This is a genomic window from Vibrio sp. Y51_MX_L26, assembly GCF_024181935.1.
GTDB classification, from domain to species: domain Bacteria; phylum Pseudomonadota; class Gammaproteobacteria; order Enterobacterales; family Vibrionaceae; genus Vibrio; species Vibrio diabolicus.
In genome coordinates, this window is record NZ_JAMZAS010000009.1 from 115,344 (window position 1) to 169,527 (window position 54,184).

The window sequence follows — 54,184 nt, forward strand, 5'->3', positions numbered from 1 at the left end:
GAAGTAGCAAGAACTGACGTAAGTACAATTTTAGCTGCGATGTTATTCATGGTAATTCTCCTTTATTGACGTTGTATTTCCATAGGAGCAAACCATGTGCCAAGTTTGTAACTTATTATTTTTAAAGGAATAATAAAAACAAGAGATAAAAGTAAGACGAACAAGAAAATATAAGTATGAATTATTTACACAGAAGAAATGTAATTTTTAATCGTTAATAATTTCGCAATCAATCACATAATAAGCCAATAAAAGATGAGACATTATTTCTTCGACTTCACTTAATCGCAGAATTATTATTTAAAGCGTGAGACACCCGAATAAAAAGCAATATTTATCAGAATTATTACTGATATATACCAAGATAGGTTAAACAAAATTAAAATAGCCTACAGACCCTTAAATCTCTGCTGACAATATTTTGTCTTGTGCACTTAGAATAATCCACGTACATTGTTTCTGTCATAGTAAAGAGGACATTTCTATGTCGTTGCCAAGCCTGTTTCTACGAATACAAGACCCGACACTTAAAGATGCTATTGCCTCTTGCCAGGAACTGAACAAATTTCGTCTGCATAATACCGATGCCGCAGATAGTTGGATTGAAGATTTCCTACAACTCAAACCGGAAGTTGCGATTGTTGAAGTCGCCCACTTTACTAGCGCAGATTACCAGCGCCTTTCTAATATCGAAGACATCTACGATATGGACTTGATCATCATTAGCTCTGGTGCTCCAAACGAAAATTTGGATAAGCTAATGAACTTAGGTGCAATTTTTCACTACAGAAAACCCGTCGATATTGCCATTTTGACGGACACCCTAAGCGAAGTCAGCCAGTACTATCAGCAAAAACAAGATCAAGGACGTAAAGTGTCCACTAGCGATCTCGACCAATTTGGCCTTTTGGTGGGGTCCTCATCGCCAATGCATCAGCTCTATCGCATGATCCGACGCGTCGCAAAAACAGAAGCCAACGTCCTCATTGTCGGTGAAAGCGGCTCAGGTAAAGAGTTAGTCGCACAGACCATTCATTTAGCCAGTGATCGCAAGCAACAACCCTTTATCGCGATTAACTGTGGTGCGATTAGCCCAGAATTGGTCGATAGTGAACTGTTTGGCCATGAAAAAGGCGCCTTTACCGGAGCGAATAAAACTCACCAAGGTGTATTTAAACAGGCAGAAGGCGGCACGCTGTTTTTAGATGAAATCACCGAGATGCCTATCGAGCATCAAGTGAAGCTATTGCGTGTGTTGGAAACCGGAGAATATCGCCCAGTGGGCAGTAATACGGTGCATATCGCCAACACTCGCATCATTGCCGCCACCAACCGTGATCCTAAAGTCGCCATTGAAGAGCAGTTCCTGCGTGAAGATCTGTTTTTCCGTTTATCGCACTTCCCATTAACGATACCGCCACTGCGAGATCGAGGCAGTGACATCGTCGGTCTGGCTAAGCACTTTATCGCGCACCGCAACGCAAATGAGGCTAAAACCAAAACCATTCTTGATTCTGCCATCCAAAAAATCGCCGTGCACGATTGGCCAGGTAATGTCCGTGAGCTCAAACACACGATCGAGCGCGCGTTTATTTTGGCTGATGACACCATCCGAGATGAACACTTGATATTCGATACGCCACCATTGGAAACAGGCACCAGCATCGAAGACCTTGTTCCAGCGGGCGTTTCGCTAGAAGAGCTAGAAAAAGCCGCCATTCTCAATACGCTTGAAGAGAATCAAGGCAATAAAACGGAATCTGCGCAAGAGTTAGGCATTAGCGTTAAAACGCTCTACAACAAACTCGAAAAGTATCAAGACGAGTAACTCGCGATGGGAATACAAAAAAGAGCACGGAATACGATTCAGTGCTCTTTTTTATCTTATCTTTTATGTGGATGTGCAGCGTTTGATTACACCCACTGACCCGCGACAAAGCCGCTCGACCAGCACCACTGAAAATTGTAGCCCCCTAACCAGCCAGTCACATCCATCACTTCGCCAATGAAGTACAGCCCTTTGATGTCTTTGCATTCCATGGTTTTCGAAGACAAGTGATCGGTATCCACACCGCCTAGTGTCACTTCCGCGGTTCGGTAGCCTTCAGTGCCATTAGGGGCGATATCCCAATGTTCTAAGCGCGCCACAATCGCCGCAAGCTCCTTTTGATTGAACTGCTTTAGCGGTTTATCGACCAGTTCTTTACGTTCAATCAAGACTTCAACCAAGCGCTTTGGTAGCACTTTAGCGAGCGTATTTTTGAGCGACTGATTCGGGTGCTTTTCACGGCTGCGTTCTAATAACTCGGCAACATCATCGTTTGGCACCAGATTAATCGACACCTTTTGCCCCGCTCGCCAGAATGATGAAATCTGTAAAACGGCTGGGCCAGATAAACCACGATGTGTGAACAACAGGGCTTCTTTGAACATGGTGCCATCTTCAGCTGTAATTTCCGCAGGTACCGCGATACCAGATAACTCAGCAAAATCTTCTTTGTCTTCTTTATGCAACGTAAATGGCACCAGCCCTGCCGTAGTTGGGATAACTCGAAGACCAAATTGTTCCGCGACTTTATAGCCAAATGGTGTCGCCCCCAGTTTTGGCATCGACAAGCCACCTGTTGCGATAACTAAAGACTCACACTCAACAATCTCAGTGCCAGCATGCAAACGAAAGCCTTCATCGATTTTCTCAATTGAGTGAACATCGCATTGGTAACGCTGCTCGATATTCGGCATATCACATTCAGCCAGCAGCATCTTCACGATGTCTTTCGCCGTAAACGCATCGACACAAAACAGCTGACCGTGATCGCGCTCTTCAAATTCAATACCATGCTTACACACCATCGAGATAAAATCCCAGTTGGTGTATTGAGAAAGCGCCGACTTAACGAAATGCGGGTTTTGGCATAGGTAGTTGCTGGCTGAGACGTCGTAATTAGTGAAGTTACAACGGCCACCGCCTGAGATAAGGATTTTACGTCCTGGCTTTTTAGCATGATCGAGCACCAAAACACGGCGGCCTCGCTTGCCGGCTTCTGCAGCACACATCAAACCCGCTGCACCTGCGCCAATTACAACAACATCAAATTTCTTACTCATCGGTAGCTCTTAGACTGATTGGGATCGAATCGAAATAAAAAAGGATGTGCACATTGCACATCCTTGCTTTCTAGGCGCGACATTCTACCGACAAATCTCGAAGGGGAAAAGCGCTTACACGGTAAGCGCTACGCATACCCGTACAATCCTAGGAGATTAACTCGCTAGATTATTGATTCTTTAAAGAATGAAGGCCGCGAGTAGGGTAACACCGAGCAAAGCGGTCGATAAAACAAATAGCTCACGCACCCTTTCGCACTTACCAGTAAAAATCTCATCGTGGTGATGGTGATATTCTTTACTTTTGATGTAGTGGAACAAACGCACCTGTTTGGTGACATTTCCATGGGTGGTAAAAAAGCCATTGCCATCAACTTGCTGATATAACAACGGATGCGCTTCACGCATGATGTAAATTAGAGAACGAAGAGCGGTGAGATACCGGATCATGTTGACTCCAGTTACCACCATTAGCGCAAATAAGATTGTGTCTCCACTGATCATCTTTTCCTCCCTACATCTTCAACAATGCTCAAGAGAAAAAGACGATCAATGCTTCGTCTTTACCCGCTACTTATAGCGTCAAAAAACGCGTTTACGCAGCTGGAGCATCCATGATTGAAGATGAACCTTCTTTCGCCATTTGTGCTAGATCTTTGTCGATGAAGAACAATGCTTTACCATCTTCACCTACTAATTCGATCTTATCTAAAATCCCTTTAAACAACTTCTCTTCTTCGTGCTGTTCAGACACGTACCACTGTAGGAAGTTAAACGTTGAGTAGTCTTGGCTAGTAAATGCAACATGTGCCAATTTATTGATTTTTTCCGTGATCATTTGCTCATGTTCGAAGGTCTCGCGGAAAACATCACCTAAGCTAGCAAAATCATGCTTTGGTGCATCAATAGCGCCCAAAATTGGCATTGAGCCAGTTTCACTTACGTAGGTGAATAGGCGTTGCATGTGCTCCATTTCTTCTACGGCGTGAGCGCGTAAAAATTCAGCCGCACCTTCAAAACCTTTGTCTTCACACCAAGCACTCATTTGTAAGTATAGATTGGATGAGAAAAATTCTAGGTTAATTTGCTCATTCAATTGTTCGACCATAGTTTGAGACAGCATGTTAACTCCTATTAATGTGCATGCAATATACCCAAGTAACCTCGAGATAAACGACGCCGCGAGATTGACTTGCTCTACATCAGAGGCAAGGTTTTACTTGAACTATAGTCAGTAACGGAGCGCTGAACTCCGCATCTCAAAGTCACTTGGGTATAACGCCACTATAACATGATTACTGAGACAAGACTTTGTACCTACGACACTGATATGAGATCACTTCAGCAAATTTTTTTGGGGGTTAGTGCTAATCTAAAACTATGACCTTACAAGGAGATAGCAATATGAGTTACAAACACATACTTGTGGCAGTCGACCTGTCAGACGACAGTAAAGTGTTGATTAAAAAAGCCGTATCACTGGCTAAACCTCTGGATGCGAAAGTCTCTTTTATTCACATCGACGTGAACTACGCAGAGCTCTACACCGGGCTTATCGACATCAATATGGCAGAAGCGCAACATCAAGCAATGGAAGCGTCGCGCACACAATTGGCGAATTTCGCAGAATATGCGCAATACCCAATAGCCCATACTTTGGTCGGTAGTGGCGATTTGAGTAATGAGCTGTGCGATACCATTCAAGATTACAGTATCGACTTGGTGGTTTGTGGTCATCACCAAGATTTCTGGAGCAAGATTCTGTCTTCGACTCGACAACTGATTAACTGCTCTCCAGTCGATATGCTGGTCGTACCGCTAAAAGACTGATTGGCGCGACGTTAAAACTTGGTTAGACTGCGGGCACATTTGTTGTTGATAAAGATTCTCATCCATGGCTTATCTATCCGCAGTTACCCTACTTTGGGCATTCTCATTTAGCCTGATCGGCGTTTACCTCGCTGGTCAGGTTGATTCTTGGTTCTCGGTGTTCATGCGCGTGGCACTGGCGAGTCTGGTTTTCATTCCCTTTTTAAAATTCCGTGGCGTTAGCAAATCCTTAATCGCGAAACTGATGACGGTCGGTGGCTTTCAGCTTGGTCTGATGTACTGCTTCTACTACCAATCTTTTTTGCTCCTTTCCGTGCCAGAAGTATTGCTGTTCACCGTATTCACACCCATTTACGTCACGCTGATCTATGACTTCTTGAAAGGTCGCTTTTCACCTTGGTATTTGGTTACCGCGGCGATTGCTGTATTTGGCGCAGCCTGGATTAAGTTTGCAGGCATTAATGAAGACTTCCTGCTGGGCTTTTTGGTCGTACAAGGAGCAAACCTCTGTTTTGCCATTGGTCAGGTAGGCTACAAATACATCATGGAAAGTGAGCCGGTTGATTTGCCACAACACACCGTGTTTGGTTACTTCTACTTAGGTGCGCTTTGTGTAGCAACCGTGGCTTTCGCTCTGATGGGCAACCTCGACAAACTACCCACCACCGCAACGCAATGGGGCATTCTGACGTACCTTGGTTTAATGGCTTCCGGTTTTGGTTACTTCGCGTGGAACAAAGGCGCAACCATGGTAAACGCAGGAGCACTTGCAGTAATGAACAACGCGTTAGTGCCAGCAGGTTTGATTGTGAACATTGTGATTTGGAACCGCGATGTTGATGTCATGCGACTCGCCATTGGCGGTGCGATCATCATGCTATCGCTATGGATTAACGAAACCTGGGTGAAAAAGCGCGTCGAAATGAGCTACGCCAAGAAGTAAAGCGACCGCTCCCAACACACATACCGACAATAAAAAACGCTCTCCAACTGGAGAGCGTTTTTTTGGATTAGATTAATGCACTTTGACTTGCGAGCTTGTGCTCATCAACGCATTAGGTGGCGTTGATAGCAACACCTCTAGCTTGGCATTGCGCACTTCAAGCTTGCGCTGACGCTTAAGTAACTTTTGTTGTTTTTTCGCTACTTTTAACAACTTCTTCTGCTGCTTATAATGCTTTTTCAGTGCTTTTTTCGCTTTCTTAAGCGATTTTTTATCCGCTAAATCAAACCATACTGGTGCGTCGGTTCTTACTGGCTCCAGGGATTTTTCGGCTTGCTTTTTCTCTTTCACGCGCTCAACAACACGCTTCACAATCGCTGCTTTTTCGTTGCTTTGTTTTGTTGTCACAGGAATCGGTTGTACTGGCAGCGCTTCAGCCAATAAGCCACATGATTGTTGCTCGTTCAATGGCTTGTCTTGGCATTTTTGCGGCGGAATAGCGGCTGGCTTACACAGGGTATCTTTGGCCGCTGAAGAACGTGCGCAAGAGCGACAAACAAACTTTGGTGCGACAACTAAACGATGGATGTCGCCAAGCTCCGCCGCGATCTGTTTACGACTCATTTTACATAAGCGTTTAGCCATTCTACTACTCCAGCTTCCCAATTATCGACCGCATCACAACAAGTGAAATAATAATAATTCTTAGTTAGATATACAGTCAGGGAGGAGAATTAGCAAGAGAAAACTATCAGTAACGATTCAGAAAGAGAGGCTTGATCACAGCACGATACACCGTACTGTGACAAGAAAAGTTGAGCGGTCAGGAAGTTATGCCATTGAGGCTTTAACATAGACATCAAAGCGATTTTTTTTGGTTTCAATCGCCATAGTCGGCTTTTGCTCGTTCAGCCAGTTTGCATAGTCTGGGCGCTTCACCACCACGCGTTTTGTGGCTAACGCCATGGCAGGATCTAGCAAACCATCGGCGTCCAAATCGGCGCCAACCAACGATTGGAAAACGCGCATCTCTTTTTTTACGAGCGCCGATTTCTTCTTGTTTTCTGGGTGCGGATACATAGGGTCGAGATACACCACATCTGGCTGAACAAAGTCTTCATCTTGTGCCAGCTGTTCCAATGCATCATGACTGGAGGCATGGATCAGCGACATACGCTCTGATACCCAAGTTCCAATTTCAGGGTCTTGTTTCGCACGCGCCAAACCGTCATCCAACAAAGCCGCCACGACTGGATGACGCTCAACCATCTGCACTTTACAACCTAGCGAGGCGAGCACGAACGCATCACGTCCCAGCCCCGCCGTGCCGTCTAGAACGGTTGGCGTTGCCCCTTTGTTCAAGCCTGCGGCTTTTGCGATGGCTTGGCCCTTACCACCACCAAATTTTCGGCGATGTCCCACTGCGCCACCAATTAAATCGACAAAAATAGCGCCCAACTTTGGCTCATCCACTTTACGCAGCTCTAAACGCTCGGTGGTCAGCACCAAAGCAAAATCGCTCTCGTCAGTGTGAGAAAGCTGCCAGCGCGCAGCCAGTTCATCCAGATGAGGTTGTTGAGACGGGTCTTCACAGATCAATTGCAGTTGCAAAAGGAGGCTCCAATAAAAAATCGCGGTAACTGGCGCTGAGTGTATACCTAAGTTACCTCTCAATGCTAGGTTGAGCTTGATATGACAAGACTACTCAGCCGTCAGTCGCTCAACTAACTCAGAAAGCGGTTGAGGATGCCCAATACCGTAGCCTTGGCCATAATCCACACCAAGATCGATCAAATGCTTCATGACTTGTTCGTTTTCGACAAACTCCGCCACCGTCACTTTGCCTAGTTGCTTCGCCAAGTCATTGATTGAACGAACCATCACGCGGTCCATTTCATTTACGTTGATATCTCGCACGAAAAGACCATCAATTTTCACGATATCAACAGGAAGTTTCTTTAAGTAACCAAATGAAGACAAGCCCGAACCGAAATCATCCAATGCAATCATACAACCCAACGCTTTGAGCTTGGTGAAGAGCTCAATGGCTTGCTCAAGATTACTCATCGCTGCTGTCTCGGTGATTTCTAGACAGATTTTTTCACACGGCATGGACGAACGTTCCAATCGCTCCAATAAGAAATCGATAAACTCTTGATTCCCCATGGATTGACCTGAAAGGTTTATCGAACAACGGCCGAGTTTTTCAACCACCTCTGGGCGTTGCTCAAACCATTCTAGCGTTTGAGTAATGACCTGTTTATCAATCCAATGCGCAATGTTGTAGCGCTCGGAAGCCGGAATAAACAATGCAGGAGAAACATAATCACCATATCCATTGCGAATGCGCACTAAAATCTCAAAATACATCTGAGCATCGTGCTTTTGTAAGCTTTTGATCGGTTGAGCAAACAACTCTAAACGCTGATTCGACAATGCCTCATGCACCAGATTGACGCTCTGCATTTCCATCTGGCGACGTTGTAGCTCTTCGTTATCTAAGCTGAACAGATTGTAGCGGTTACGGCCTTGCTCCTTGGCGGCATGACACGCAGAGTCTGCTTGAGCGTGCACCATTTGCGGCGTCTCTGCCGTATGGTCGATGATACGAATACCAATAGAACAACTGATGAACAAGCGTGTATCTTCCCAAATAAAGAGATGTTCACTCAACGTCGAGATGATCAGTTTGGCGATATTAATCGCGCCGTATTCGTCGCAATCTTTGAGTAGTACCGCAAACTCATCGCCTCCCATTCGAGCCAAGATGGAATTGTATGGCAACACTTCCTCTAACATGCTGGCGCAAAATTGAATCGCCGCGTCACCCGCATCATGCCCAACCGTATCATTGAGGACTTTTAGCTGATCTAAGTCGAGGTATAGCATGGCGTGGACGCGACGATGGCTGTCCACCTCACGCAGTGCAGTCTTGAGCTCTAGTTCAAAGTGGTTTCGGTTATAAGTCCCTGTCAGTAAGTCATAGCGCGCTTGATATTCCAATTTCTCGGAAAGCTGTTTGGTTTCTGTAATATCTTCACCCACAATCAACAGCTGATCAGATTCACTCAGTGGACGAATGTTCTCACGTACCCAAACACGATGACCATTTGCATGGCGATACTCGACTTCACGTCGCCAGACCCCATGCACCTGTTGATTGGGTTGCAATAGCACTTGGCGAGGAAACAGTACCTTGTCATCAAAATAAAACTCCCTTAGGCGGTGTCCGAGCATGTCCATCGGTTTGTAGCCGAGGAGCAGCTGAGCAAATCGATTCACTTCTTGAATGCGATTGTTGCTGTCGAGCGTCACCATCATGACAGGCTGTTGTTCATAATAGTTACGCAGGGTTGATTCGCGTTGATAGAGCTTATCTTCCATCAACTTACGACTAGTGATATCGCGCGCTTCAAACAAGTATTGCTTTTGGTTTCCTACTTGCTGAGAAAAAGGCTTGAGTGAAACTTCCAACACCAATGTACCGTGCTCTTTACTCCAAATTTCAGCCTCAAACGTCGACACTTGATGGTGAGGCGCGTGGAAATACGCCTCAAGCAACGATTGTGCTTTCTCACTCCAATTGGGATGAAACCAAAGTGGTCGGTCTAAACGCAGCCCTTGGTGATACAGCAAAGATTGCAGGTGATCGTTGCCCGATTTAAGTACACCGTTGGCATCCAAAATGCCCATATACTGCATGCTCTGATCAAAAATCGACTCTAAGATGGCTTGGCTTTCTCGCGCGGCACTCTCGCTGCGACGCATCCGCTGTAAATAGTAACCCATCAACAAAATGACCACCGACATCACCACAAACAGGCTACCAAACAAGCGAATTTCTTTGGCAAAACGCTCAGAAAACTTCATCGGTTTATTAAAAAATACCGCAGAGACCTCTTGCTCAGCACCCAGCCCCCAGCGCACTACAGCTTGATAATCGAGCTTGATTTCAGAATCACTTTTCTTCACGGCTGGCAGAGCTTGGTCAGGGTTATCCAACACAAACTCAAGTATCTCAGCGCTCTCTATGCCATGCCGATAACCACTTTGGATCACGCCACCAACCGCACCGTGCCCTAAGCCAATGTCGTGCACCATAAACAGCGGCGCATTTGAGGCTCTGTTGACGCCAATCCAGTCACGTTCACTGCCAACCACACCTTGTTTATCTCGGTAATAGGTCCAAAACAGGACGACTTTATCTTTATTCAGCTTCGCTACTTGTTGCTTTAAGTCAATGATACTATCGGGAATAACTTGCACGATTTTGTCGCGATATTGCGGATGTTCATGTACAAAATCGTCGATTTGATAGCGTAATACCTCTCCCGTTACGGAATGGTCACTGACAATAAGAATTTGGGTGTAATCAGGGTGTAGGCGCTCTATGAGGGCTAAATTTGCCTCCAAATCGACATCTTCTGTTACTCCTGTTGCGTTCAGAGATTGGTGCAAAGAAGGATGATAATTATTGATGCCATTAAATATAACCGGGGTGTCTTTGATGATTGGCGCCAAACGCTGCATCAGTTCAAGCGCGTTGTTATCACTCACTAAAATGGCATCGAATCGTTCTTTGCTTAATTTCGTACGATATAAGGATTCAAGCTGAGCGAAAAACTGCTCACTCTGGTTACGTTTCGAGTCTAAATAGAGCACACGCATATCCAGCGATCGATCACCCAATTGCTGCTCGATACCTCGCTGTATGGAATCCGTCCAGAAAAAACCTTGATGATAGGAGTGCACGACCAAAACTTTCGGATCTGAGGCCGCGGCAAACGCGCTCCAACATAGCGCGACAATAACCAGAAAACGCTGCACATTATCTCCATAGCTCGGAGTTAACCCGCAGTTACTCCTGCCAAACCTTGTGAATCCTATCCGCTATGAGTATAAAAGGGAGGTAAAACTCTATCCCTAACGGAAATAATAGTATGAATGCGAGCCTGCCGAAACTCGACGACCTTGACCGCGCAATATTAAAAACACTGATGGCTGACGCCAGAACGCCCTACGCAGAAATGGCAAAGCAGTTCGATGTCAGCCCTGCCACTATCCATGTGCGTATTGAGAAGATGAAATCGGCTGACATCATCGAAGGAACGGAGGTGATCGTAAATACCAAAAAGCTCGGCTACGATGTGTGCTGCTTCATTGGTATTAACCTAAACGCAGCTCGCGATTACCATTCCGCGCTAGAAAAACTCAACGCGCTCGACGAAGTCGTTGAAGCTTACTACACCACGGGCGCGTATAACATATTCGTCAAATTGATGTGCAAATCGATTGAAGAACTGCAATTTGTGCTGATTGATAAGCTGCAAGCCATTGATGAGGTTCAGTCTACGGAGACATTGATATCGCTGCAGAACCCAATTAACCGCAGTGTGAATCCGTGAATTTTTTATAAAAAATGGACAAAAAAAGGCCAACCGAATGGTTGGCCTTAGTATTTTTGGAAAGACAGCGTGCGCTTACGCTGCAATACCAGAATGGCGCAATAGCGCATCAATTTGTGGTTCACGACCACGGAAGCGCTTAAACAGCTCCATTGGTTCTTCGCTACCACCCATTTCTAGGATGTTATTCAGGAAGCTTTGACCCGTTTCTTTGTTGAAGATACCTTCTTCTTCAAAGCGAGAATACGCGTCTGACGACAGCACTTCAGCCCACAGATAGCTGTAGTAACCCGCGCTGTAACCACCAGCGAAGATGTGACCGAAGCTGTGCGAGAAGCGCGCCCACTCAACCGCAGGAACCACCGCGACTTTCTCTTTCACTTTCGCCAGCGTTTCTAAAACGCGTGCACCCACTTCTGGGTCGTATTCGGTGTGCAGAGTAAAGTCGAACAAACCGAATTCTAGCTGACGCAAAATACCCATCGCCGACTGGAAGTTTTTCGCCGCGAGCATCTTATCTAGCATCGCTTTTGGCAACGGCTCGCCTGTCTCATAGTGACCAGAAATAAACGCAAGCGCGTCCTCTTCCCAACACCAGTTTTCTAGGAACTGACTTGGTAGCTCAACCGCATCCCAAGGCACGCCATTAATACCTGAAACAGCACCTGTATCAACTTGCGTCAGCATGTGGTGGATGCCGTGACCAAATTCATGGAAAAGTGTCACAACTTCATCGTGCGTAAACAGTGCTGGCTTGTCGCCCACTGGACGGTTGAAGTTACACGTTAGGTACGCCACCGGCGTTTGCAGTTCGCCAGAGAGCGTAATACGACGACCACGACAGTCATCCATCCACGCGCCACCACGTTTGTGCTCACGTGCGTAGAGATCTAAGTAGAAACTGCCACGCAGTGCGCCTTCAGCGTCAAAGATATCGAAGAAACGCACAGATTCGTGCCAAGTGTCCACGCCTTCGCGCTCAGTAACTGTCATGCCAAACACGCGGTTTAGCACTTCAAACAGACCACTGACAACCTTAGACTCAGGGAAGTACGGGCGCAGTTCTTCATCCGAGATTTGGAACAAGTGCTGCTTTTGTTTCTCGCTGTAGTAAGCGATATCCCACACATTCAATTCTTCAACGCCAAACTCACTTTTCGCAAACTGACGTAACTCTTCGACTTCACGTTCACCTTGCGGTTTCGCACGTGTCGCTAGGTCATTCAAGAAGCCCAACACTTGATCTGGCGTTTCGGCCATTTTCGTTGCTAACGATTTCTCGCTGTAAGTATTGAAACCCAACATGCGTGAAATTTCGTGACGCAGTCTCAGTTGCTCAGTAATGATTTCTGAGTTGTCCCACTTACCAGCATTTGGACCGCGATCAGAGGCGCGCGTCACGTATGCTTCGTACACTTCTTTACGCAACTCTTGGTTGTCGCAATACGTCATGACAGGTAGGTAAGATGGGATATCCAGCGTAATGAGGTAACCATCTAGCTCTTTTGCTTCTGCCGCGGCTTTCGCTGCTGCCAGCGCCGATTCTGGCATGCCAGCAAGGTCTTTCTCATCCGTGATGTGCTTGGTCCAACCCATGGTGGCATCCAGTACATTGTTAGAGAATTTAGAGCTGAGCTCAGACATGCGCTTGCTGATTTCGCCGTAACGGTGCTGCTCATCGGATGGCAAACCAATACCCGATAACTCAAAGTCTCGTAGCGCATCGGTGATGGTTTTTTGTTGAGCGCGAGTCAGCGTTGCGAATGCATCACTGGCTTTAATTGCTTTGTACGCTTCGTACAGGCCTTTGTGCTGACCAACCCAAGTGCCGTATTCCGACAAAATTGGCAAACAACTTTCGTACGCTTCACGCAGATCTTCGCTGTTCACCACGGAGTTCATGTGACCCACTGGCGACCAAATGCGGCTTAAGCGGTCATCCGCTTCTTCAATTGGCGCAATCACACTGTCCCAAGTAGGGTGAGCATTATCTTTTAGAACTTCATCGATTTTCGCTCGGCAGTCAGCAATCGCTTGTTCAACGGCAGGCTTGATGTGTTCTGGTTTAATTTGAGAAAACGGAGGTAAGTCCGTAAACGTCAGAAGAGGATTAGACATGAATAATTCCTTTTGTGTTTTGACTCTGTGATTGCCTGTCTATTTTGTGTAGATAGGCCAACTCAATGTACAGACGAGCCAGCAACATGGATTGGGGGAGCTCCGTTCCCTTTCTCTATGCTGCGATGACCATATAATCAACGAGCGCTACTCTGTCCTTGAGTCTTGTTATACCTAAATGAGATTTCACACTCTTTGAGCACGAGAAACTCACCTAGTTCAATTCGATTACCAATAGTAAGTGTGGGTGACTTAAAGAAATTTCAATAGCGTCCCCTTATCAGAGGAACAGATTTGATTGGAAGTTCTACATCTTTAAGTTACTTGAGTATAATACCGCCATAGAGTGAAAATCACAGACCACACTCAGCCAAAGAGTGTTTCGAGAGTTTAATTTGTTAAGTTACCGCCACAGCTTCCACGCTGGCAACCATGCCGACGTGGTCAAACACATCGTTCAAAGCCTCATTCTTGATGCGCTGAAACAAAAAGATAAGCCATTCGTTTATCACGATACCCACTCGGGTGTGGGCCGTTACGATCTGACTCACGAATGGTCTGAGAAAACGGGCGAATACAAACAAGGCATCGCACGTATTTGGGATAACCCAAACATTCCTGAAGATATCAAAAGCTACATCGATGCCATCAAAGTGCTCAACAACGGTGATAAACTGCGTTACTACCCAGGCTCACCACGTGTGGCGCGTGCGCAAATCCGCCCACAAGATCGCATGGTGCTGACCGAGTTGCACCCAGCCGATCACCCATTGTTGGAGCAAGAATTCCATCGCGATCGCCAAGTGAGCATCTTCAAAGAGGACGGGTTCCAGCGTCTAAAAGCAAGCTTACCGCCACAAGAGCGTCGTGGTTTGGTGCTGATTGACCCACCATACGAACTCGCGAAAGAGTACCGCGATGTAGTGCGCGCGATTCATCAGAGCCATAAGCGTTGGGCAACCGGTATCTACGCGATTTGGTACCCAGTGGTAAACCGTCACGACATCGAAGATATGATCGAAGGCCTGGAAGCACTGGGCATTCGTAAAATTCTGCAAATCGAGTTAGGTGTCGCACCCGATACCAACGAGCGCGGCATGACGGCATCCGGCATGATTGTGATTAACCCGCCGTGGAAACTGGAAAGCCAGATGAAAGAGATTCTGCCATTCCTGCAAGACGCGATCGCGCCAGCAACTGGCCACTGGAAAGTGGACTGGATTGTGCCAGAGTAAGCTCATCTGCACCGAAACCTTCTAGCGCAACGACATGCTCGTTGCGCTTTTTATACTCTCAACTTTGCCCTCCCATCGCGCTTATTCTTCTTTTTGTGCCTCTCATCGCTATTTGTCATAAGTAATGTCGCTTTTTCCCATTTAGGAATTCGTTACATTCGATTTATGATAGTGGGATAACGGTGGCATTGAGTTCGAGCAAGGTCATCCCAATCTATCTATGTACCAGATAAAATTTATAAGCTCTTGGAGAAAGTAATGGCGACTCATTTTGACTATATCTGTATCGGTGGCGGCAGTGGCGGCATCGCATCTGCAAACCGTGCGGCGATGTACGGCGCTAAAGTTGCGCTAATCGAAGCTCAAGATCTTGGTGGCACCTGTGTAAACGTGGGTTGTGTACCGAAGAAAGTGATGTGGCATGGCGCGCAAATCGCAGAAGCAATGAACCTGTACGCAGAAGATTACGGTTTTGATGTCGACGTGAAAGGTTTCGACTGGAGCAAACTGGTTGAGAGCCGTCAGGCGTACATTGGTCGTATTCACCAATCTTACGATCGCGTTCTTGGCAACAACAAAGTAAACGTGATTAAAGGCTTTGCTAAGTTTGTTGACGAAAAAACTGTCGAAGTAAACGGTGAACACTACACAGCGGATCACATTCTGATCGCGGTTGGTGGTCGTCCTACTATTCCAAACATTCCAGGCGCTGAATACGGCATCGATTCAAACGGCTTCTTCGACCTAGCAGAGCAACCAAAACGCGTTGCGGTTGTCGGCGCAGGCTACATCGCAGTTGAAATTGCTGGCGTACTGCACGCGCTAGGTACAGAAACGCACCTGTTCGTACGTAAAGAGTCACCACTGCGTAGCTTCGATCCAATGATCATCGATACGTTGGTTGAAGTAATGGAAGCAGAAGGCCCAACACTGCATACCCATTCTGTACCAAAAGAAGTGGTAAAAGAAGCCGATGGCAGCCTAACTCTGCACCTAGAAAACGGTGAGAGCCAAAACGTTGACCAACTGATTTGGGCAATCGGTCGTCACCCAGCAACTGACGCAATCAACCTAGCGTCAACTGGTGTTGCAACGAACGAAAAAGGCTACATTAAGGTAGACGAATACCAAGAAACCAACGTGAAAGGAATCTACTGTGTGGGTGACATCATGGAAGGCGGTATCGAGCTAACGCCAGTAGCAGTGAAAGCGGGTCGTCAACTTTCTGAGCGTCTGTTCAACAACAAACCAAACGCGAAGATGGACTACGATTTGGTACCAACTGTGGTATTTAGCCACCCACCAATCGGCACTATCGGTCTTACAACGCAAGAAGCGGAAGAGAAGTACGGCAAAGACAACATCAAAGTCTACACATCTGGCTTTACTGCGATGTACACCGCCGTTACTAAGCACCGTCAACCATGTAAGATGAAGCTTGTATGTGCGGGCGAAGAAGAAACGGTTGTTGGTCTACACGGCATCGGTTTCACGGTAGATGAAATGATCCAAGGCTTCGGCGTAGCAATGAAGATGGGCGCAACCAAAGCAGACTTCGACTCTGTTGTGGCTATCCACCCAACGGGCTCTGAAGAGTTTGTAACGATGCGTTAATTACGCGCTAATCGCATTGCTGATTTCAGCGAATCATTTGAAAAGGTCATCTTAGGATGACCTTTTTTTGTTATCCCATGCTTAACTCGCATTCTCTAATAATGTGCGAATAAACTCGGCTTTAATAGCACTCTCCTGCTTACCATCATGAATCAGACACAAGTCTGCACGCAGTGACTCTTTCAGCTTGATAAAACGAATCCCATGCCAATGATGCTGAGAAAACGTCGACGGCACCAACGTCACGGTATTGCTGTTTGCTACATATGCCATCAAGGTGCTTGGCTCCACCACTTGTTTGCCAATATGGGGTGAAAAGCCTTCTTGCAGACAGGCATTGATGATGAAGTTTGCCGAGGCAGAATTCGCCAAACTCATAAACGCAAACTCACACGCCTTTAAATCTTGGAGCCGCAGCAAAGATTTGCTGGCTAACTCATGTTGCTCCGACACCGCCACCACAAACACATCTTTGCCCAAAGACACCGACTGATACGGATAAATGTTGAGTGCATCGGCAAAACGTACAATGCCCACGTCGATTTTCTTCTCACTCAGATGCTTCTTTTGCGTCTCTGGGTTAAGGTCAAAAATGTCGGCGTGATAAGTGCTATGCTCAGCATGGAAGCGCTGTAACAAACGATCAAATCCACCCCAAAATGCGCTACTTACCACACCGATTCGCAGGATATTTCTCTGGTTCAACCCCACTTGCTGCACTTGATTGAGCGAGACATCCAAGGTCTGAAAAATCAGTTGGCATTTGGACTCCAACAATCGCCCGGCCTCCGTCAGCATGACGTTTCTTGAATCACGCTCAAACAGTTTGACGTTAAGCACCTCTTCCAACTCTTTGATGCGGTTGCTCAACGGCGAATTGGTGATATTGAGGTTCTCGGCCGCCTTAGTGAAATGCTTGGTTTGTGCGACCTCGTAAAAGTAACGCAGCATCTTCAGCGTCACGCGCTCAAATGGTTCTGACTTCATGCATTAGGTCCTAGCGAGTTTCATCATCCTCTTTTTAAGGATGATAGTAGCGAATAAAGCAAAGATAACCAGCGCAGAAAGTCACACAATGGAATCAACACACAACCAGAAGGTGACTAACATGAATCACGATCCAGTAATCGGCGCGCTACAAACCATTCGCGAACGCAAACCAAACTTCCAACCTAAAGCGGCGTTTATTTTAGGCTCTGGCTTAGGCGTATTGGCAGACGAACTACAAGACAAAGTGGTCATTCCATACGAAGAGCTCGAAGGCTTTCCGGTTAGCACCGTGCAAGGCCACTCTGGTGAGTTGGTACTTGGTACCATGGGCGGCGTAGACGTAGTGTGCATGAAAGGTCGCGGTCACTACTACGAACACGGCTCAATGAAGGTCATGACAACGCCCGTGCGCACCTTTAAAAAGCTGGGCTGTGAGTTTCTGCTCGTCACCAACGCGGCAGGCTCACTTCGCCCTGAACGCATCGACGTCGGTTCTCTGGTGGTATTTCATGACCACATCAATACCATGCCTGAGTCGCCAATGATCGGTCCGAATGATGAAGAGTACGGCCCGAGGTTCTTCAGCCTCGCCAATGCGTACGACAAAGACCTGCGCGCAGAAGCGTTTGAAGTCGGCAAAGCCAATGGCATTCACCTGAATGAAGGTGTGTTTGTCTCTTACACAGGCCCCAACTTTGAGACCGCAGCCGAAATCCGCATGATGCAAATCATCGGTGGTGATGTGGTGGGCATGTCGGTTGTGCCAGAAGTGATTTCTGCGGCGCATTGCGGTTTACCCGTATTGGCAGTGTGTGCGATCACCAACATGGCAGAAGGCTTGGGAGATGTAGAATTGTCTCACGCCCAAACATTGAAGTGCGCGAAGCTAGCCGAAGCAGATTTCATTCGCTTTATTAAGCGCTTTATGAAGCATCACTTCTAAAGCCGCTTCATTCCAAAAAGCAAAAGGGTCATCAAGTAACTTGATGACCCTTTTTCGTATCACGTTTTCTAACGTTCGGGGGTATTTCGGAGCCGTTTGTGCGTTTTACTTAACTGCGCGAACCAATTCAGCAATACCTTCCCAATCGCCGTTGTCCATCATTGCGGTTGGCACCATCCACGTACCGCCACAAGCTACAACCGATTTCAGCGCTAGGTAATCTTCCACGTTGGATGGGCTTACGCCACCTGTTGGCATGAATTCCACTGGGTAAACCGCCGTGAGTGCTTTCAGCATGCTTACGCCGCCTGATGGCTCAGCAGGGAAGAACTTCAACGTACGCAGACCCATTTCCATCGCTTGCTCAACCAAGCTTGGGTTGTTTACACCTGGTACGATAGTCACGCCACGTTGCTGACAGTATTTCACTGTGGTTGGGTTGAAACCTGGGCTAACGATAAAGTCCACGCCCGCTTCGATGGCGATATCCACTTGTTCTGTGGTCAGAACGGTGCCCGCGCCAATCAACAGCTCTGGGTACGCTTCACGCATGATGCGAATCGACTCCGCCGCCGCTTCGGTGCGGAATGTCACTTCCGCACATGGTAAACCGTTTTCTACCAACACTTTTGCCAGTGGCAGAGCGTGTGCTACGTCGTTGATTGCGATAACTGGGACGATTTTGATTTCTCTTAATCGTTGTTCAAGTGTTGTCATGGGGAACCTCTAAAGAATAAAGCTTAATGTTGCGACGATAATAAACGCGATACCACCAAGTAACGTTTCCATTACCGTCCAAGTTTTTAATGTGGTTTTCTCATCCATCTCAAGCAGACGAGAGACCAACCAGAAACCAGAGTCATTGAAGTGAGACAGTACCGTTGCACCACCCGCAATCGCGATTACGATAAAGCAAAGGTCTAGTTCACTCAAACCTGTTGATGCTGCCACAACTGGCGCGATAAGAGCCGCCGTCGTGGTTAGCGCTACGGTTGCCGAGCCTTGAGCAACACGCAGACAGGTTGAAATCACAAACGCCGCCACAATCACAGGCATACCTGTGTCTGTAAGAACGTCAGCCAGTGCATCACCAATACCGCTTGAGCGCAGTACGCCGCCAAACATGCCACCTGCACCCGTTACTAGGATAACACCACAGATAGGAGCCAATGACTCACCACACAATTTTTCTAGTTTTGCCATGCCGTAGTCTTTGGCAAACACAGCCAGACAGACAATCAACGTAATCAGCAACGCGACTGGGGTTTTACCTAGCATACGTAGGAACTCAACCAGTGCCGTTTTGCCATCAATCAAACCTGCAACCGCCAGTGTGTTCAATACCGTATCCAAACAGATTAGCAGGACTGGCAGCACAAGGATGGTCATAACCGTGCCAAATTTTGGTGCGTTGCGCTCATCCACCATCGCTTCGCCATTAAAGAAGGCTTTAGATAGTGGGATATCGAATTTTTTGCCCGCGTACAAACCAAATAGGTAAGCGCCAAGGTACCAAGTTGGAATAGCAACCAAAATACCCACCACCAATAGCAGACCGATGTTTGCGCCAAGAAATTCTGCCGCTGCAACCGGACCTGGGTGTGGTGGAACAAACGCGTGCATAACCGCAAAAGCACCGGCAGCAGGCAACGCGTATTTAATTGGTGAGCCACCAAAACGAGCCGCCACACTTAGGATGATTGGCATCATCACTACAAGGCCAGCATCGAAGAAGATTGGGAAGCCAAACAGTAATGAAGCGACGCCCAAAGCAAATGGTGCGCGCTCTTTACCAAAGCGACCAATCAAAGTGTCTGCCAGCACTTTCGCACCGCCAGTCACTTCAAGAATTTTACCGATCATCGCACCAAGACCAACCAGCAATGCCACGGAAGCCAGTGTGCCGCCGAAGCCGCCCATCATGGTCGATACGACTTTCTCAGAAGGAACGCCAGTGGCGATTGCTGTGCCTAAACTCACCATAGTAAGGGAAGCAAAAGCATGGACTTTCAGTTTAATGATCAGAACGAGTAACGCTGCAATGGCAAGGCCTGCAATCGTCAGTAGGAACGTAGGATCTGGGGCTTGGGTTAATTGCTCCATAGGTTCACCTTTAAGAATTATTGTTTGTGTTATGGTTCACATTTATTTCAGTTACCGGTAACATGTTACCGATAACATGAATAAGATAAACCCATATTTTAAAGTGAATTCAAAAATTGAGATCACGCGCAAATTTGGTTATGAGGATAAGTTATGGCTGGTAGTAGTGTCATCGTTATGGGCGTTTGTGCTAGTGGTAAAAGCACAATTGGTGAGCATCTAGCGAAAAAGCTAGGGCGTAAATTCATTGATGGTGATGATCTTCATCCACGAGCGAACATTCAGAAAATGGCATCGGGCCAGCCTCTGAACGATGATGATCGCAAGCCATGGCTAGAACGCATTCGTGATGCGGCGTACAGCCTAGAAAGCAAGAACGAGCACGGCATTATTGTTTGCTCAGCACTGAAAAAGATTTACCGCGATCAGATCCGCGAAGGCAACGACAACGTGACCTTCCTGTTCCTTGATGGCGATATGGAGTTGATCCTGAATCGCATGCGTATGCGCAAAGGCCACTTCATGAAAGAAAACATGGTGAAGAGCCAATTCGAGACACTAGAGCGCCCAGACAACGAGCCTCAAACTCTGATCGTCAGTATCGACGGAGACATCAGCGACGTGGTGGAACGCTCTGCCGCTGAGCTAATCAAAATGCAAGCGATCGAGGTGGCGTAATGACTCACTCTGTTGTTCTTGAGGTCACACAACGTTTGACCGAGCGCAGCCGTGAAGCGCGCGCTGCGTTTCTTGCTCGCACCGAAGTGCAAGCCGAAGCTGGCAAAGGCCGTGTTGGTTTATCTTGTGGTAACTTAGCTCATGCAGTCGCCGCATCTTGCTCTTCTGAAAAGAAAAATATTCTCGATTTTACTCATGCCAATGTCGCGCTGATCAGCGCCTACAACGACATGTTGAGCGCCCACCAACCGTACCAAGACTACCCAGCGCAAATCAAACAAGTGCTGGCGGACTACGGCCATACGGCGCAAGTCGCAGGTTGTGTGCCAGCGATGTGCGATGGGGTGACTCAAGGTCAAGCAGGCATGGATATGTCGCTGTTTTCGCGTGACTTAATTGCGCAATCAACGGCGTTGTCTTTGAGCCACAATGTCTTTGATGCCACATTACTGCTTGGCATCTGTGACAAGATCGCTCCGGGGCAACTGATGGGCGCACTGTCTTACGCGCATCTACCGACTGCGTTTGTACCAGCGGGTCTGATGGCAACGGGCATCAGCAACGAAGAGAAAGTCGACGTGCGCCAAAAATACGCAGCGGGAGAAGTCGGCAAAGACGCTCTGCTGGATATGGAGTGTCGCGCTTACCACTCTGCGGGTACGTGTACGTTTTACGGCACCGCCAACACCAACCAGTTGGTGTTCGAAGCCATGGGCTTGATGCTGCCAGGTTCGGCATTCATTCATCCCCATACCCAACTGCGTAAAGCGTTAACCGATCACGCGGCTCTGAAAATCGCCTCAATGACGGCGGGTTCTGCACACTTCCGTCCGCTGGCCGAGGTGGTCACAGCAAAGAGCTTGGTCAACGGCATCATCGCTCTACTTGCATCTGGCGGCAGCACCAATCACACCATTCATATGATCGCCGTGGCGCGTGCTGCTGGCATCTTGCTCACGTGGCAAGACATCAGCGATCTGTCGGATGTGGTTCCTTTATTAGCTCGCGTTTACCCGAACGGCCCAGCCGATATGAACGCGTTCCAAAACGGGGGGGGCGTGCCAGCGTTATTGCACCGCTTGAACCAATCCGAGCTTTTACATCGCGATGTGAAACCCGTGTTTGGTGAATTTGAAGACCAAATGACGCTGCCGAGCCTTGTCGATGGCCAACTGACTTGGACACCGTGCCAAGGCAGCCAAGACGGTGACGTGATCGCCAAACCAGACGCCACGTTCCAAAACACTGGCGGCACTCGCGTGCTGACTGGCAACTTGGGCAAAGCCGTGGTGAAAGTGTCTGCGGTGAAAGAAGAGCAACGCGTGATTGTTGCACCAGCGATCGTATTCCAATGCCAACACGAAGTGGAAGCCGCGTACAAACGTGGTGAGCTGAACAAAGATTGCATCGTTGTGGTCACACACAACGGCCCAGCGGCAAACGGCATGCCTGAACTGCACAAGCTGATGCCAATTTTAGGTAACGTGCAAAAAGCGGGCTTTAAAGTGGCGCTGGTTACTGACGGTCGTTTATCTGGCGCGTCAGGTAAAATTCCGTCTGCGATTCATGTTTCTCCAGAAGCCATTCGTGGCGGCGCGATTGGTTTGGTGCGCAACGGCGATTTGATTCGCCTGGATTGCCAAACGGGCGAACTGAACAACTTAAGCGACACCACTGGTCGCGAGTTGATTCATTTCGATACCGAATCCACCCAACAAACATGGGGACGAGGCTTGTTTAGCGTGATCCGCCAAAACGTCTCTAGCGCAGAAGAAGGCGCAAGCTTCATTGTGTAAGCCAGAAAAACAAAAAGAGCGGAGTTTGATACTCCGCTCTTTGTATTTGTCTTCGTTGTTTTTGTTTGGCTTGATTAAGCCGTCTTCATCACCACGACTGCAGCAATAACCACAAAGATACCAAACCAGCCGATTGGCTTGAGTTTCTGTTTAAACAGCAAGGCTCCACCCACTGCGGTACCCAAGATACCGATCGCGCCCCAAGAGGCGTAAGCAATGGCTAAGTCGATCTCTTTCACCGCTTGCGCCAATAACGTGAATGCAGCCAGTACCAACACAATCGCGGTAATGCCCCAGCCTTTGTATTTAAAGCCGTGAGAACGTGTGAGCGCCATATTGGCCACGATGTCGACCAAGGCAGCCATCACGACAAATCCAAATGACATCGTAAAAAATTGACTCATGATTCACACCTTACACTTGTAGAAAATGAACGTTCTTTTGCCCGTTTATCGGCGTTTTTCTTGGTGTTAGATTGACCGTGTGACTCACCTAAAGTCACACAAACGATGCCGATGACAGCTAACATCAAACCAAGCAGCTCTTGGGTATTTAAGTCAGAATCAAACAACACGATCGAAACGACCGTGATCAATGAGATACCCAACCCTTCCCAAACAGCGTATGCCACGCCGATAGAAATCTTTTTCGCAGCAATCGAGAGGAAGTAGTACGACACCGCAATCAATACGTACATCACGATGTAGCCCAACCATCCATGACCTTGTCCGATAAAAGACATGGTGCTGGTGCCTGCTACTTCGGCAACGATGGCGAGCAATAAAAATAGACGTGCAACTAGCATGATGAATCCTCCATCAGAAATTAAAAAACTGCATAACGGAGAATGGTGAATGTCACGCATCTGTATCGACATTCAAAAAGTTAAAAAGATAAAAATGAGCCACTTCTCCTGACTATTTGAGCTAAGGTTAGCGCTGAGCAGGAAAAAGAGACAGGTAATTGAGATATTCATTTTTGAATATCTATAGGATCGAGTTGTCTATGTAATCACACATTTTCTTCATGGTTATCTTATGCAGAGAATCTCGGTGACGCGAGACAATAATCAGTCGTCACTGTGCGAAAATTAATGGCGTCTTCAGAGTTTGGCGTACCACTTTATGTAAGTGTCGGTGCAAAGGATGGTTGCGATTGGTTTGTAAGAAACCGCCAGAGACGACAAACTGGCTAAACTCACGGTTGACCAAAGGCATCGCGTAAGAGTCCAGCTCCGGCATCAATACTGCTGAGCTTTGACTGGCATACATAATCGCGTCGGTTTCTTGCAACATTTGGCACGCCACACGCAAATTATAGGATTTCAATAACACCACAGGCTCATAGCCCATGCGGCGATACTCAGACTCCACGGTACAAAGTGGTTTATACGAAGCGGGCGCAGGCAGAGACACCAGAGGCAGTTTGGACACCGTGTCCCAATCATTACTGACTTTCGATAACGTCGGGTGGTTTTTACGTGCCAAAATCACCCGTTTTTCAACAAACAACGGACGCATGTAAATGTCTTTCGACAGCTCGGTCTCTTGGTCAAGAATGCAGTAATCGTGCTCGCCCTCTAGCATTTCATCGTGCGAGTAACTGTTCCAACTGGAAAAGGCAAAGTGCGCTTTGGGAAAGGCTCGATGACAGCCAGTTAGCAATCGCTGCCCTTGCTCATCCATCAAATAAGGGTCGGTCACAATCGCGATCTGCCCTTGGTATTGCAGTGGATCGAACACTTCAAACTCTTGCACCACTTTTTCCAGTGGTGCAATCATGTTGTCGAACTCGGCGGCGAGACGTATCGCCATCGGTGACGGCTCAACCCCATGCGCTTTACGCACAAACAGCGGGTCATCAAACACTTGTTTGAGCTTCATCACGCCGCGACTGGCGCTCGGTTGAGAAATGCCCAGCTGCATCGCGGCCAGCTTGATGCTGCGGTTTTCCACCACGGCCTTTAATAAACGCATTAAGTTGAGATCCAATGCATCCAGCTGATGTGCCATACCCTAACCTGCCAATACCATTGATGAGCGAATACAGAGAGCGGTTAACTGCGAGTTAAACACTCTCTCCGGAGGTAATTTGATACCCCATATCAACCACTTTTTCTTCTTGCGCTTCACCTTTCAGACGCGCGATCAAAAGCTCTGCGCTCTTTTCACCGATTTTGAAACGCGGTGTATCGACGCTAGTCAGTTTCGGGCTGATGGTTTGACCAATATCCAGCGCGTTATAGCCCACAACCGCCAACTGCTGCGGAACTTGAATGCCACGTTGTTGCGCGCTCAGCATGGTCCCTATCGCGATGTCGTCGTTGGTACAGAATACGCCATCAAGCGTTGGGTGAGTTTCTAGCGCGCGTTCAAGCAAATCATGCGCTAAAGAGAAGCTAGAGTGATCACCCGTTAATACGTGCTTAGGTTCTAGCCCTGCTTCCGTCATCGCGCGATCATAACCTTGCATACGCAGCTTGGTTCGCGTATCCAAACGCGCCCCAAAATAAACGATTGTACGCTTACCTGAATCTAGCATCTGCTTAACCGCCGTGTACGAGGCATCTTCATGATCTAGCCCAACCGCCATATCAATCGGCTCTGGTGGTAGTTCCATGGTTTCCACCACAGGGATCCCTGCATTTTTTATCATTTGCAATGTACGCGGCGTGTGATGGCTTTCAGTTAGAATAAGTCCATCGACCTGATAAGAGAGTAATGACGCGATCTTGCGTTCTTCTTCAAGCTCATCGTAGCTAAAGTGCGCTAAAAGCGTCTCATAGCCATTGGCTTTGGTCACCATCTCGATGCCCTGAACAAAGGAAGCAAAAATTTGGTTGGACAATGAGGGCAGTAAAATACCAATGGCTTTACTGGACGACTTTGACAACATAGCGGGGGCGCGGTTTTCGATGTATCCCATCTCTTCAATCGCAGTCGCAATCTTGGCCCGAGTCTTTTCTGCCACCGATTCAGGGTTACGCATATAACGTGAAACCGTCATCTTCGTGACACCAACTTGGTCTGCGACATCCTGCAATGTCGTGCGAGTTTTCTTATTCTGTTGAGCCATAAATATGTGATTTATCAGTAATGTTACAAGTAACATTATGACGAATAGACTCTCTGCCGACAAGCTCAGTGAAAATAATTCGCAAAATCATGACGTTATTATTGTATTAGCCACCAAATTGCGTTTCATACATTGTGAGTCAAAGCCGAATAAATAAATGACATTTATATCAAAGTTCTTATAAAATGCCGTACCTAAAAGAATAAGACATTAGGCACAGTGCAGTTAGGCTCTAGCGAAACCCAGATTTACTATCACTTGCTTGATCTGGACGACTCCCAAAAGCAGCAATACCTCCAAGCATTGCAACAAAGTCAACCTGAGCTGTATCAACAACTCGTTCCTCTTTTAGCCCACGAGACACCTGAAGAACAACTAACGCAGTTACTTTACTTTGGTGCTCACCAGGCTACGAACCGAGACGTCGATCTAAGCGGAGAAGTCATCAGTAAGTATCGCCTAACTCATGAGTTGGGTCGCGGTGGCATGGGTGTCGTTTACGCCGCCCTACGTGCAGATGAAACGTTCGAACAAGATCTGGCCATCAAGTTTATTCAAAGCAATTTGAGTAATGTGCTGGGACAACGTGCACTCTTCGATGAGGCACAACTGCTCGCGCGCCTAAACCATCCATACATAGCGAAAGTGTTTGATGGCGGCCTTCATCAAGATTCAGTTTACATCGTGATGGAGCGGGTATTTGGTCAAACCTTAGATGAATACCTGTCAGAAAATAAGCTGGAAAAGACAGAAAAACTGCTGCTGTTTAAGCAGATTTGTCAGGCGATGGAGCACGCCCACCAGCATCATGTTTTGCATGCCGATCTAAAACCAGAAAATATACTGATCGATCGTAGCAAACGACCCAAACTGCTCGACTTCAACTTGACTCAAAAAGCGCACTCCACCCGAGAGGGCTCACCCTCGGCACTGATTGCGTTTAGCCAAAATTTTGCCAGCCCTGAGCAGCAGGCAGGACAAGTACTGACAGAACAAAGCGATGTTTATTCATTGGGCAAAATCCTCGCTTTGATGTTTCCATCACCAGCGGTTTGGTCTGATGTGTATTGGGTGATAAGACGGGCGACGCGTCCAGCCACCCAAGTGCGATACCCAGATGTGCGAGCGCTACGCATTGATATCGAGCGAATTATCGAACGTCGCCCTATCGAGCAGAAAAAACACTGGCCTTTGTATAGCGCCTTTCGCTTGGTGCAACGGCGTCCTCTTGCTTCTGCATTGTCAGGCATCATCGTGCTCTCAGGTGTGCTATTTGGCAGCGCCATGATGCAAAAGAATATCCAACTGCAACAAGAGAAGAAGATTGCAGAAGATATGATGTACGAAATGACCCGCCTTATCTTCCACGCGAAGGGGCAGAATGTCGAACACCTTTCGGTGAGCTCCATGATGGAGTTAACACGAAGGCGGATACTCTCTAATCCAGATATCCCCAAACATATAAAACAAAAAATGTTGTTGGCGATGATGACACCGGTGCCAAAGAAGCACCTAACTACTCCAATGAGTTGTCAGCCAAATTGTGCGTCTGAGGACAGCACCAACCAATAAGGCTTAAAACAAGATGTATACACGTTCAGTGGTATTTTGGCTGTCTGCGCTGACGGCTACCTCCACGTTAGCAGCAGACACTTCTGCTGCCACTTCACACCCGCCCACTTCATCCTTGAAGCAAGGCTACTTTATCGATGCGCCGGTGACTGGCTTGTATTACAAAACCAGTTCCAATATCACTGGCGTTACCCAACAAGGGGCATTTCACTACCAACCTGGTGATGTGATTAGTTTCTTCCTTGGCAACGATGATAAAGGTTATCTGCTGACAACCTTATCGAGCCAAGAAGTGCTTACACCGACGATGGCAACAACCAAACCCAGTCGTAGCATCAATATGACGCGCCTGCTGCTCTCTCTCGACAGCACGCCTGAGAATCGTAAGGAAATTGTCTTAGCCAACCGCGTGTTGTCTGATGCTCGCTTTCAAAACCAGCTCAAGGGCCTTGACCTCAATTATCTGGATGACGCCAAACGTCACCTCAATCTCGACTGGGTGTCTGTCGATGAGGCAATTGAGCACCTAAACGAAAGCCAGCTGTACATTGAGAAAAACTTTGCCTCAGATGAGATCATCTTCGAACCTCGCGGCATGACGTTCAAAAACATCGTGATCAAAAAGAAAGATTGGCAAGGCCGCGCTTGTGCTTACGATTTACGTTATCAACATCATCCTAAATATCGCCCTCCGTTTGGTGAAACTCGATTCACCATCACCAAAGATTCATTGATTGAGCACCCAAGCGTTGGCGACCATTTTCAAGGCTGTTTCCTCTCGATGAAGCGCCCTATCACGGAAGACATTGTCGAGCCGATAAGCAAATTTGCGGATTGGTTTAATATCGTCGGTTGCTCAATCACTGGATGCACCCGCAACGATTTGAATGGCTTCTCTCTTGAAGACTTTGATGATGAAGGCGACTGGAAATACCGCTCCGTTGCGCTCAACTTTGATCCAAGTACTGAGCTACTGATGGAAAAAGTACAAGGCCTTGGGCGTAAAAAAAACATCCACCACCACAATCGTACAGAAATGCTGTGGTTTACCTACCCCAACACGAACGAACACGACATCGACTACCTCGGGGTATGGCAGCAGACCCAATACCACCAGCAGTCCATGACACAATCGTGCCTATTGATGCGCCACCAACAAGTCATGCGACTGCCGCACAATGCAGACACCTGTCCAACCGACGCAAGCCTATACACCCAAGATGTCACCCGAGAGTATGCGGACATGTGGTGGGTCAACAATGACGAACCCAAAGCCGAGCTTGCGCAAATGAATGTCATGGTACGTTGGTCAACGACCCCTGCCGAAATCAATTACACCACTTGGGAATATCTGCCCGCTGGCGCAACTTGGGAACAAGGCATTTTATATCGCTATCAACAAGATGTTCTCCGCAACCGAGACGGCTCTGATCGCATTGAAACCCACACCATTTCTGAATTTGTCAAAGTGAGCGAGGATGTATAACCATGGCAACAGCAGTAGCACTGACACAAATCATTCAACAATGGCAATCTGGTGATAAACAAGCTGAGAGTGAGCTCTACCAATTTGCGTATTTGCAGTTACGTAAGATCGCCCAACACGAGCGTGAACGAAACGCGGAAAAATACGGCATCGATAACAAAGTATTGGCCGATAGCGTCAACAGCACCACGGCATTAATTCATGATGCTTACCTGAAGATGTCCAACTGCGACATGAGTGAAATTGAAACAAAACGTGATTTCTTTTTGATGGCCGCCAAAGTGATGCGTCAAATCTTGATCGATAACGCACGCTCGCACCAAGCACAAAAGCGTCAACACATCACGTTGATGAGAGATGAAGAAGATCGCTTCGAACAATTGATCATCATGGATAAAGCTCTGGATAACTTTAGTAGCCGTTACCCACGCCAATCAAGTGCACTCAAACTCAAGTATTTAATGGGAATGAAAAACCAAGAAATCAGTGAACTGCTCGAGTGCAGCGCAAGCTTAATAGAGAAAGACCTAAAATTCTCTCGCAGCTGGTTGCAATCACGAATGGCGCACGCGTAATGAGAAGCAAAAAGTTTTGGATAATCGGCGCAATCTGCGTTGGTTTGCTCGGCGTATACTGCATGTCAGACGAATCCAGCTTGGCATCAGCGGCGGACTCATCAGACAGCACGAGCCAATCAACCACGCGAACACATCGTCAATATGAGCGCACATCTTTAGTTGAAGTAAAGCAAGCGTTGACAGGTTCTGCGTTGGAGAACGCCCACACAAAAGACGGTGATGACGCCTTCAATTCTGCCATTTTAGGACAACCAGGGCCAATTACGAACCCATTTCATACTACAGAAGACGGCTCTTTTTACGACTCGTCATTGGGTTATGAAGACAGCCGCTCAAAAGAGGACCCATCAGAGAACAATAAACCCATCATCAACCTCACGGTGGAACAACAGCTACAAACCATTATTTATGCTTGGGAGCTCAACCAAAACTCTCCGATTAGCTATTCGCTCAATCTTAACCAACTGTTTGAAGACCCGGATGGTGATCTCCTCACCACTCGGATTTGGCTCGAAAACGCCAATGGATTAAGGGTGCTAAACCAAGGACAAATGATGGTGCTAGGTGCACCAGAGAACATTAAAACCACCACATACCTGGCGGTAGCGGCGCGTGATGATTACCACGGCGACAGCGACCATGCGTGGGTCACAACACGTTTTGAGTTGCCTGTTGTCACTCCAGGTCACAATGACACGGAACACCCGTTAATTGGCGGCATTGTCTATCGCTTGGAGACGACGCAAAACCTTGGCGGTACCGCGTACGCGTATGAAGTGGTGTATTGCGAAGCGTTTCAGTTTGAGGATGACGAGGTACGTTATGCCGCCTCAAACAACAAACACCAGTGTCCTGAAAAGGGAGACTTAAAAAAGGTGGGTGAGTACAAAATCAGTGATGACTCGTTGATTGTTTATGTCCACGGCGTACGCCAAATTTGGACCACCAAAAAGGTATACGCATCTCAGGTTCATAAAGAGACTCAGAACTATTTCACCACCGTATTTGATGGCAAACAATTCGAAAGCTACACCATGCAAAAAAACAAGCAATCGATGGAAAAACGCATCAATGTCCACACTGGTGAGTACGAATATCAAGGAACGTTGTTTGACTACCTCTTTCCCATTTCAGGAGGAGGTTATATAAACGGGACTGCTAGCAACTACATATTTGATAGAAGTGTTCAGGGTAACGAACCTGTGCACAAACTGGACTCTGATCTCAATATGAAATCAAACCAACATGACCTATTTTGTCATGATTATTTATTTTACTGGTACAGCTCTATCGTAGCGGGGCGAGGAGAGTTTGCCGATATTATCTCTAGCTCAATGGATTTTGACGGCATAACTCCAATACATTGTGCTGAATGGCCAGATGATTACTGGCAACGAACATTTATGTTTTACAACCTTGAATACACAGATTACGACATATTCATTCCAGGCGAAGTCTACAGTTATGTGCTTAAACCTCACCCTCAATTTGCTGATCGCGTTGAGGAATTTAAGATCAACATGATTTATCACGCCCCAGTCCTTACTAACACCCAATAAACCTTTCTTTACAGATGGTTATTTTGACAAAACAATCATCCCAAAAACAAAACTGGAACCGTGATCAAATTATCCATTTTCCATCATAGACAAAAAATAGAAATAAATTTTACGGGTTTTGTGCGGTTTTTCGTGTCTTGAACCTAGGCTCAATAGTCATTAAAAAGACACCACTCTCTTCAATCTCACTAGTGAGATTGAAAGATAAAAACAATAAAAAAGCGACTTTCTCATTCGGAAACGAAACAAGGACAAATGAATAATGAATAAGGTGAGTTTATTAGCAGCGTCAGTGGCTATCGCTCTTACTGGCTGTGGCGGTTCAGATGGTGGTTCAAACAGTGCTAACAACGGTGTTGTGATCACAGGCTTTGACGGCTACTTCAAACATGCAGTTGTTTTTGAAGATACGAACAACAACGGCCAATGGGACACTCAAGAAACATTCCTTGGTCTGACCGATGAGAAAGGTCAGCTTAAATTGGATGCAAAACCAGAAAACACTCTAGCACTGCAGACCATTACACCAAACGGTGCAAAGCAGAAACAGCTTATCGCTTTGGATGCTAAAGAGTACGCTGGCAAATACACGGTTGATATGGATCATCCAGGCCAAGCCATGGCCCACGAAGTCGTGTTCCGTGCACCAACATCGTCAAACGTGATTTCACCTATCACGGACCTTGTTGCGATTGAAATGGCAAAAGATCCATCCATTAGTGAAGAAGACGCAAAAGCCAAGGTAAACCAAGCGCTAGGAGGCTCAGAAGAAGCACCAATTGATCTGTACAGTGATTTTGTTGAAGGTGCGACAAAAAACGCCGAACTACATAAAACCGCTCAGATTCTGACCGACTCAAAAGCGCAAAACCCAGCTAACTACGAGAAAAAGGCCACTGAATTTGCTCAAGCGGCAAACCAAGAAGTCGATCGTCTTCTCGCATCCGGCGAAAACATCAATGATGCAAGCCTACGCCCAATCATCACTGACACGACCCCAAATAGCGACAACTTAGCACCTGAAACGGCAATCAATAACAAGCTAACCGTAAACGAAACCATCGAAGAATCGGCTGAAGATAAGCTTGGTCAGTTACCCAAAGTCGTACAAGGCGCAGGCTTTGATGGCGTTGAACTAAACATCGAAGGTCTTTTCACAGACAAAGACCAAAACCTTGTGACAACCAAACTGACGCACAACTTAGCAGGCACAGGCATTGAAGTTGCGCAAACTGGCAACCTGATTGTTCTATATCCGACTGCTATCGTAGAAAAAGCTGGTGATTTTGAGATCGTCCTAACGGCGCAAGACATTGATTCTTCAGGTAAGGTTTTGGGTACGGTAAGCACCGTATTTAAGTTCGAAATCGAATCGGCAAACTTACCACCAATGGTTGTAGAAACAGAACAAGCGCATCTACAGTCCATCGTTGATGGTTGGTACCTACAACAAGGTGAAGTATTTGAACAAACGCTCGATATTTCTAGCTTGTTCCAAGATAAAGACGGTCATATCACCGACTACTCAGCGGACTATGTGGACATTGAAGGTCTAACAGTATCTGAGGATGGTAATGCGATTATCACCATTAAAGGCACACCGACAAAAGCGAGCGAAGCTGGTGCAGCACTTGCGATTAGCGCAACAGATGGCCATACCGCGGTACAGATTGCGCTTAGCATGCCAACGGTTATCGAAGGCGTAACGCCACCACCAGTAGTACCGACTTTGAGCTTCACTCACGAGCACTTCAACGGTCAAGAATGGAAAATGGGTAGCTTCGCTCAAAAAGACGGTGAAATCGGCTATGCCATGTTGATGCAAGACTCTGAAGGCCTACTATTCTGCTGGGGCTCAAACCATGATGAGATGAATCAAGAGTACAAAGCGAGCATCAGCGACTTCCTAGAAAACACATGGGAACACGATGCCTACGCTATTCTTGCCGATCTGGACCAACAAACTGGTTACGCGGAATACCACAATAAAGACTGTGAAGACGTCGAGCTGAAAGACGGCAAGCTATACAACAGCTACGGCGAAGAGTATGAAATGCTGTACCAGCACACAACCGAGCATAACGGCACTCAGATGATCGTTAAAATCTCAGATGATGAGCTGTTCTGGATGGATTCAAGCAATACACCATTCGCAGAATCACTTTCGGTTGCAGAACACATCAAACACGGCACGGTAGAGCATGACTTGATGGTAGAAAGTAAAGGCTCGGGCGACGACAAAGTCCTGAAATACTCGTCAGGTACGTACGAGTACAACGCTGATACTTACAACTACACGTCGTTCATGCCAACAGGATTCCAAACTCCAGGTAATTGGGAAATCCAGAATGATGAAGGCCGTGAGCTGCTGATTCTAAAAGAAACAGGCTCAGAGTCAGATTACAAAACTCGTCATCGTTACATCAACCGTGATTTTGGTGACTTCTACATCGGTATTCGTTGGAGTAAAGAGCAAAACGGTCATGAATCCGCGCCGGAATATGGTCTGTACTCTCACAACAAAGAAGCCATGACAAGCATCGCGAGTTCACTCCCGATTTTGGAGCCTGGCGATGATGACTAAAGCAACCATCGTTAACCCTTGCTGTGATAGCGTGCATTTGCGTAGAAGACGCAGAACGCTTTGGGAACGCTTGGTCGGCATCAAAGAAGTGTATATCTGCTCCAACTGTCACAAAGAAACGCCACTCAAATAGCGATAATATTTGAGACCGCAAAAAAGCCCCGAACTCGGGGCTTTCTTCTATCTTTTGACCGCAATATTTGAGTCGTTATTTCACGCACACTACGTTCAATAATGAGGTTCCGGTGAGCTGGTTTGGCTCACGATCTGCGAACAAACCTTTCTTATCTTTGCCCCAATACGGCAGTTGCAGTGGCCATTGATTTTTTTCCATCACACCAGACGCCCTCAACACTTTGAATTCTGCAGGGCTGGCTAAGCTCATACCCAGTTGCTGACATACTTTTTGCGAGTTTTCGTAGTTGAGACGATTCCACGGCTTGCCGTATTCCATGTAAAACTGATTGTGGTGATCGAGTAAATATGGCACCACGTACGTTTTGCCTTGTAAGGAGGTTCTCAACCGAACTTCAATGTCATCATTCCCGCTCACAACTGGCTTCGCTTTGGTCTTAGCAACAGGCTTGGACGAAGAATTATCACGTGTATTTTTTACCTTGGTCTTTGACTTCTCTGCCGGCGCTGTAAAGGCGTCGGTATCAGCTCGCACGGCAGGAACTGGCGCGGATTTCGGGGTCACCGTCGGTGTTGGCTTAACCGAAGATGCGGCTGATTTCGACGGCACAGCGGGTTTAGATGGTGTCGTAGACTGTTTATTCTCTTTTCCAACCACGCGGATGAAAGCCTCTTTGTAGTTCGACAAGGTTTTGACTCCCCGCAAATCTCCCCTCGCATCAGACAGATCTTTATAAGGCCCAATCAAACAGCGATAACCTTTGGACTCCGGCTTCATCCACACGTCGGTCGTAATCTTGCTGTAAAGCGGCTTTGCTTTCGCGAGTGACACTGGCTTTGGTAGTAATCCGCATTGAATCCAGTAGAGGTAGTTGCCTCCTTGCGGCACTTTCTTTCCCCATACTCCGTTACCAATTGGGCACGTTTTCTCAAGCATCGGCAGTTCTTTCTCGCTGGCTTGAGTAGCTTGGCAAAGGAACTCCTCCGCCGATACTGGGCTAGAAAACTGGGCGCATACCAGCAACAAGCCGAAAGCTAGGCTTGCTTGGAAGATACGAGATGGGTGTTGTGCCTTCTTCATTTCCATACACTTCACTCTAAATTAGTGGGTAAGGTCATTATGGCGGCAAAGCGCCAAAAAAATGTGAACAAAGAATAACTAGCAAAAAAAGAGCCGGAATTTGCATCCGGCTCTCAGTTTAGGAAGGAATTAAGCGAATTTACAACGCTTGGCGGGAAAATTCTTAACCTTTGTACAGTTTCGGGTTGAATACATCTCGTAACCAGTCACCCAATAAGTTGATAACCAGAACCAGTGTAACCAACACGATGCCTGGGAAGGCAGTAATCCACCACGCACCTGAGAAGATGTAGTTAAAGCCGATGCTGATCAGCGCACCTAGTGACGGCTGATCAACAGGAAGACCCAAACCTAGGAATGACAGTGCCGCTTCCGACATGATCGCATTCGCTACCTGTACCGTCGAGATAACCAAGATTGGTGATAGACAGTTTGGCAAAATATGGCGGAACATGATGCGTGGAGCTTTAAAGCCCATCACGCGTGCCGCTTCTACGTATTCTTTCTTCTTCTCTGCCAGTACCGATGCACGAATGGTACGTGCGTATTGCGGCCATTCAGCCACACCGATGATCACCACCAGCATCACCACCGCGTATTGGCTGTAAAAATCGCTGCCAAAGCTGGCTTTGAAAATGGCCGATACGATGATCGCCACCATCATGGTTGAGAACGATAGTTGAACATCCGCAAAGCGCATCAAGAAGCTATCGATACGACCACCGAAGTAACCCGCCGACAAACCAATGATGATACCCAGAATCAACTGAAGACCGACGGCTAAAAAGCCGATCGTCAAAGACAAACGAGAACCGTAAAGAATGGTCGATAAAATATCACGGCCTTGCTCATCAGTACCAAGAACAAAACGCTCATCGCCCTCTTCCATCCAAGACGGTGGTAGCTCTGAATCCATGATGTCGATAGACGTCAGATCATACGGGTCAGTCGGAGCTAGAATTGGCGCAGCTAATGCCAACACTAAGAACATCATAAAGACCGTAAAACTTGCCATCGCCACTTTGTCGCGCTTGAAGTAATACAAGAAGTCCGACTCTTTAAAACGCTGCCATGCAGATGGAGCGGCTTCAGGAGCTGGTGTTACATTTGATTGGCTCATGATTAAGCTCCTTTTCCAGTTAAGTTCACAGTTGGGTTGATGATGCCGTACAGCAAATCAACGATGGTATTGGTTACCACGAAAATCAGACCAACAAAGATAACGTAAGCTGTGATCAACGGTGTATCGACACGGTTGATTGCTTCTAGGAAAAGAAAGCCTGTACCTGGCCACTGGAATACGGTTTCGGTTAGGATGGTGTAAGCCACCATGGTACCAATCTGCACGCCACCTACCGTCAGTACTGGCAGCATGGTGTTCTTAAGTGCATGTTGGTAGTAAATTTTTTGTAAGTTCAAACCTTTTGCTTTGGCGAACTTAATGTATTCCGAGCTCAGTACTTCCAGCATTTCTGAACGTACCAGACGGATGAACAACGGCAGCATGATAGACGCTAGCGCAATACACGGCAGGATAAGGTGCTTAATACCATCGATGGTAAAGAAGCCAGATTCCCAACCGAGCACGTTAGCGGTTTCACCTCGCCCGTAGGAAGGCAGCCAGCCGAGTTCGATGGAGAAGACGTACATCAGCATGATTGCGGTTAGGAACACCGGAATCGAGATGCCGACACTACTCATCGCCATAACAAATTTGGTAAAGACACTCTTCGGGTGAATCGCGGAATACACCCCGAGTGGTATAGAGAAAACGATAATAATGAGCGTCGCGCCAAACACGAGCTCTAATGTTGCCACCAGCTTATCGAGGATCACCTCAACCGCAGGTCGCTTGAAAAAGTATGATGTACCCAAATCACCTTGCAGTGCATTACCCACAAAGCGCGTGTACTTTGTGATAAAGGGATCGTTCAGGCCCAATTCGTCGCGTAGCGCTTGGCGCTCCGACTCCGAAACCGACTGACCTACAAGCTCACGCAGCGGATCACCCAGGTTGTCCTGAATGGCAAACGCCACCAAACTGATCACAAACATCACTATCAGTGCCTGAAACAGGCGCTTGACCAGAAACGAAAACATTCCTTGCCCCTTAACTATCCATAGATCTCTAAACTTAGAGAGAAAATTCAGTCTGTAAAACTGGCTCAATCCGACTGAAATAAACCGAGCCAAGTGTCGAAAACAGAGAAGGACTGGCGCCCCTCTCTGTCATGACTAAGTATGATTACTCGACAACTAGGTCGCCAAAGTAAGGCATTACCATTGGGTTCACGATGTCTGCGGCTTTCACGTTAGACTTCGCACCCCACGCTTCACTTTGCCAGTGTAGCGGTACGAATGCAGCATCGTTGTATAGTGTCGCTTCGACGCCTTTCAGCATTGCTGCACGTTTCGCAGGGTCCGTCTCTACGTTTGCAGCTTCAACCACTTTGTCCATTTCTGGGTTTGAGTAGTGACCACAGTTGTACTGACCACGACCGGTTTCTTCGTTACGAGTCATGGTTAGGAACTCGTTGAAGTTTGCCGAGTCCTCTGTATCCGAGTGCCAACCGATCATCAGCATGTCTGCCGCACACTTATCAAACTCAGGCCAGTATTGCGCTTTTGGCATAGTTTTCAGATCAACCTTGATGCCAATCTTAGACAACATTGCCGCTGCCGCTTGCGCTACTTTCGCATCGTTTACGTAACGGTTGTTTGGCGCAATCATAGTTAGCGTCAGGCCGTTCTCATAACCCGCTTCTTTCATCAGTTGTTTTGCTTTCTTCAGATCGTAGCGAGGTACTAGCTTGTCATCGTGACCAACGTAGCCAGTTGGACTCTGCTGACCAGCTGCAGTAGCGAAGCCTTTCATGATTTTCTTAACGATGCCTTCGTTGTTGATTGCGTGAACAATCGCTTGACGAACGCGAACATCTTTCAGTGCTTCGTTGCTGTTTTGGTTTAGTTGGAACGTGATGATACGAGTACCTGGTAGCGTTACTAGATCGATGCCGTCTGCGTCTTTCACACGTTTGTGATCGTTTGGTGCTACCGGGTGAATCATGTCAACGCCGCCAGAAAGTAGCGCAGCTACACGAGTCGCGTCTTCTTTGATTGGAACAAGCGTTAGCTTATCAACGTTACCTTTCGACTCTTTGTCCCAGTAATCTTTAAAGCGTTCAAATTCCACTTTTACGCCCTGTTCACGAGAAGTCACAATGAATGGACCCGTGCCAGAAACGTTAGTCGATGCGAATGAATTACCGTGCTTCACTAGTTCAGACTTGTCTTTGCCGTCTGCGGTTTTACCCGTGTAGAACTTGCTATCCATAGGGAAAATGTACGTTGCAGTTTGCAGCACTAGTGGGTAAGGACCTTTGGTTACAAGATCGAACGTGTTGTCGTCCACTTTGACGATTTTCTCGTACGGGTCGAAAATGTTTTTAAAATCAGGAGAACTTTGTAGACGCTCAAACGTCCATACAACGTCGTCAGCCGTTAGGGTATTACCAGAGTGGAACTTCACACCTTCACGCAGTTTGAAACGAACGGTAGTGTCGTTAATGCGCTCCCAGCTCTCTGCTAGACGAGGTTCGAAATCCATTTTTTGAGTAAAGCGAACCAACGGATCAAATACCATGTGTGACATTTGCAGTGTGCCACCTGATAGCTGCTCATGTGGGTCAAGCGATACTGGGTCAGCTGCGTAGCCAACTTTGATATCTGCTGCCAGTGCATTAAAGCTTAGGCCCGCCGCCATTAGCGCCACTGCTAATTTGCTTTTCATGGTTTTCATTTGCATAACTCCTTCATGCGGGGATACGGATCCCTTGTTGTTGTGTTTGCGTCTTTGTTATGACTAAAGGTTAGCCAAGCGAGGTGCTTGGTTTATGCCGTCTCGATCTCTTCTCGCAAGCCTGTAAATTCAGGCATCAGAGAAATCAATTTTTTGCTGTATTCGTGTTGAGGTGCCGTGAATAACTGTTCTGTTGGTGCCACTTCTAACAATGTACCCATTTGCATCACACCTACTCGGTCACACATCTGGCGAATAACAGGTAAATCGTGGCTGATAAACAACATAGTCAAGTTCAGCTCACTTTGCAGATCTTTCAGCAAGTTTAAAATTTGTGCCTGTACCGATACGTCCAGTGCCGATGTCGGTTCATCACAAATCAAAAGTCGAGGACGAGTCGCCAACGCACGCGCAATAGAAATACGCTGACGCTGACCACCGGAGAATTCATGAGGGTACTTAAGCCCAGCCATACGACCCAAACCAACATGATCCAATAGGTCATTCACGATTTGGCGAGTTTCCGACTCGTTTTTCGTCAGTTTATGAAAACGGATTGGCTCAGCAATAATATCGAATACCTTCATACGAGGGTTCATTGAGGTATACGGGTTTTGGAACACCATCTGCATTTGACGACGCATTGGGCGGCGTTCTTTCTCAGAGGTTAAAGCTGTCAGGTCAATACCCTCAAACTTCACCTGACCAGAGTTAGGTTGGTATAAACCAGCAATGACTCGCGCAATGGTTGATTTTCCAGAGCCAGACTCACCCACCAAACCAAAGGTTTCGCCTTCATGCACTTCAAAGCTCACATTATTGGATGCCTGCACGTATTCACGACGGCTTTCAAATAAAGAGTCTTTGGTGACAAAGCGTAGATTAACGTTCTTCACGTCTAAAAGCGGGCCTGTGTACTCGCGCTCATCCTGGCTTTGTCCTAGCCAGTGATTCTTGATGTCGAGTGGCTCCATTTCTGCCGCTTCTTCGATGTAGCTGACCAAAGGGAAGCGATCGAGCTTTCTGTCTGAACGTGGAACGGCTGAAATTAGGCTGCGAGTATAGGAGTGATCAGGATCGCCCAACACTTTGGCTGTTGGCCCAAACTCCACCAAGTCACCACGATACATTACCGCGACGCGGTCGGTGACGTTGGAGACCACACCCATATCGTGAGTAACCAGCATACAGCCGACATTATTCTTGATACACAATTCTCGGATCAAGTTGAGGATTTGGTCTTGGATTGATACGTCCAGTGCCGTGGTTGGCTCATCGGCGATGATCAGATCTGGCTCACCAGCCAAAGCAATCGCAATGACGACACGCTGACGCATACCACCAGAGAATTGGTGTGGGTATTGTTTCAAGCGGTTTTCTGGCTGCGGGATGCCAACTTGCTGCATCAGAGAAAGTGCACGCTGATACGCCTCTTCATCAGAGACTTTCATGTTGGCGTGGATCGTCTCTTTCAGCTGCTGCTCAACCGTAAAAAGTGGGTTAAGTGAGGTCATTGGATCTTGGAAAATAAAACCAATCTTCGATCCGCGAACCTTACGCATCGCTTCTGGTGATAAACCAGAAATTTTTTCTCCATCCAAGAAAACATCGCCGCTAGCAACGCGACCTGGAGGGCTAAGCAAATCAATAACGGCGTTACCAACGGTGGATTTACCCGCACCTGATTCGCCAACAACACCCACGATTTCACCACGTTCAATATGAAAAGAAAGTGACTTCACGGCAGCGTGAACGCCGTGTCGGGATGGGTATTCAATACGAAGGTTTTTCACTTCTAATAGTGACATTTCAGACCTCTACTGCCTTGTCTGTGGTATCGAATCGCGCCAAAGGCACCATTCATCACCTGAATGAATCCGTTCAAATTCAGAATAATACTCTGAAATCTTAATGCGGAAACAATTTGGCAAAAATCACACAAAAAAGCAACAATTAAAGTATATTCCGCCGAGAAAACATTAAATAAACGCACAATGAGCGAATAAAAATGCATTAACAAGTATTTAACCATTTTCATATCACACTATTTTTGTGCGCCATGCACCAATAAAACTAGAAAAATGCTCTAAAAATAAGCATGAGCCAACCAGAACCATTAACCATATTATTCACATGTGATTATTAACATTTAACAAACAATATCGTATGCGAAAAGCAATTTTTCAACATAAAAAACTATTAATAAAATAGTCGGCAAATATAAAAAGCCAAACTTAGAAAGAGAAAGGATAGGCTAAAACGTGAACACAACAGCAAAACCACACAAATCCTCTGTCGACGACGATTATGCGCCGCTTAAGCGGTTTGTTGACTAAACAAAAGAAAGTGCGGTTACCATCACTCTCCCATTGTAGGTGAAACACGTCGATTTTAACCCTTTACGGCACAATTGAGAGTGGGATAATAGATAATCAATGTTAGAGCCAAGCTGTAAATGAAAGGAGCCCCTGTGCTTAAAGCGATTTTTTTTGATATGGACGAGACTTTATGTGCGACGTCACAAGCCGATAAAGTTGCAGGACAAAAGTTTACGACTTGGATTCATAAGACCTACCCGCAAGTTACCGAACCACAAGCTTTCTTACAGCGCTACTTACAGGGTGTGTACAAGAAGCTGAATGCGGAATTCCCTCACCTTGTGGCTCTGCTACCTGATGAAAACGCGTTCCGTTGTGGCCTGATCCAAAATATATTGGCGGAGCACGGAGTCAGCATTAATGCCGAAGAGGCTCAACAAGCTCAAGACTACTTTGACTCTGCACGTATGGGCGCGTTCACTTTCTTCCCTGGTGTAAAAGAAATGCTCAGCGACCTTCGTCAGCATTATAAACTCGTCGTGATCACTAACGGCCCGATTTTTTCTCAACACCCTAAACTCAGCGCGACACAGATGAGCGACTGGGTGGACCATATTATTGTGGGGGGAGAAGAGCCTGAAGAGAAGCCCGCTGCGAGCATTTTCCAAAAAGCGCTCGACTTGGTCGAAGTAAAACCAGAAGAAGCCCTACACATTGGCGACTCTTTACCAGCAGATATAGCAGGCGCTAACAATATGGGCATTTTGAGTGTGTGGGTAAATGCGACAGGCGCAAGTAACTCAACAAATATAACGCCAAATTTTGAAATCCAAGAAACGGTAGAGCTGAGAGAAATCCTTAAAACACTCGCCCAATAAAAGTAGTGGATTAGAAAACACAAAACCCCAGACGTCGTTCTGGGGTTTATTTTGTCAGCTCGAAAAGCATTTGGATCATAGGTGGTCAAAAGCCCCTAGAGCTGTACACTTTTGGTGAAATTGAAATCGAATGCAGATTCTTTCTAAGAGGATAGATGCAAAAAAGCCCCAGTCTTTCGACTGGGGCTCTAAATAGCGGTCGGTGAAGAGCCGAATTCTAACTTCAGGCGAACCCCTTGGGTTCAAATCCATTGATACGTTGCCGACTAATACAGTCCAAGCGAGATCATAAACTCTAAAACGACGAAAGCCTGCTAAAAAGCAGGCTTTCTAATAGTGGTCGGTGAAGAGGGATTCGAACCCCCGACCCTCTGGTCCCAAACCAGATGCGCTACCAAACTGCGCTATTCACCGAGCATATATTCTTTAAATAAAGAATGGGGTGGCTAACGAGACTTGAACTCGCGACAACCGGAATCACAATCCGGGGCTCTACCAACTGAGCTATAGCCACCATCAAATTGTCATGTTTACCGCTATCTCAGCCATAAACTAAATAGTGGTCGGTGAAGAGGGATTCGAACCCCCGACCCTCTGGTCCCAAACCAGATGCGCTACCAAACTGCGCTATTCACCGACGATGTTTTATCTTGATTTAATCAAGATTGGGAGCAATGCTACCGCATTCAATCTAAAAAAGAAAGAATGGGGTGGCTAACGAGACTTGAACTCGCGACAACCGGAATCACAATCCGGGGCTCTACCAACTGAGCTATAGCCACCACTGATTTTTACCGATGTATCCTCCGAGGCAATGGTACGCCCGAAAGGATTCGAACCTTCGACCTTTGGCTCCGGAGGCCAACGCTCTATCCAACTGAGCTACGGGCGCATGCCCTATCGGCGGAGTGGAATAATACGGATATCACACTATGCCGTCTAGTACTTTTTTTACTTTTTTTATCGTTTGGTCTCTTTTTCGACAGTTATCTTCCTTTAAACTGAATTTTTGATGTGATTCACGCCCTGTCATGGATAACTTGTTGTTTATTGCAACAAGTTATCGGGATATAATCACCCATTATTTACATTGATTTAACAGCTGCAACCAAGTTGTCTAATCATTCTATGCCATTCAGTGGAATTTAGTGATTTCTCTGCTCGGCATTAATACTCTAACTATATAAATAGGTAAGTCACTTACCTCGGGAATGTGAAGTGGGTTTAATGGATATGTCTCGACAAATGATTAGCGTTTTGTTCGCTGCCTTAACGTTTTCTACGGCAGCTTTAGCTTCTGACATCAGCCAAACTGAATACGATGCGATCGCAGAACGCATCCAACCTGTCGGTGATGTTTATCTAGCGGGTTCTGAGCCAGTGAAAGAAGAACCAACCGGTCCACGTGATGGCGCCACAGTTTATGGTACTTTTTGTATTGCTTGTCACGCATCTGGCGTAAACGGCGCACCTAAAACAGGTAATGCCGATGACTGGGCACCGCGTATTGCACAAGGCAAAGAGACGTTAGTGAAGCACGCGTTAGAAGGCTTCAATGCGATGCCTGCCAAAGGAACCTGTATGGACTGTTCTGACGATGAAATCATCGCAGCAATCGACCACATGATTGAAGGTCTATAAGTAAAGACATCAACGAAAAAGGCTTGCCAACTGGCAAGCCTTTTTGTTTTTAGTCAGTGAGAACAAGGTTACTCTACTTCTTAAACATTGCTCGAATATTGGCAATGTGTGCCTGACCTTTCGCCATACGCTCTTCTGCTGATACTGGCTTTTTGTTTACTTCCCATTCAACGTCATCAAATGGCAACTCATCCAAAAAGCGGCTTTGCGTCGGTTTGATCAACTCGCCGAACTGTCGACGCTCTTTGCACATAGTGAAAGTCAGTTCACGCTGCGCACGGGTAATGCCAACATACATCAGACGACGCTCTTCTTCGACGTTGTCTTCATCAATACTGGTTTGGTGCGGTAAAATACCTTCTTCAGACCCAATTAAGTATACATATGGGAACTCAAGGCCTTTTGATGCATGCAGCGTCATCAGTTGTACTGCATCGCTGTCTTCATCTTCTTCGCCACGTTCCATCATGTCACGCAAGGTCAAACGCTGAACGACTTCTTTTAACGTTTTCTCTTCTTGATCGTAGTTGTCACCTTCTAGATCCGCCACTATCCAGGAGTAAAGATCAGAAACGTTCTTCATTCGCATTTCAGCGGCTTTCGGGCTTGCTGAAGTTTCGTATAGCCAATCTTCATAATGGATATCGCGAACAAGCGAACGAACCGCTTCGACTGTGTCACCACGCTCAGCTTGGTCAGCAATCGCCACTAACCATTGGGTGAAACGACGTAAGTTTTCCAGGCCGCGTCCCGTTAAGTGCTGTTCGAGCCCCATTTCAAAACTCGACTCAAACAGGCTCTTCCCACGCATATTGGCATAACTGCCTAGCTTTTCTAACGTTACTGGGCCAATTTCACGTCGTGGTGTATTCACAATACGTAAGAATGCATTGTCGTCATCTGGATTAACCAAAACACGCAAATACGCCATGATGTCTTTAATTTCTGCGCGTGCAAAAAACGAGGTGCCGCCAGAAATTTTATAAGGCACACGGTTTTGCATCAGAGACTTTTCAATTAAGCGCGATTGGTGGTTACCACGGTACAAAATTGCGTAATCACGATAGTCGGTTCGATTCAAGAATTTGTGTGCAATCAACTCCCCCGTGACACGCTCAGCCTCGTGCTCTTCATTTTTAGCCAACAACACTTTGAGTTTTTCACCGTCAGGAATTTCTGAAAATAAGGACTTCTCATAGACGTGAGGGTTATTGGCTATCAAAATGTTGGCCGCACGCAGGATTCGACTCGTTGAGCGGTAGTTTTGCTCCAACTTAATCAATCGCAAATTCGGGTAATCTTCACCCAGCAAGACTAGGTTCTGAGGCTTCGCACCACGCCATGAATAAATGGACTGGTCATCATCTCCTACGACCGTCAATCGCCCACGTTCACCGACGATTAATTTCACCAACTCATATTGACTCGTGTTGGTATCTTGGTACTCATCGACCAACAGATAGCGGATACGATTCTGCCAACGTTGACAAACGTCTTCATGATTGCGCAAGAGTAAGACGGGCATCAGAATTAGGTCATCAAAATCGAGCGCGTTATAGGCTTTCATTTGCTTTTGGTACATATCAAAGCAGAACGCAAACAATTGTTGCTGCTCACCTTGCGCACGCGCTTTGGCTTGCTCTGGCGTCAACATGTCGTTTTTCCAATTGGAAATACAACTCAGAAGCTGACGTAGCAGATCTTTATCACCATCAAGCTGCTTTTCGGTAAGTTCCTTGAGTAGCGCCAGTTGGTCTTGGTCATCAAACAGTGAAAAGCCCGCTTTCAACCCTAAATGCTTGTATTCGCGTTTGATGATGTTTAATCCCAAGGTGTGGAACGTTGATACCATCAAACCTTTAGACTCGGCTTTCCCCAACGTTTGGCCGACACGTTCTTTCATTTCACGCGCCGCTTTGTTGGTAAACGTCACCGCTGCAATATTACGCGCTTTGTAGCCACATTGCTGAACCAGATAAGCGATTTTATTGGTAATAACACGAGTTTTGCCCGAGCCAGCACCAGCTAGCACTAGGCATGGACCAGACACGTATTTCACGGCTTCATCTTGACTAGGGTTCAGCTTCATAGAAATTCTCTGCGGGTGATAAATGTGGCGCCTATGATAAAGGGGTGGCCTCGTGAAAGCTACGCTGATTTCTTGTAATTTTCATACCAACAAGCGCAACATTCTGTTGCATAAAAGGCGGGTATTTGAGCTATAATGAATGAACGTTCATTCACTAGTGGTAGGATTATGAAGGATAACCCTGCTGTAGATAAGCGAGAACAAATCTTAGTCGCTGCAGAGCAACTCATTGCTGAATCGGGCTTTCAAGGGCTTTCCATGCAAAAGCTCGCCAATGAAGCAGGTGTCGCAGCAGGAACGATTTATCGTTATTTCTCAGATAAAGAACATCTTTTGGAGGAGTTACGCCTTAACGTTGCAAAGCGTGTCGCTACGGCTGTGCAACTGGGCGTGAGTGAAGAGATGCCTTTAAAACAGCGATATCGAACCATGTGGCTCAATATTTGGAATCTAGCGAGCTCGAATTTAAATGCGCTCAGCAATCGAGTTCAATATGAGTCTCTACCCTGTTCAAATAGTAGCAAAGCTCGGGAACTTGAAAGACAAATGTTTGCCCAAGTAGATCTTCTTTTTAATCAGGGGAAAGAAGAGGGCGTATTCAAGTCTCTCGATAACGAAGTGCTTTCTGGATTGAGTTTTGAGGCAAGTGTTGCACTTGCTAGGAAACACGCTTTGGGATTTTATCAGCTGGATAAGGCGGCATTAGAAGCCGCTATTGAAGCCAGTTGGGATGCAATTATTAAACACTAACTTGGAGTTCTTAATAGAATGAAAAAGTGGATTTTGATGCTATCAATTGTTTTATTACTTTTTGGTAGTGTTGTGACATACAGGCTAATTGATATCAAAGACAAAATGGAACAGTTTGCCAATCGCCCTGAACCAGCATTCCCAGTAACCGTAACTGAAGTACAAGCGGTTGATTGGGTTCCTGCTATAGAGGCAATTGGCTTTATTGAACCAAACCAAGGGGTTACCGTTGCTAATGAAACTAGCGGTGTTATCGACAAAATCGCATTTGATTCCGGTACTCAAGTCAAAGCAGGCCAGCCATTAGTACTGCTTGACTCTGACGTTGAGAAAGCGAATTTAAAGAGCTCGCAAGCCAAGTTGCCAGCAGCAGAAGCGAAATACAAACGCTACCAAGGGCTATTTAAAAAAGGCTCTATTTCTAAAGAAGCGTATGACGAAGCAGAAGCGAACTACTTCTCCTTAAAAGCGGACATTGAAAGCTTGAAAGCGACCATCGACCGACGCGAAATCAAAGCGCCATTTGATGGTGTAGTAGGTATTCGTAACGTGTACCTAGGTCAGTACCTACAAGCGGGTACTGATATTGTTCGCCTGGAAGACACCAGCGTGATGCGCTTACGCTTTACCGTGCCGCAAACCGATATTTCACGTATCAACATCGACCAAGAAGTGGATATCTTCGTGGATGCCTACCCAGAACAGCCTTTCAAAGGTTCAATTTCTGCAATTGAGCCTGCGGTTAACGTACAAAGTGGCTTGATTCAGGTTCAAGCAGATATCCCTAACAGTGATGGCAAACTGCGTAGTGGTATGTTCGCACGTGCAAACATCATTCTGCCTAAATTAGAAAATCAGGTCACTCTGCCTCAAACTGCGATCACGTTTACGCTATACGGCGACAATGTTTACATCGTAACGGAAGAAGATGGCGAGAAACGCGTTAAGCAGCATGTGGTAAAAGTTGGCGAACGCTCTAAAGATATCGCACACATTCTAGAAGGCGTGAAGCCAGGTGATGTAGTGGTGACATCGGGCCAAGTCCGTTTAAGTAACCACGCAAAAGTAAGCATTGTCGAAAGCGATGCAACTACCCCACCTGCTGAAACACCAATGCTTTAAGTTGGAGGCATCATGCGCTTTACAGATGTTTTTATAAAACGTCCAGTTTTAGCGGTATCGATCAGTTTTTTGATTGCATTGCTTGGTTTGCAAGCCGTGTTCAAAATGCAAGTTCGTGAATACCCTGAAATGACGAATACAGTGGTCACCGTGACCACCAGTTACTACGGTGCAAGTGCCAACTTGATCCAGGGCTTTATTACTCAGCCATTGGAGCAAGCGGTGGCGCAAGCCGATAATATTGATTATATGACCTCGCAATCGGTGTTAGGTAAATCAACCATTACCGTCAACATGAAGTTGAATACCGACCCGAACGCAGCATTGGCTGACATCTTAGCGAAAACTAACTCGGTACGTTCCCAGCTTCCAAAAGAAGCTGAAGACCCGACTGTAACGATGTCGACTGGTTCAACTACCGCGGTATTGTATATTGGTTTTACCAGTGACGAGTTGTCTTCCAGCCAGATCACCGACTACCTTGAGCGTGTAATCAACCCACAGCTATTCACTGTAAATGGTGTATCAAAAGTCGACCTTTACGGTGGTATGAAATACGCGCTGCGCGTATGGCTAGATCCAGCAAAAATGGGCGCATTAAAGCTGACTGCAACGGATGTGATGAGCGTTCTTAACGCCAACAACTACCAATCTGCGACGGGTCAAGCGACGGGTGAGTTCGTGCTTTATAACGGTAGCGCGGATACTCAGGTATCAAACGTTGCTGAACTTGAAGCGTTGGTCGTAAAAACGGGTGAAGGGGACGTTATTCGCTTAGGTGATATCGCCAAGGTAACACTTGAGAAGAGTCACGACGTTTACCGTGCAAGTGCAAACGGCCAAGAAGCCGTGGTTGCTGCAATCAACGCCGCGCCAAGTGCCAACCCAATCAACATCGCTGCTGATGTGCTTGAATTATTACCTCAACTTGAGCGCAACTTACCAAGTAACATCAAAATGAACGTGATGTACGACTCTACCATTGCGATCAACGAGTCAATTCACGAAGTAGTGAAAACGATTCTTGAAGCGGCAATTATCGTACTTGTAGTGATCACACTGTTCCTAGGTTCGTTCCGTGCGGTCATCATTCCTATCGTCACTATTCCACTCTCTTTGATTGGTGTGGCGATGGTTATGCAGGCAATGGGCTTCTCTTGGAACTTAATGACACTACTAGCGATGGTACTTGCCATCGGCCTGGTGGTGGATGACGCGATCGTGGTGCTAGAAAACGTGGACCGTCATATCAAAGAAGGCGAGTCACCATTCCGTGCAGCAATCATTGGTACGCGCGAAATTGCTGTGCCAGTTATTGCGATGACATTAACGCTAGGTGCGGTATACGCACCAATCGCGTTGATGGGCGGTATTACGGGCTCGTTGTTCAAAGAGTTCGCTTTAACGCTAGCAGGTTCGGTATTTGTGTCCGGTATCATCGCTTTAACGCTATCACCTATGATGTGTTCAAAGATGCTGAAGGCGAACGAAAAGCCGAGCAAGTTTGAGCAAAAAGTTCACCATATCCTTGATGGCATGACTAATCGCTACGCAAATATGTTAAAAGCAGTAATGGCGAGCCGACCAGTGGTGATCGTATTTGCCATTATTGTATTTGCAAGCCTACCTGTTTTATTCAAGTTTATTCCTAGTGAACTAGCTCCTTCTGAAGATAAAGGTGTTGTTGTGCTCATAGGGACCGCACCATCGAATTCGAATTTGGACTACATCCAAAACACCATGGATGATGTGAATAAGATTCTCTCTGATCAACCAGAAGTAGAATACGCTCAGGTATTTAACGGTGTACCGGATTCTAATCAAGCGTTTGGTTTAGCTACACTCAAACCATGGGGCGAACGAGAAGCGAGCCAAGCAGAAATCAAACAGCGTGTTGGTGGGCTTGTTTCGAGCATTCCGGGAATGTCTATTGCTGCCTACGAAATGCCGGAGCTACCAGGTGCTGGTTCAGGCCTTCCTGTACAGTTCGTAATTACAACACCAAACAACTTTGAAAGTTTGTTTACCGTTGCAAATGACATTCTGTCAGAAGTAGCAAGCAGTCCAATGTTTGTCTATTCCGATCTGGATCTTAAATATGATTCTGCAACGATGAAGATCAAGATCGATAAAGACAAAGCGGGTGCCTACGGTGTGACTATGCAAGACATTGGTATCACCCTCAGTACTATGATGGCAGATGGCTATGTCAACCGTATCGACCTAAATGGCCGCTCTTATGAGGTAATTCCTCAGGTTGAGCGTAAGTGGCGTCTAAACCCAGAATCGATGAAGAACTACTATGTACGCTCTGTAGATGGTAAAGCGGTTCCATTAGGTAGTCTGATTACCATCGATGTGGTGGCCGAGCCTCGCTCTTTGCCACACTTCAACCAGTTAAACTCAGCGACTGTAGGTGCAGTTACTGGCCCTGGTGTCTCGATGGGAGATGCAGTTAATTGGTTTGAAAATATCGCGCAAACCAAACTGCCTGCAGGCTATAACCACGATTACATGGGCGAATCTCGTCAGTTTGTAACGGAAGGTAGTGCCTTGTATGCAACCTTTGGTCTTGCACTTGCGATCATCTTCCTCGTTCTGGCGATTCAATTTGAATCACTCCGCGACCCTATTGTCATCATGGTATCTGTACCGCTAGCAATATGTGGTGCCTTGATCGCGTTGGCGTGGGGTACGGCCTCAATGAACATCTACTCGCAAGTTGGTTTGATCACGCTGGTCGGCCTAATCACCAAGCACGGTATCTTGATCTGTGAAGTAGCCAAAGAAGAGCAGTTACATAATAAACTGTCTCGTATCGATGCGGTGATGGAGGCTGCGAAAGTGCGTCTTCGCCCTATCCTAATGACAACCGCAGCGATGATCGCAGGTCTTATCCCGCTGATGTACGCAACAGGTGCAGGTGCCGCGCAACGTTTCAGTATCGGTATCGTCATCGTTGCTGGTCTAGCAATTGGTACATTGTTCACACTATTCGTACTACCTGTGATTTACAGCTACCTAGCAGAAAAACACAAACCACTGCCAGTATTTGTTGAAGACAAAGACTTGGAGAAATTGGCACGAGTTGATGAAGCGAAAGCAGCCCACCGTGAATTAGCGGATAACAGATAAGCTTTTAAGGCATTCAAAAAGGTCACTTCGGTGACCTTTTTTATTGCCGCTCTCTTTTTTGCCATCTAAATGGCGACTTTCACGTATCATTTACTTAAAATGAGGGCAAATCAAAAGGAGTTTTAGCCACTATGTTTGACCCAAAGAAATTAGAGCAAATTGCTAAACAGATTCACGACTCAATGCCTCAACCTGTAAAAGAGTTGGGCTCTGATGTTGATCAGAAGGTTCGCCAAGTAATCCAAGGCCAACTGAATAAGCTAGATGTAGTAAGCCGCGAAGAGTTTGATGTTCAAACTCAAGTTTTACTGCGCACGCGTCAAAAACTGACAGAAATGGAACAGAAATTGGCGGAGCTTGAAGAGAAGCTTGCAGAAAAATAAGTGTTAAAACGCTCCTCACAAAGGAGCGTTTTTCTTATCGGCGCGCAGATAAATCGGCTAAAAACAAAAAGGCTTGGTCAACGGCGACCAAGCCTTTTGATTAGATGTTGTGTTTTATTTTGTATTTACCACTCCAGTCTGCCTGGAGTTTATCTACTGCGTTACTTGAGACTAAGTAAATTACGCAGTATTAAGGTTTCATTTCTAGGAGAAGGCGCGGACTTTACGATAGTAAACGAGCACCTTCGACACCGAAATGGAACCTTAAGGCCAGTAATTTAGCCGCCCACCGCGATACGCTTCATATCAGTCATGTAACCACGTAGTTCTTCACCGATATATTCTACAGGGTGGTTTCGGATTGTTTCATTCACAGCGATAAGAGTCGCGTTATCCACTTGGTTAGAAGTTTCACCTAGACCTTTACCAATGACGTCTGTACTAACAGAAGGCATGAATTTTTCACGCAGTAGCGGCGTTGCTACATTAGCAAATAGGTAGTTACCATATTCAGCCGTATCAGAGATAACCACGTTCATCTCGTATAAACGCTTACGTGCGATAGTGTTTGCGATAAGTGGCAGCTCGTGTAGAGACTCGTAGTAAGCAGACTCATCGATGATGCCAGAAGCGGTCATCGCTTCAAATGCTAGCTCAACACCCGCACGAACCATAGCAACCATCAGGATACCGTTATCGAAGTACTCCTGCTCAGAAATTTCTACGTCAGTTTCTGGGTAGTTTTCGAAAGCAGTTTCACCCGTTTCTGCACGCCAGCCTAGTAGGTTTGCATCGTCGTTTGCCCAGTCAGCCATCATAGTGCTAGAGAAGTGACCTGTGATAATGTCATCCATGTGCTTGTTGTATAGCGGACGCATCAGCTCTTTTAGCTCTTCAGAAAGTTCAAATGCTTTCACTTTTGCAGGGTTCGTTAGGCGATCCATCATGTGAGTGATACCACCAAACTTCAGTGCTTCAGTGATGGTTTCCCAACCGTATTGAAGAAGCTTGCCTGCGTAGCCAGGATCGATACCATCAGCAATCATCTTCTCGTAACATACGATAGAGCCAGCCTGCAACATGCCACAAAGGATAGTTTGCTCACCCATTAGGTCAGATTTCACCTCTGCAACAAAAGAAGACTCTAGACAGCCTGCACGGTGACCACCTGTTGCTGCAGCCCAAGCTTTCGCGATATCCCAACCTTCACCTTTTGGGTCGTTCTCTGGGTGAACAGCGATAAGAGTTGGAACACCGAAACCACGCTTGTACTCTTCACGAACTTCCGTGCCCGGGCACTTAGGTGCAACCATTACTACTGTTAGGTCTTTACGGATTTGCATGCCCTCTTCAACAACGTTGAAGCCGTGTGAGTAACCTAGCGCTGCGCCTTCTTTCATTAGCGGCATTACCGTCTCAACAACGTTTGTGTGCTGCTTATCAGGAGTAAGGTTTACTACTAAGTCAGCTTGTGGAATTAGCGTTTCGTAGCTACCTACCTCAAAACCGTTGTCTTTTGCGTTTTTGAATGACTGGCGTTGCTCATCAATCGCTGCTTGGCGAAGCGCATAAGCAACGTCTAGACCAGAGTCACGCATATTCAGACCTTGGTTAAGACCTTGAGCACCACAACCTACGATGACCACTTTCTTGCCTTTTAAGTAATCCGCTTCTGAAGCAAATTCGCTACGGTCCATAAAGCGACAACGACCTAATTGGTCCAACTGCTCGCGCAAGTTTAAGGTATTGAAATAATTAGCCATCTGGGTGCTCCTTTAAGATTCTTCCATTGAGGTCGGTAATTGCCTTACCGAATAACTTCATACTAAAACAGACATTAAATTGCTTAAAGTGATATATTCACAATTAGTTATTGCAATTTGTGCAACATGGAAATGAAGATTTAATGAATATCAAAAGCCTGCAACTTTTTATTCATCTGTGTGAGAGTAAAAGTTTCGCTAAGACCGCAGCAGCGATGCATGTGAGTCCTTCAGCCTTGAGCAGACAAGTACAAAAGCTAGAGGAAGAAACTGGCCAACAATTATTTTTGCGGGACAATCGCAGTGTTGATTTAACGAGCCAAGGCAAAAAACTGGTTCCTGTCGCCTTAAAAATTCTTGGCGAATGGCAGCAGTACCAAAGTCACCTAAAGGGAGCAGAGGACGAGTTGAAAGGAGAAATCCGTCTCTTTTGTTCGGTTACTGCAAGCTACAGCCACCTGCCAGAGTTAATCTCTGATTTTCGTCTGCAGCATCCTTTTATCGAATTTAAGCTATCAACCGGCGATCCAGCTCAAGCGATCGACAAAATTCTAGCAGATGAAGCCGATATTGCCATCTCAGCCAAATCTGAGCAGATGCCAAGCAAAATCGCATTTGAAACGATCAGTGAAATACCGCTTTCTGTCATCGCTCCTGTCGGCGTGAGTTCATTTGCGGAGGAGCTACAAAAAGAAAGACCAAACTGGTCAGTCATTCCATTCATTCTCCCAGAAGCAGGGACAGCAAGAGATAGAGCCAATACTTGGCTCAAACAAATGAAAATAAAGCCGAATATCTACGCGCAAACGTCAGGGCATGAAGCCATCGTAAGTATGGTTGCACTAGGATGCGGTGTAGGTATCGCACCTGATGTCGTGATCAACAATAGCCCGGTGAGAGAGAAGATAAATCGCTTAAAAGTGTTGCCAATTAAGCCTTTTGAACTTGGTGTCTGCTGCAACAAAAATCAGTTAGAGAATCCATTAGTGAAGGCATTTTGGAAAGTGGCAGAGAGTAAATACATTACACCTTAACGATAGATGTTTTGAGTTCTGAGTGCTTAGGTAATTTTCAAAACCCAGAAACGCAAAAAAGCCCACTCTTTCGAGTGGGCTTTTTCAAATTTAAAGCCTGGCGATGTCCTACTCTCACATGGGGAAGCCCCACACTACCATCGGCGCTATTTCGTTTCACTTCTGAGTTCGGCATGGAAATCAGGTGGGTCCAAAACGCTATGGTCGCCAAGCAAATTCTTTATCAATTTGCTCGCAAATTCAAACGCACTTTAATGCGGCCCTTTAGGGTGAGATTTGCTTGCAAATCGAATAATTCGGAAAGCTGTTTCTTAATTCTCGTTCTTACACATTCAATGTTCTTTCATTGAGTCCATCAAAACCCCTTGGGTGTTGTATGGTTAAGCCTCACGGGCAATTAGTACAGGTTAGCTCAACGCCTCACAACGCTTACACACCC

General features: G+C 46.6%; 44 protein-coding genes, 5 tRNA genes and 1 rRNA gene (1 of these 50 running past the window's edge). 22 read left to right on the forward strand and 28 right to left on the reverse strand.

The genetic code is table 11. The features are described from left to right. A protein-coding gene (locus NL645_RS17525) for a BON domain-containing protein (RefSeq protein WP_047009372.1) crosses the window boundary here: on the reverse strand, nt 1–50 show its 5' portion. Its footprint begins 502 nt before the window's first position; only the first 50 of its 552 coding nucleotides appear in the window; the start codon lies at nt 48–50; its stop codon lies beyond the left edge, outside the window. Nucleotides 51–484: 434 nt separating this feature from the next. Here NL645_RS17525 and NL645_RS17530 point away from each other — a divergent pair, with 434 nt between their 5' ends. Further along, a complete protein-coding gene (locus NL645_RS17530) occupies nt 485–1,828 on the forward strand; it encodes a sigma-54-dependent Fis family transcriptional regulator (RefSeq protein WP_243326904.1) in 1,344 nt (447 codons plus the stop codon). Nucleotides 1,829–1,914: 86 nt separating this feature from the next. On the opposite strand, the gene NL645_RS17535 is transcribed toward NL645_RS17530, so the two are convergent. The 3 genes from NL645_RS17535 to ftnA all read right to left on the reverse strand — a co-directional run bounded on the left by NL645_RS17535 (nt 1,915) and on the right by ftnA (nt 4,231). Continuing rightward, nucleotides 1,915–3,108, reverse strand: coding sequence for an NAD(P)/FAD-dependent oxidoreductase (locus NL645_RS17535; protein WP_006741765.1), 1,194 nt, complete (start codon nt 3,106–3,108; stop codon nt 1,915–1,917). A 180-nt stretch (nt 3,109–3,288) separates the two neighbouring features. Then, the gene (gene uspB / locus NL645_RS17540; RefSeq protein WP_005394407.1) at nt 3,289–3,612 is read right to left on the reverse strand and encodes a universal stress protein UspB; all 324 of its coding nucleotides are present in this window, start codon (nt 3,610–3,612) and stop codon (nt 3,289–3,291) included. Between the two features lie 91 nt (nt 3,613–3,703). Then, nucleotides 3,704–4,231, reverse strand: coding sequence for a non-heme ferritin (ftnA, locus tag NL645_RS17545; protein WP_005379167.1), 528 nt, complete (start codon nt 4,229–4,231; stop codon nt 3,704–3,706). Nucleotides 4,232–4,512: 281 nt separating this feature from the next. On the opposite strand from ftnA, the gene uspA reads away from it, so the two are divergent. Further along, nucleotides 4,513–4,938 (forward strand): universal stress protein UspA, encoded by a 426-nt coding sequence (gene uspA / locus NL645_RS17550; protein WP_005379165.1) that lies wholly within the window; start codon nt 4,513–4,515, stop codon nt 4,936–4,938. 64 nt (nt 4,939–5,002) lie between these two features. Further along, nucleotides 5,003–5,881 carry a DMT family transporter gene (locus NL645_RS17555; RefSeq protein WP_253652119.1) on the forward strand — a complete coding sequence of 293 codons (879 nt, stop codon included), beginning with the start codon at nt 5,003–5,005 and terminating at the stop codon, nt 5,879–5,881. Nucleotides 5,882–5,953: 72 nt separating this feature from the next. Here NL645_RS17555 and NL645_RS17560 read toward each other — a convergent pair whose 3' ends face one another. The 3 genes from NL645_RS17560 to NL645_RS17570 form a co-directional block, all read right to left on the reverse strand. Beyond that, on the reverse strand, nt 5,954–6,526 hold the full coding sequence (locus NL645_RS17560) for a hypothetical protein (RefSeq protein ID WP_253652120.1): 573 nt from the start codon (nt 6,524–6,526) through the stop codon (nt 5,954–5,956). A 186-nt stretch (nt 6,527–6,712) separates the two neighbouring features. Beyond that, nucleotides 6,713–7,492 (reverse strand): class I SAM-dependent methyltransferase, encoded by a 780-nt coding sequence (locus NL645_RS17565; RefSeq protein WP_005394395.1) that lies wholly within the window; start codon nt 7,490–7,492, stop codon nt 6,713–6,715. A 90-nt stretch (nt 7,493–7,582) separates the two neighbouring features. Then, complete coding sequence (locus tag NL645_RS17570; RefSeq protein WP_253652121.1) at nt 7,583–10,708, reverse strand: EAL domain-containing protein; 3,126 nt, start codon at nt 10,706–10,708, stop codon at nt 7,583–7,585. Nucleotides 10,709–10,821: 113 nt separating this feature from the next. Here NL645_RS17570 and asnC point away from each other — a divergent pair, with 113 nt between their 5' ends. Further along, nucleotides 10,822–11,286: a transcriptional regulator AsnC gene (gene asnC, locus NL645_RS17575; RefSeq protein ID WP_005394393.1), complete on the forward strand. Its 465-nt coding sequence runs from the start codon at nt 10,822–10,824 to the stop codon at nt 11,284–11,286. Nucleotides 11,287–11,361: 75 nt separating this feature from the next. Here asnC and prlC read toward each other — a convergent pair whose 3' ends face one another. Then, nucleotides 11,362–13,404 carry an oligopeptidase A gene (gene prlC / locus NL645_RS17580; RefSeq protein WP_253652122.1) on the reverse strand — a complete coding sequence of 681 codons (2,043 nt, stop codon included), beginning with the start codon at nt 13,402–13,404 and terminating at the stop codon, nt 11,362–11,364. A 395-nt stretch (nt 13,405–13,799) separates the two neighbouring features. On the opposite strand from prlC, the gene NL645_RS17585 reads away from it, so the two are divergent. After that, nucleotides 13,800–14,639, forward strand: coding sequence for a 23S rRNA (adenine(2030)-N(6))-methyltransferase RlmJ (locus NL645_RS17585; protein WP_145533283.1), 840 nt, complete (start codon nt 13,800–13,802; stop codon nt 14,637–14,639). A 258-nt stretch (nt 14,640–14,897) separates the two neighbouring features. Continuing rightward, nucleotides 14,898–16,253 carry a glutathione-disulfide reductase gene (gorA, locus tag NL645_RS17590; protein ID WP_005478739.1) on the forward strand — a complete coding sequence of 452 codons (1,356 nt, stop codon included), beginning with the start codon at nt 14,898–14,900 and terminating at the stop codon, nt 16,251–16,253. 81 nt (nt 16,254–16,334) lie between these two features. On the opposite strand, the gene NL645_RS17595 is transcribed toward gorA, so the two are convergent. Then, nucleotides 16,335–17,240, reverse strand: coding sequence for a LysR family transcriptional regulator (locus tag NL645_RS17595; protein WP_253652123.1), 906 nt, complete (start codon nt 17,238–17,240; stop codon nt 16,335–16,337). A 121-nt stretch (nt 17,241–17,361) separates the two neighbouring features. On the opposite strand from NL645_RS17595, the gene xapA reads away from it, so the two are divergent. Then, nucleotides 17,362–18,186 (forward strand): xanthosine phosphorylase, encoded by an 825-nt coding sequence (xapA, locus tag NL645_RS17600; protein WP_005379149.1) that lies wholly within the window; start codon nt 17,362–17,364, stop codon nt 18,184–18,186. A gap of 105 nt (nt 18,187–18,291) precedes the next feature. Here the strand turns inward: xapA and NL645_RS17605 are convergent, their stop codons facing one another. Further along, nucleotides 18,292–18,903, reverse strand: coding sequence for a bifunctional 4-hydroxy-2-oxoglutarate aldolase/2-dehydro-3-deoxy-phosphogluconate aldolase (locus tag NL645_RS17605; protein WP_005379148.1), 612 nt, complete (start codon nt 18,901–18,903; stop codon nt 18,292–18,294). Nucleotides 18,904–18,912: 9 nt separating this feature from the next. Next, a complete protein-coding gene (locus tag NL645_RS17610) occupies nt 18,913–20,289 on the reverse strand; it encodes a GntP family permease (protein ID WP_005478622.1) in 1,377 nt (458 codons plus the stop codon). 153 nt (nt 20,290–20,442) lie between these two features. Between NL645_RS17610 and NL645_RS17615 the strand changes: the two genes are divergently transcribed. Continuing rightward, entirely contained in the window at nt 20,443–20,967 is a 525-nt protein-coding gene (locus NL645_RS17615) for a gluconokinase (RefSeq protein ID WP_005467756.1), read from the forward strand. Further along, nucleotides 20,967–22,763, forward strand: a complete 1,797-nt coding sequence (edd, locus tag NL645_RS17620; protein ID WP_253652124.1) for a phosphogluconate dehydratase — start codon at nt 20,967–20,969, stop codon at nt 22,761–22,763. The genes NL645_RS17615 and edd overlap by 1 nt, the downstream gene beginning before the upstream one ends. A 74-nt stretch (nt 22,764–22,837) precedes the next feature. Here the strand turns inward: edd and NL645_RS17625 are convergent, their stop codons facing one another. From NL645_RS17625 to NL645_RS17640, 4 genes are all read right to left on the reverse strand, one after another. After that, nucleotides 22,838–23,167, reverse strand: a complete 330-nt coding sequence (locus NL645_RS17625) for an SMR family transporter (protein ID WP_053807555.1) — start codon at nt 23,165–23,167, stop codon at nt 22,838–22,840. Next, nucleotides 23,164–23,568, reverse strand: coding sequence for an SMR family transporter (locus tag NL645_RS17630; protein WP_253652125.1), 405 nt, complete (start codon nt 23,566–23,568; stop codon nt 23,164–23,166). Before NL645_RS17630 ends, NL645_RS17625 begins: the two co-directional genes overlap by 4 nt. Before the next feature lie 271 nt (nt 23,569–23,839). After that, nucleotides 23,840–24,775 carry a LysR family transcriptional regulator gene (locus tag NL645_RS17635; protein ID WP_048624586.1) on the reverse strand — a complete coding sequence of 312 codons (936 nt, stop codon included), beginning with the start codon at nt 24,773–24,775 and terminating at the stop codon, nt 23,840–23,842. 55 nt (nt 24,776–24,830) lie between these two features. Continuing rightward, entirely contained in the window at nt 24,831–25,838 is a 1,008-nt protein-coding gene (locus NL645_RS17640) for a LacI family DNA-binding transcriptional regulator (protein WP_012841242.1), read from the reverse strand. A gap of 219 nt (nt 25,839–26,057) precedes the next feature. Here NL645_RS17640 and NL645_RS17645 point away from each other — a divergent pair, with 219 nt between their 5' ends. The 6 genes from NL645_RS17645 to NL645_RS17670 all read left to right on the forward strand — a co-directional run bounded on the left by NL645_RS17645 (nt 26,058) and on the right by NL645_RS17670 (nt 33,750). Beyond that, nucleotides 26,058–27,410, forward strand: a complete 1,353-nt coding sequence (locus tag NL645_RS17645; protein ID WP_053808533.1) for a serine/threonine-protein kinase — start codon at nt 26,058–26,060, stop codon at nt 27,408–27,410. A 13-nt stretch (nt 27,411–27,423) separates the two neighbouring features. Then, a complete protein-coding gene (locus NL645_RS17650) occupies nt 27,424–28,896 on the forward strand; it encodes a chromosome partitioning protein ParA (RefSeq protein ID WP_253652126.1) in 1,473 nt (490 codons plus the stop codon). A 2-nt stretch (nt 28,897–28,898) separates the two neighbouring features. Next, nucleotides 28,899–29,471 carry a sigma-70 family RNA polymerase sigma factor gene (locus NL645_RS17655; RefSeq protein ID WP_253652127.1) on the forward strand — a complete coding sequence of 191 codons (573 nt, stop codon included), beginning with the start codon at nt 28,899–28,901 and terminating at the stop codon, nt 29,469–29,471. Continuing rightward, nucleotides 29,471–31,033, forward strand: coding sequence for a hypothetical protein (locus NL645_RS17660; RefSeq protein WP_170902494.1), 1,563 nt, complete (start codon nt 29,471–29,473; stop codon nt 31,031–31,033). The genes NL645_RS17655 and NL645_RS17660 overlap by 1 nt, the downstream gene beginning before the upstream one ends. Nucleotides 31,034–31,295: 262 nt before the next feature. After that, nucleotides 31,296–33,617 carry an acid phosphatase gene (locus tag NL645_RS17665; RefSeq protein ID WP_253652128.1) on the forward strand — a complete coding sequence of 774 codons (2,322 nt, stop codon included), beginning with the start codon at nt 31,296–31,298 and terminating at the stop codon, nt 33,615–33,617. Continuing rightward, nucleotides 33,607–33,750 carry a hypothetical protein gene (locus NL645_RS17670; protein ID WP_012841245.1) on the forward strand — a complete coding sequence of 48 codons (144 nt, stop codon included), beginning with the start codon at nt 33,607–33,609 and terminating at the stop codon, nt 33,748–33,750. The genes NL645_RS17665 and NL645_RS17670 overlap by 11 nt, the downstream gene beginning before the upstream one ends. A gap of 75 nt (nt 33,751–33,825) precedes the next feature. Here the strand turns inward: NL645_RS17670 and NL645_RS17675 are convergent, their stop codons facing one another. From NL645_RS17675 to NL645_RS17695, 5 genes are all read right to left on the reverse strand, one after another. Then, on the reverse strand, nt 33,826–34,839 hold the full coding sequence (locus tag NL645_RS17675; protein WP_253652129.1) for an SPOR domain-containing protein: 1,014 nt from the start codon (nt 34,837–34,839) through the stop codon (nt 33,826–33,828). Between the two features lie 157 nt (nt 34,840–34,996). Further along, entirely contained in the window at nt 34,997–35,953 is a 957-nt protein-coding gene (locus NL645_RS17680; protein ID WP_005394358.1) for an ABC transporter permease, read from the reverse strand. 2 nt (nt 35,954–35,955) lie between these two features. Next, a complete protein-coding gene (locus tag NL645_RS17685; protein ID WP_031780394.1) occupies nt 35,956–36,933 on the reverse strand; it encodes an ABC transporter permease in 978 nt (325 codons plus the stop codon). A gap of 145 nt (nt 36,934–37,078) precedes the next feature. Continuing rightward, the gene (locus NL645_RS17690) at nt 37,079–38,632 is read right to left on the reverse strand and encodes an ABC transporter substrate-binding protein (RefSeq protein WP_005394355.1); all 1,554 of its coding nucleotides are present in this window, start codon (nt 38,630–38,632) and stop codon (nt 37,079–37,081) included. 92 nt (nt 38,633–38,724) lie between these two features. After that, a complete protein-coding gene (locus tag NL645_RS17695; RefSeq protein ID WP_005379108.1) occupies nt 38,725–40,440 on the reverse strand; it encodes an ABC transporter ATP-binding protein in 1,716 nt (571 codons plus the stop codon). A 662-nt stretch (nt 40,441–41,102) separates the two neighbouring features. Here NL645_RS17695 and NL645_RS17700 point away from each other — a divergent pair. Beyond that, nucleotides 41,103–41,828 carry an HAD family hydrolase gene (locus NL645_RS17700; RefSeq protein WP_109168650.1) on the forward strand — a complete coding sequence of 242 codons (726 nt, stop codon included), beginning with the start codon at nt 41,103–41,105 and terminating at the stop codon, nt 41,826–41,828. Between the two features lie 337 nt (nt 41,829–42,165). Here the strand turns inward: NL645_RS17700 and NL645_RS17705 are convergent. From NL645_RS17705 to NL645_RS17725, 5 genes are all read right to left on the reverse strand, one after another. Then, nucleotides 42,166–42,242 (reverse strand) — tRNA-Pro (locus NL645_RS17705). Between the two features lie 24 nt (nt 42,243–42,266). Then, nucleotides 42,267–42,342 (reverse strand) — tRNA-His (locus tag NL645_RS17710). A gap of 46 nt (nt 42,343–42,388) precedes the next feature. Beyond that, nucleotides 42,389–42,465, reverse strand: a tRNA-Pro gene (locus NL645_RS17715). A 69-nt stretch (nt 42,466–42,534) separates the two neighbouring features. After that, a tRNA-His gene (locus NL645_RS17720) sits at nt 42,535–42,610 on the reverse strand. 33 nt (nt 42,611–42,643) lie between these two features. Next, nucleotides 42,644–42,720: transfer RNA gene (locus NL645_RS17725), tRNA-Arg, on the reverse strand. 335 nt (nt 42,721–43,055) lie between these two features. On the opposite strand from NL645_RS17725, the gene NL645_RS17730 reads away from it, so the two are divergent. Next, complete coding sequence (locus tag NL645_RS17730) at nt 43,056–43,469, forward strand: cytochrome c5 family protein (protein WP_012841248.1); 414 nt, start codon at nt 43,056–43,058, stop codon at nt 43,467–43,469. Nucleotides 43,470–43,542: 73 nt separating this feature from the next. Here the strand turns inward: NL645_RS17730 and rep are convergent, their stop codons facing one another. Continuing rightward, a complete protein-coding gene (gene rep / locus NL645_RS17735; protein ID WP_253652130.1) occupies nt 43,543–45,558 on the reverse strand; it encodes a DNA helicase Rep in 2,016 nt (671 codons plus the stop codon). 168 nt (nt 45,559–45,726) lie between these two features. On the opposite strand from rep, the gene NL645_RS17740 reads away from it, so the two are divergent. The 4 genes from NL645_RS17740 (at nt 45,727) to NL645_RS17755 (ending at nt 50,948) form a co-directional block, all read left to right on the forward strand. After that, the gene (locus NL645_RS17740) at nt 45,727–46,308 is read left to right on the forward strand and encodes a TetR/AcrR family transcriptional regulator (protein WP_104216645.1); all 582 of its coding nucleotides are present in this window, start codon (nt 45,727–45,729) and stop codon (nt 46,306–46,308) included. A gap of 18 nt (nt 46,309–46,326) precedes the next feature. Then, nucleotides 46,327–47,430, forward strand: coding sequence for an efflux RND transporter periplasmic adaptor subunit (locus tag NL645_RS17745; protein ID WP_012841250.1), 1,104 nt, complete (start codon nt 46,327–46,329; stop codon nt 47,428–47,430). 12 nt (nt 47,431–47,442) lie between these two features. Continuing rightward, nucleotides 47,443–50,565, forward strand: a complete 3,123-nt coding sequence (vmeD, locus tag NL645_RS17750; RefSeq protein WP_006743289.1) for a multidrug efflux RND transporter permease subunit VmeD — start codon at nt 47,443–47,445, stop codon at nt 50,563–50,565. 131 nt (nt 50,566–50,696) lie between these two features. Then, the gene (locus NL645_RS17755) at nt 50,697–50,948 is read left to right on the forward strand and encodes an accessory factor UbiK family protein (protein ID WP_005398178.1); all 252 of its coding nucleotides are present in this window, start codon (nt 50,697–50,699) and stop codon (nt 50,946–50,948) included. Nucleotides 50,949–51,226: 278 nt separating this feature from the next. On the opposite strand, the gene ilvC is transcribed toward NL645_RS17755, so the two are convergent. Beyond that, complete coding sequence (gene ilvC / locus NL645_RS17760; RefSeq protein WP_012841252.1) at nt 51,227–52,711, reverse strand: ketol-acid reductoisomerase; 1,485 nt, start codon at nt 52,709–52,711, stop codon at nt 51,227–51,229. A gap of 143 nt (nt 52,712–52,854) precedes the next feature. Here ilvC and ilvY point away from each other — a divergent pair, with 143 nt between their 5' ends. Further along, on the forward strand, nt 52,855–53,745 hold the full coding sequence (gene ilvY, locus NL645_RS17765) for an HTH-type transcriptional activator IlvY (RefSeq protein ID WP_104971105.1): 891 nt from the start codon (nt 52,855–52,857) through the stop codon (nt 53,743–53,745). Between the two features lie 95 nt (nt 53,746–53,840). On the opposite strand, the gene rrf is transcribed toward ilvY, so the two are convergent. Beyond that, nucleotides 53,841–53,957 (reverse strand): 5S ribosomal RNA (gene rrf, locus NL645_RS17770). Nucleotides 53,958–54,184 lie beyond the last annotated feature (227 nt).

What these genes read in the sequence shown, in the direction of transcription:
- NL645_RS17555 (WP_253652119.1), top strand. Translation starts at nt 5,003, where the DNA reads ATGGCTTATCTATCCGCAGTTACCCTACTTTGGGCATTCTCATTTAGC.
- NL645_RS17730 (WP_012841248.1), top strand. Translation starts at nt 43,056, where the DNA reads ATGGATATGTCTCGACAAATGATTAGCGTTTTGTTCGCTGCCTTAACG.
- NL645_RS17655 (WP_253652127.1), top strand. Translation starts at nt 28,899, where the DNA reads ATGGCAACAGCAGTAGCACTGACACAAATCATTCAACAATGGCAATCT.
- NL645_RS17630 (WP_253652125.1), bottom strand. Translation starts at nt 23,568, where the DNA reads ATGCTAGTTGCACGTCTATTTTTATTGCTCGCCATCGTTGCCGAAGTA.
- NL645_RS17615 (WP_005467756.1), top strand. Translation starts at nt 20,443, where the DNA reads ATGGCTGGTAGTAGTGTCATCGTTATGGGCGTTTGTGCTAGTGGTAAA.
- ilvC (WP_012841252.1), bottom strand. Translation starts at nt 52,711, where the DNA reads ATGGCTAATTATTTCAATACCTTAAACTTGCGCGAGCAGTTGGACCAA.
- rep (WP_253652130.1), bottom strand. Translation starts at nt 45,558, where the DNA reads ATGAAGCTGAACCCTAGTCAAGATGAAGCCGTGAAATACGTGTCTGGT.
- NL645_RS17605 (WP_005379148.1), bottom strand. Translation starts at nt 18,903, where the DNA reads ATGACAACACTTGAACAACGATTAAGAGAAATCAAAATCGTCCCAGTT.
- NL645_RS17650 (WP_253652126.1), top strand. Translation starts at nt 27,424, where the DNA reads ATGTATACACGTTCAGTGGTATTTTGGCTGTCTGCGCTGACGGCTACC.
- uspB (WP_005394407.1), bottom strand. Translation starts at nt 3,612, where the DNA reads ATGATCAGTGGAGACACAATCTTATTTGCGCTAATGGTGGTAACTGGA.
- NL645_RS17660 (WP_170902494.1), top strand. Translation starts at nt 29,471, where the DNA reads ATGAGAAGCAAAAAGTTTTGGATAATCGGCGCAATCTGCGTTGGTTTG.
- NL645_RS17610 (WP_005478622.1), bottom strand. Translation starts at nt 20,289, where the DNA reads ATGGAGCAATTAACCCAAGCCCCAGATCCTACGTTCCTACTGACGATT.
- NL645_RS17560 (WP_253652120.1), bottom strand. Translation starts at nt 6,526, where the DNA reads ATGGCTAAACGCTTATGTAAAATGAGTCGTAAACAGATCGCGGCGGAG.
- xapA (WP_005379149.1), top strand. Translation starts at nt 17,362, where the DNA reads ATGAATCACGATCCAGTAATCGGCGCGCTACAAACCATTCGCGAACGC.
- NL645_RS17635 (WP_048624586.1), bottom strand. Translation starts at nt 24,775, where the DNA reads ATGGCACATCAGCTGGATGCATTGGATCTCAACTTAATGCGTTTATTA.
- NL645_RS17530 (WP_243326904.1), top strand. Translation starts at nt 485, where the DNA reads ATGTCGTTGCCAAGCCTGTTTCTACGAATACAAGACCCGACACTTAAA.
- NL645_RS17665 (WP_253652128.1), top strand. Translation starts at nt 31,296, where the DNA reads ATGAATAAGGTGAGTTTATTAGCAGCGTCAGTGGCTATCGCTCTTACT.
- ftnA (WP_005379167.1), bottom strand. Translation starts at nt 4,231, where the DNA reads ATGCTGTCTCAAACTATGGTCGAACAATTGAATGAGCAAATTAACCTA.
- ilvY (WP_104971105.1), top strand. Translation starts at nt 52,855, where the DNA reads ATGAATATCAAAAGCCTGCAACTTTTTATTCATCTGTGTGAGAGTAAA.
- NL645_RS17755 (WP_005398178.1), top strand. Translation starts at nt 50,697, where the DNA reads ATGTTTGACCCAAAGAAATTAGAGCAAATTGCTAAACAGATTCACGAC.
- NL645_RS17535 (WP_006741765.1), bottom strand. Translation starts at nt 3,108, where the DNA reads ATGAGTAAGAAATTTGATGTTGTTGTAATTGGCGCAGGTGCAGCGGGT.
- NL645_RS17675 (WP_253652129.1), bottom strand. Translation starts at nt 34,839, where the DNA reads ATGGAAATGAAGAAGGCACAACACCCATCTCGTATCTTCCAAGCAAGC.
- edd (WP_253652124.1), top strand. Translation starts at nt 20,967, where the DNA reads ATGACTCACTCTGTTGTTCTTGAGGTCACACAACGTTTGACCGAGCGC.
- NL645_RS17625 (WP_053807555.1), bottom strand. Translation starts at nt 23,167, where the DNA reads ATGAGTCAATTTTTTACGATGTCATTTGGATTTGTCGTGATGGCTGCC.
- NL645_RS17690 (WP_005394355.1), bottom strand. Translation starts at nt 38,632, where the DNA reads ATGAAAACCATGAAAAGCAAATTAGCAGTGGCGCTAATGGCGGCGGGC.
- prlC (WP_253652122.1), bottom strand. Translation starts at nt 13,404, where the DNA reads ATGTCTAATCCTCTTCTGACGTTTACGGACTTACCTCCGTTTTCTCAA.
- NL645_RS17640 (WP_012841242.1), bottom strand. Translation starts at nt 25,838, where the DNA reads ATGGCTCAACAGAATAAGAAAACTCGCACGACATTGCAGGATGTCGCA.
- NL645_RS17745 (WP_012841250.1), top strand. Translation starts at nt 46,327, where the DNA reads ATGAAAAAGTGGATTTTGATGCTATCAATTGTTTTATTACTTTTTGGT.
- gorA (WP_005478739.1), top strand. Translation starts at nt 14,898, where the DNA reads ATGGCGACTCATTTTGACTATATCTGTATCGGTGGCGGCAGTGGCGGC.
- NL645_RS17685 (WP_031780394.1), bottom strand. Translation starts at nt 36,933, where the DNA reads ATGTTTTCGTTTCTGGTCAAGCGCCTGTTTCAGGCACTGATAGTGATG.
- NL645_RS17670 (WP_012841245.1), top strand. Translation starts at nt 33,607, where the DNA reads ATGATGACTAAAGCAACCATCGTTAACCCTTGCTGTGATAGCGTGCAT.
- vmeD (WP_006743289.1), top strand. Translation starts at nt 47,443, where the DNA reads ATGCGCTTTACAGATGTTTTTATAAAACGTCCAGTTTTAGCGGTATCG.
- asnC (WP_005394393.1), top strand. Translation starts at nt 10,822, where the DNA reads ATGAATGCGAGCCTGCCGAAACTCGACGACCTTGACCGCGCAATATTA.
- uspA (WP_005379165.1), top strand. Translation starts at nt 4,513, where the DNA reads ATGAGTTACAAACACATACTTGTGGCAGTCGACCTGTCAGACGACAGT.
- NL645_RS17680 (WP_005394358.1), bottom strand. Translation starts at nt 35,953, where the DNA reads ATGAGCCAATCAAATGTAACACCAGCTCCTGAAGCCGCTCCATCTGCA.
- NL645_RS17740 (WP_104216645.1), top strand. Translation starts at nt 45,727, where the DNA reads ATGAAGGATAACCCTGCTGTAGATAAGCGAGAACAAATCTTAGTCGCT.
- NL645_RS17595 (WP_253652123.1), bottom strand. Translation starts at nt 17,240, where the DNA reads ATGAAGTCAGAACCATTTGAGCGCGTGACGCTGAAGATGCTGCGTTAC.
- NL645_RS17695 (WP_005379108.1), bottom strand. Translation starts at nt 40,440, where the DNA reads ATGTCACTATTAGAAGTGAAAAACCTTCGTATTGAATACCCATCCCGA.